This window comes from uncultured Clostridium sp., from assembly GCF_963527835.1.
GTDB lineage: Bacteria > Bacillota > Clostridia > Clostridiales > Clostridiaceae > Clostridium.
Window position 1 is genome coordinate 57672 of record NZ_CAURTC010000006.1, and the last position, 57671, is coordinate 115342.

Consider the following 57671-nt stretch of genomic DNA (forward strand, 5'->3'; position numbering starts at 1 on the left):
TTTGGGAGATTGTAATAAAATATCTAATACTGAGAAGACAGGGGTAATATTTAAGTTTATTTATATGGGTAAGGAACAAGATCCAACTGAATATTTAGATTTTTCTAATTTGAAAAATGTATAATGCAATATCAATGACATAGGAGTTGAACATGAAAAAATGGTATAGTATTTTTATTATAGAAATTTTAATAATATTTGCTATCTTAGATTTTAAGAGTACACTATTTATAAGTTTTTTTTGGATTATAGCACATGAATGTATTCATATATTTGTTGCTAAAAAGTTTGGGTGTAAGTTTTATAATATACAGCTTAATTTATCAGGAACACATGCGGAACTAGGTGATATTGATGAATTATCAGAAAAGAAAAAGCTTATTTTATATTTATCTGGTCCTGCATTTAATATTTTTATGGTTGTATTTTTATTTTTTATTCAGGAATATGTAGATTCTAATTTTATAAAAAGCAGTATAGATATTAACTTGAGTTTGGGAATATTTAATCTTTTACCAGCATATCCATTGGATGGTTCAAGAATATATGAAATATTGCTATCAAAAAAGTTTTTATATAAGGAATCTAAAAAAATAACAGAAATTTTTAGTTTTATTGTTTCTAGTATATTTTTTATATTATTTATTATAATGATATTTTTACATAAAATAAATATAAGTCTATTTTTAGCTTCTATACTGATGACATACGCCACAATTATAGAGAAAGAGAAGACAATGTATATAATCATGAGTGACATGATTAAAAAATCAAGAAAATTAGAAAAATATGATTATATAGAAAATAAAAGCATATCAGTATATTGTAAAAAGGGCTTAGTTAATGTACTAACATTAGTGGATAAAAATAAATTTAATACATTTTATGTTATTGATGATGATATGCAATTACTTAAAATAATCCATGAAGATGAATTGTTAAGAGCTTTAAAGGCGTATGGAAATATAACTTTAGAAGAGTATGTGAAAAAGAAAATCAAATAATTTCAAAGTATTAACTTACTATTAATAGAATAATATAAAAATAAAAAGCTACAAATATTTTCAATTTGTAGTTTTTTATTTTTAAGAGATCTTAATTAATATTAAGTAGTTTTATCTATTACATATATATAATAGGAAAAGTAATTATAACAACGAAAATTTTACATATTAGGTGAGAAATATTTACTTATATATAATATAAGTAAAAGTTTACACTATAATTTAATTATAAAAAACTCAAGGGGGAGTAATTAATGAATAAAAAGAAACTAATAGCATTTTCAATTGCTACATTAATGATTACAGGATTATTTACAGGATGTGGAAGCTCAAGCAATTCAGCTAAAGAACAAGAACAACTAACAATTTATTGTGGATTAATGGAAGATCACATGGTTAAAGTTGTAGAAGAGTTTAAAAATGAAACTGGAATTAATGCTGAAGCTGTCAGAATGTCTTCAGGTGAAATTCTTGGAAGAATAAGAGCAGAAAAAGATAATCCTAAAGCTTCGGTATGGTATGGTGGTCCAGCAGATGCATTTGTGCAAGCAAATGAAGATGGTTTATTAGAGAAGTATGTTTCAGAAAATTCAAAAGATATTTCAGAAAAATATAAAGATAAGAATGGAGCATGGACAGGAATTTATGTTGGATACTTAGGATTTGCTTCAAATAAAAAGTTATTAGATGAAAAAAGTATAGAAGCTCCAAAGAGCTGGGATGATTTATTAAAACCTGAATTTAAAGGACAAGTATCTATTTCTAATCCAGGGTCATCAGGAACAGCTTATACAGCACTTGCAACAATAATTCAACTTAAAGGAGAAGAAGAAGGTCTCAACTATATGAAAAAGCTTAATGATAATATTAAGTCTTACGAAAAATCAGGAACAGCTCCAGCAAGACTTGCAGGTCAAGGAGAGGTAATGGTTGGAGTTTCATTTTTACATGATGGAATTAAATATAGAGAAGAGGGAATGAAGGATATTGTTTTAACTTCACCAAGTGATGGTACAGGATATGAAATAGGAGCAACTGCAATACTTAAGGGTGGTCCAGACCAAGATTCTGCTAAAAAGTTTATTGATTTTGTATTAAGTAAAAAAGGACAAGAAATTGGTCAAACAGTTGGATCATATCAATTTTTAACTAATGAAACTGCTAATCAACCTGAAATTTCAAATGAAATTAAAGATACTAAACTAATAGATTATGATTTAGAATTGGCAGGAAAAATAAGAAGTTCACTTGTAGAAAAATGGAATAATGCAATTAAATAATAAATAATTAGGAATGCCTCAAAACTAAATTTTAGCAAGACATTTTATTTAGATTGTTAATATAAGATATATTGAAAATTTATTTTGGGGCATTTCCATGAATAATAATTAATACGAGGTGATACATAGTGAAAATTAGTAATTACAAAATGCATGCAAGACATAACTTAGATAGCATGAAAAAGATATGTAGGGATCCAATGCTATTAACAACTATAATATTTTTAATAATTACACTATCTATATTTATCCTTTATCCTTTATATTCTATATTAAAAGTTAGTTTTATTGAAAATGGAGGATTTTCACTCAGTGCTTATAAGCAAATATTAAGAGATGTAGATTTTAGACAAACCCTAGTAAATACATTAGTGTTAGGCATTACTGTAGGAATATTATCAACAGTAATAGGATTTATCTTTGCATATGCAGATGCGTATCTAAAATCCCATTTCAAAAAACTGTTCAAAGTGGTATCAATGTTACCAATAGTTTCTCCACCATTTGTTTTGGCATTATCAGCAATTATGTTGTTTGGTCAATTCGGAATTATAACAAGACAATTATTGGGAATTACAGATGCTAATATATATGGTTTTAAAGGGATTGTAATGGTTCAAACTATGACATTTTTTCCAGTGGCATATCTTTTATTGATAGGTTTATTAAAAAAGATAGATCCATCATTAGAAGAAGCAGCTAGAAGTATGGGTTCATCAAGGTGGCAAACTTTCATAAAGGTAACAGTGCCATTGATGTTACCAGGTCTTGCAAACGCTTTTTTACTTACATTTATTGAAGTTGTCGCAGATTTTTCAAATCCTATGGTTATAGGTGGAAATTTCTCTACTTTAGCTACTAAAATTTATATGCAAGCCATAGGAAATTACGATATGAGAGGTGGAGCTGCAATCGCAGTAGTATTATTAACATTATCAGTATTACTTTTTGTAGTGGAAAAATTCTGGATAGAAAAGAAGTCTTATGTAACAGTTACGGGTAAAGCTGCAAAGGAAAGAGAATTGATAACAGAAAATCGTATTGTTTGGCCAATTGATATAGTATGCTTATTAATTTCAGTTTTTGTAATTTCATTTTATCTATTGGTGCCATTGGGCGGAATATTTAAGGTAATGGGAATAGATTATACATTAACTTTAGATCATTTTAAATATGTATTTAATTTGGGCATGAAACCATTAAAAGATACTACATTATTATCAATTTATGCAACTCCAATAACAGGAGTATTAGGTATGATTATTGCATTCTTAATAGTAAGAAAGAAGTTTATAGGAAGAAGCTTTATAGAATTCACTTCACTTTTAGCAATGGCAGTACCAGGAACAGTATTAGGTTTAGGGTACATAAATGCATATAATACAAAACCATTAGTATTAACAGGAACAGCATTTATAATAGTTATAGCATTTATTGTTAGAAGTTTACCAGTTGGTGTTAGATCAGGGATTGCATCATTACAACAAATAGATCCAGCTATAGAAGAGGCAGCACAAGATTTAGGTGCCAGCTCAACAAAAATATTTACTTCAGTTACATTACCATTAATAAAATCAGCATTTTTTAGTGGATTAGTATATACATTTGTAAGAAGTATGACAGCAGTAAGTGCAGTGATTTTTTTAGTAACACCAAAATATCAATTACTTACAGCATCAATTTTATCCCAAGTAGACAATGGAAGATTTGGTGTTGCATCAGCATTTTCAACAGTGTTGATTATAATAGTATTAGTTGCCATTGGATTAATGTATTTTGCATTAAATAAATTTGGTGTAAGTAAAAGTGATGATAATTTATTATAATAGGAGTGGTAGATATGCAAAGAAGCAAAGGTGTAAATATAAAAAATTTGACAAGAACATATATAATTCATGGTGGAAATTCTGAATTTAAAGCAGTAGATAATATTTCAATTGATATAAAGCCAGGGGAGTTTGTAACATTGCTTGGACCATCAGGCTGTGGAAAAACAACTACTTTAAGAATGATAGCAGGATTTGAAATTCCTACAGAAGGTGATATTTTTTTAGGAGGAGATAAGATAAATAATTTAACTCCTGATAAGAGAGATACAGCTATGGTATTTCAAAGTTATGCATTATTTCCTCATTTAAATATTTATGACAACATAGCATATGGATTGAAAATTAAGAAGATGAATAAAGATGAAATAAATATAAAAGTTAAAAATATAATAGAATTAGTTGGATTGAATGGAATGGAAAAAAGATATCCTAATCAATTATCTGGCGGACAACAACAAAGAGTAGCACTTGCAAGAGCTTTAGTTATGGAGCCAGGAGTTCTATTATTTGATGAACCTCTATCTAATTTAGATGCTAAATTAAGAGTATATATGAGAACTGAAATAAGAAAAATTCAAAAGAAGATTGGTATTACAGCTGTTTATGTAACACATGACCAATCTGAGGCTATGAGTCTTTCAGATAGAATTATTATAATGAATAAAGGTATAGTTGAACAGGTTGGAACTCCTAAAGAAATTTATTATACACCAGCTACACAATTTGTTGCAGATTTTATTGGAACAGCAAACTTTATACCTGGAGAAATATTAGATGTAGAAGATGGAATGGCTACCATCAAATTTGAAGATACAAAGTTCCAATTACCATATAAAGGCGACAAGGTAAAAGGAGAAACATGTAAGCTAGTATTAAGACCAGAAGCTATTGAAGTATGTGATAAAGGATTATTTAAAGGGAAAATAATAAATTCTACATTTATGGGAGCATTTCAAGATTATACAATACAATTAGATAATACTGTTGTAAAATGTGAAGACTTTAATCCTCAAATTAAAAAAGTATATGAAGAAGGACAAGATATATTTATTAATTTTAATAAGAATAATGTTCATATTATATAATTAGGTAAAGGAAAAAATTATGTCTTTGCAAGAAATTGGATTAAGGTTAATACTATCAATTTTAATTAGTGGAGTTATAGGATATGAAAGAGAGTCAACAAATAGTCCAGCTGGTTTTAGAACCCACATTTTGGTTTCGCTAGGTGCTACTATAATTTCCTTAATACAAGTTGAAATGGTGAGTAAATCTATAATATTGATAGGTTCAGATGAAGTTTTAGCTAATTCCATAAAAATTGACATGGGGAGACTGGGTGCTCAAGTAATAAGTGGAATAGGTTTTTTAGGGGCAGGAACTATAATTCACACTAAAGGATCAATAAAAGGACTTACAACAGCTGCATCAGTATGGGTGGTAGGATGTATTGGCTTAGCTGTTGGTCTTGGATATTATTCTATAAGTATATTAGGTGGAATATCAATAGTTTTAGTATTGGTAAGTTTAAAAAGATTTGAAAAGAAATTTATAATCAATGCTGGTAATTACAAAATTTATATGAGTTATACTGATAAAGGGGAAGCTATGAAATATATTGAGGGATTTGTGGCAACAAAAGGTATAAAAATTATAAATATTGAGTTTTATTTAGATGAATATGAGGAAAACAAAAAAATAAAAAGTTGTTTGCTTTCAGTTAAAATACCTAAACATTTTACTTTAGATGAATTTTTATTGAAGTGTGGAGCAAATGAATATATAAATAAAGTTCATGAAGTAAAGGATTAAAATATCTAAAAAATAATAACTGAATATATTGATTACTTAATTTTCTTGAGAATTGATAAAATATAGCGATATAAGATTTCTTATATCACTATATTTTTTTTTAGGCAAATAGTTTATTATAAATAATATAAAAACAATTTTTTTAGGTATTATAAATAAGGTATTTGTAAAAATAATAATCCTAATGGGAGATTTTATTATGGTGAAAAACAATTTTAGTTTTAAAAGAAAGTTGCTTATTATATTTTTAGTTATGGGGATAATTCCTTTAATTTCACTGTGGATATATGATACAGTATTTATTATAAAATCAACTTATGAGAAAATAGGTTCTTTTACAAATAGTAATGTAAAAATAGCAGCAAAATTAATAGATAATAATGTTGATACATATGAGAAGATGGTTAATTATATTTCTGAGAACGAGGACGTACAAAGGATAATGAAAAAAGAAAATAACATAGAAGATAGATTTGATGATACACAGGAATTATATAAAATTTCAAGGGCTATATTAGCTACTCAAAATACAGAAATACCACTTCATATTATTAGTTTAGACAAAACTAGTAGGTTTTCAACTACAAATTATTATTATCCTATCTATAAAGATGTTAGAGGAGATTTTTATGAAGAATTGATTAAGAATGAAGATACAGTTGTAAATAAAATTCATAGAAGAGTAGAAGGAGAAAATTCTAAGGATACTGTTTTTTCTATCGGAAAATCAATAGTAGATAAAAATACAAAACAAATAATTGGATATGTTATAGCAGATGTTTACGATAGTTATTTTGATGATATTTTTGAATCTATATCATTTGTAAAAAATTCAAATGTTATGATACTTGATAATAATGGATATATTATTACTGATAAAAAGTATAAAAATGCTACTGGATTAAAATTAGATTCTAAATATTTACTTAAGATGAAGGATGATTCTGGAATTATAGAAATATCTGTAAATGGAAAGGATTATTTAGGATATTATACTAGTGCTAATAAAACAAAAATAAAGGTTATGGAATTAATACCCAAAGAGTACTTCTTAGAGGAGGTATTAAGTAATATAAAATTAATAATTATATTAACACTTTTTGTGGTAATTATAGCAATTTTCTTTGCTCTCATTATGTCTAAAAAAATCTCTAAACCAATTGTAGAAATTATAACGTTAATGAAAGAAGTTGAAAAAGGAAACTTAAAAGTATCAACAATAAATTGTGCTAATGATGAAATTGGAGAATTATCAAGAGGATTTAATGATATGATAAAGGAATTGGATAGACTTATTTTAGAAGATTACAAAAAGGAACTTTTAGTTCAACAAGCTGAATTTAAATCATTAAAGTCTCAAGTAAATCCACATTTTCTTTATAATTCATTAGGGGTTATAAGTTGGATGGCAAGACTTGGAGAAAGTGATTCTATAATTGAAGCTACAGATTCATTAGCTAAGTTTTTTAGATATAATGTTAATAATAATGAGGATACTGTAATCGTTAAAAAAGAATATCAACAAATAAATAATTATTTGATTATACAAAATTATAGATATAAAGATAAATTTAAAATTAATATCGATATACAAGAAGATATTTTAGAATGTAGAATTTTAAAATTAATGCTACAACCATTGGTTGAAAATGCTTTTGTACACGGATTAGAAGAAAAAGTAGGAAATGGAACTTTAATTATTAAGGGATTCAAAGATGGTGACAACTTATGTTTTCAAATTAAGGATGATGGAGTTGGGGTTGAAAATAGCAAAATAAAAGGTGAAGGAATTGGTCTTAAGAATCTTAATAAGAGAATAAAATTATTTTATGGAGAAGGTTATGGAGTATTTTATACTAAAGAAGAAGAACTTACTGTATTTTCTGTAATAGTACCTGAAAAGGGGGAGAAAATAAGTGATTAAAGTAATTATAGTTGATGATGAATACTATTCTAGGAAGGGCCTTAGGTGTATAATTCCATGGGAAAAAATGAAGTGTAATGTTTGTGCTGAAGCAACAAATGCTTATGAATGTATAGATATATGTAAAGAACTTAAGCCAGATATTATAGTTACAGACATAAATATGCCAGAAGTAGATGGAATAGAGATGGCTAAAAGTATTAAACAATTCTTACCTAATGTAAAATTTATAGTAATCACAGGACATGATGAATTTCAATATGCTAGAGGTGCAGTGAAAATAAATGCTTTAGATTTTATTTTAAAACCAATAGAAGTATCAGAATTTACAGAAGCAATCATGAATGCTGTAAATACTATTCAAAAAGAAAAAGAATATGCTAAATCAAAAGTGGAAAAACATTTATTAAGTATTATGAGGGGACAAAGTTCCATAGAAGAAGTAAATAATCACCTGGATAATTCAAAAAATGTAAAAGTAGTACTTATAAATAATGATAGTTATCAGCATTTTGTTGATAAAAACAAAGAATACTTAAATATACAAATTATATCTATAATAAGAAAGTGGGTTTTAGATAATATAGAGAAATGTTATGTATTTGTACCACATGCTAATAAAATAGGACTAGTACTATATGAAGATATGGATATAGAGTTTAAGGAACTAATAAAAAAAGTTAAAAAGAGTACGGAGGGAATAATTACAATATCAATAACTAAAGCAGAACCTGTAATAAAATTAAAAGAACTTTACAGAATAGCAAAGGGAATTTATGAAAGATGTTTCTATGAAGGATATGGAATCATTTTAGAGGAGGGAGAACAAATTAGTTTATATAGTGACTATGGAAAAATAAATAATATAATTGGTGAAATAATTGATGAAATATTAAATGCAAATACAAAGGGATTAAATAAAAGTAGTAATCAGTTATTTAAAATATTAAGTGATTATATGATAAAAAAAAGTGTGATAATTAAGATGGTATTTGAATTGATTTTAAAGATCAAGGAAAAACTTAAAGATTTAGGCGTTACTACTAATAATTTAGAAAACATAGAATTAGAAGATGAGTATAATAAAATGAGTGATTTAAAAAATGATTTAGAGAAATTTATGAATTTGGCTATTGAAAATGTAAGGGAATATAAGGGTGAATTGGAGGATAGTAGTATAAAAAGAGCTATTAAATTTATAAATGATAATTATAATAACAATATATCATTAACAATTGTTGCTAACAGCGTGTATTTAAACGAAAGCTATCTATCTAGAGAGTTAAAGCAAGTTTTAGGTATGGGATTTTTAGAATATATAAGAAAACTCAGAATGGAGAGAGCTATAGAACTGCTAAAAAGGGGATATCCACTATCAATAATAGCAAAGAATGTAGGTTATAGTGATTATAGAAAGTTTACTTATAATTTTAAAAAATATACTGGTGATATTCCTAGTAATTATAAAATAAAGTAGATAATTAATTAAAACTAAGAATATATAGTAATAAAATTGAGTTGAAAATATTTTTAATGTTAGTTGGGATTAGTTGTTATTTGGGAAAATAACGTTATTCAAAATGTGGTTTGATTGTGTTAGAATAGGTGTAGCAAATAGGAAGTAGATGATTTAGATACTTCTTTTATTTACTTTTATAGACTAAAATATTTTAAATAAAGCATATGAAAGAAAATAACAAGTAAAAGATGCCAGGTAGTATGATGCAAATAGACTATTATACTGATTTGTTATTTTTTTTGAATATGCATAAATTGAAATTTACTAGATTTTAGATAAAAGAGTTATATAAACATAAACATATTTTAAGGAGGAAATTTTTTAGAATGAACAAAATTTCAGATGATATTTTATTTAAGGTTGAAAAGCCGTGTAGATATACTGGGGGAGAATTAAACCAAGTTATTAAAGAACCCAAGGAAGTTGATATAAGATTTGCATTTTGTTTTCCAGATGTTTATGAGGTTGGAATGTCTCATTTAGGAAGTAGAATACTTTATCATACAATAAATAAAAGAAATGATACATATTGTGAAAGAACATTTGCACCATGGCCAGATATGGAAGAACAGTTAAGAAAAAATAATATTCCATTATTTACATTAGAAACTCAAGAATCATTAGGCGAATTTGATATATTAGGATTCACATTACAATATGAAATGAGTTATACAAATATATTAAATATGCTTGATATGTCAGGACTAACTATTAGAGCATCAGAAAGAGGCGAAGATGAGCCAATAGTTATGGCTGGTGGTCCTTGTGCATACAATCCAGAGCCTTTATATGACATAGTAGATTTCTTTGAAATTGGTGAAGGCGAAGAAATGATGGATGATGTTTTAGAAGTATATAAAAAATATAAAGGTAAAGGCAAAAAGAAAGAATTCTTAAGAGAAATATCAAAAATTCAAGGTGTTTATGTACCTTCATTATATGATGTTACTTATAAGGAAGATGGAACAATAAAAGAATTTAAACCTAAATATGAGGATGTTCCAAAAGTTGTTACAAAGAGAATTATAAACAATTATACAGAGGTTGATTTTCCAGAGAACATCATAGTTCCTTATACAGAAGTAGTTCATGATAGAGTGGTATTAGAAACGTTTAGAGGATGTACTAATGGATGTAGATTTTGCCAAGCTGGAATGATCTATAGACCAGTTAGAGAAAAGAAAAGAGAAGATTTAGTAAAACAAGCTAGAACACTAGTTAAAAATACGGGATATCAAGAAATTTCATTATCATCATTAAGTACGTGTGATTATTCTGAAATAGAAAAATTAATAAAAGATTTAATGGAAGAACATGAACCGAATAAAGTTGCAATAGCGTTACCTTCAATAAGAGTTGATGCTTTTTCAGTTGATTTAATAAAAGAAATTCAAAAAGTTAGAAAAACAGGTTTAACCTTTGCTCCAGAAGCAGGATCTCAAAGAATGAGAGATATAATAAATAAAGGGTTAACTGAAGAAAGAATATTAGAAGCAGCAAAAAGTGCATTTGAATCAGGTTGGAGTAAATTAAAGCTTTACTTTATGATTGGATTACCATACGAAAATATAGAAGATTGTGCTGCAATTGGAGAATTAGCTGAAAAAATAGTTGCAAAATATTATGAAATTCCTAAGGGTGTTAGAAATAAGGGGCTTAGAGTTACAGTGAGTACTTCAATACTAGTACCAAAGCCATTTACACCATTCCAATGGAGTGCTATGGAAAAAATGGAAAATGTAAAAGAAAAAATACAAGCAGTAAAAGGTTCAATCAAAACTAGAGCAATAAATTATAATTATCATGAGCAAAAAACATCATTTATGGAATCATTATTTGCTAGAGGCGACAGAAGATTATGCGATGTTTTAATAAAAGCTTTTGAAAAAGGTGCTAAATTTGATGGATGGTCAGAATACTTTAAATACGATGCTTGGATGGAATCATTAGAAGAATGTAATGTAGATGGAGAATTCTATGTATATAGAGAAAGAGAATATTCAGAAATATTACCTTGGGACTTTATTAATATTGGAGTAAATAGAAAATATCTAGAAATAGAAAATGAAAAAGCTAAAAGAGCAGAATTAACTCAAAACTGTAGAAAAGGATGTACAGGTTGCGGTGTTAATGTGAACTTTAAGGAAGGGGAATGTTTCGAAAGTGCGATACTTAATTAAATATACTAAAGAAGCAAATGTAAAGTTTATTTCTCATTTAGATTTAATGAGAACCATACAAAAAAATATTAGAAGAGCTGATCTTCCTATGGAGTATTCAAAAGGATTTAATCCACATATGACTATGTCTATAGCTCAACCACTAGCTGTTGGTGTGTATTCTGATGGAGAATACATGGATCTAGTATTTGCAGATGAAATGAATGAAAAAGAAATTATAAATAGATTAAACTCAGTATCTTCAAGTGGAATAAAATTTAAAGAAGCCACTAGAATTCCATATGTAGAAGGTGAAAAGAAAGTTCCTCAAGGTATGGCATTAATTGATGCTGCTAGATATACAGCAAAAGTTCCTTATGAAAATACAGAAAATCTTGAAAATGAAGTTAATGAACTTTTAAGCAAGAGTGATTGGCAGACAATAAAGAAGAGCAAAAAAGGCGAAAAAGAAGTAGATATAAAACCAATGATTAGAGAATTTAAATTTTGGATAAAAGATGATTATCTAGTTATAAATATGGTTATTAATTCAGGTAGTAGAGAACATTTGGCACCAGAATTAGTAGTTAAATATATTCAAGAAAGAACTTCTAATGCTAAAACAGAATCTTTTGTAGATATAAAAAGAGAAGAGATGTATTTTTTAAAGGGTGAAAGATTATTACCACTATATAAAGCATTAGAATTTAATAAATAGTAATTATAAAATACGTCTATGTTTAAAAATAGTGTTGATATTTAATAATAAAAGCTAATTCATTTAGGATGTGAGTGTATTGAAAGAGATTTTTATTGAAAGAAAAGAATCTTTATTAAGAATTGGTATAAGAGAAAATGAAAAATTAGTAGAGAGTATAGTAGAAGAAAATAAGAATGAACCAATAATAGGTGAAATATATAAGGCAAGAGTAAAAAAGATACTTCCTGCCATTAATTCAATCTTTGTAGACTTGGGATTAAACAAAGAAGGATACTTATATTATAGCGAAGAGTTAAAGAATACTGGCATAAAAAAAGGTGAAGATATACTTGTGGAAGTTGTAAAAGAGCCAATAAATGATAAGGGGGCTAAGCTTACTACTAAAGTTAGTATCCCTGGTAAATATGCAGTATTAAATTGTTATGATAAAGGAATCAACTTTTCTAAGAGAATAGTTGATGAAGAAAAGAAAAAAGAGATTTTAGAAAATTTACAAGAGTTAAATAATGTAGGAATAACAATTAGAACAGAAGCAATAAATGTTCATATTGAAACTTTAAGAAATGAAGTTGATAGACTGTATAATGAATTTCTTAATATTAATCAAAGTTTAAAGTATTCTACTGAAGTAAAAAAAATTTATGGTGAAGATTTGAGTTTATTTAGACTTTTAAGAAATACAATTGGACAGAATACTGTAAAAATATATGTAGATAATAAAGAAGATTTTGAAAAGATTAAAGATTTTAGTAAAGATGAAAATAATGTAGTATTAGAATTATATTCTGGGATGAGAAATATATTTGATTTTTATGGACTTGAAAAGGAGCTTTTAAAGTTAAGGCATAATAAAGTTAATCTTCCATGTGGTGGTTATATAGTTATAGACAAAACAGAAGCAATGTATGTTATTGATGTTAATAGTGGAAAAAACATAAAAGGAAGAAGTTTTGATAAAACCATTTTAGAAACTAATTTAGAAGCAGCAAAAGAAATTGGAAATCAAGTAAAAGTTAGAAATTTAAGCGGTATAATTGTCATAGATTTTATAGATATGAGAGATAAATCTCAGAAGAACATAGTTATGAGAGAATTAGAAGAAAGTTTTTCATCAGATAAGGGTAATACTAAGATATTTAAATTTACAGAATTAGATTTGGTTCAAATATCAAGAAGAAGGCAAGGAAAAAGCATTTATGAGTATATGGAAGAAGGATGCATGACTTGTAATGGGCATGGAATGATTTTAAAATTATCATATATTCAAGATCTTATAAGAAATGAAATTTTAAGAATAAAGGAAGAGAATACAATAAATTCTTTTTATATTGAAATTGATAATGTTTATAAAGAAAGAATACAAGGTGATTTGTTTAATTTTCTGAAAGAAATAGATGGTCTTAATAAAGAAATATATTTAAATTATATTGAAAATATGGAAGGATTTAAGATAGAACCTTTAATTTTTCAAAGTCAAAAAGTTAATTTAGAAAAATATAAAATAACAGAATTTGACACTATTTAATACCAGAAATAGACTATAATAAGTAAAAAACAAGAAATATAATAGATTTACAATATAAAATAGTAAATTTTAATTTACAAAAAAATAATAATGTGATAAAATGGCTTTTGTAGACCGCACACGTAAGGTTTTAATGAACAAAGTTTAATCTTTGTACCAAAAGTGGCGAGACCGTTAAATGAGGAGGTGTTTTAATGTACGCAGTATTAGCAACAGGAGGAAAACAATACAGAGTTCAAGAAGGAGACGTTATATACGTTGAAAAGCTTGACGCTGAAGTGGATTCAACAGTTGAATTAACAGAAGTTTTAGCAGTAGCTAACGGAGAAGGTATCAAAGTTGGTGCGCCAGTAGTTGAAGGTGCTAAAGTTACAGCTAAGGTTTTAGCTCAAGGAAAGCAAAAGAAGGTTATAGTTTTCAAATATAAGGCTAAAAAAGACTATAGAAGAAAAAATGGTCATAGACAACCTTATACTAAGTTAGTAATCGAAAAGATAGAAGCTTAATATCATGATTAAAGTAGGAATTAATTATAAAGACAGTAGTATTATTGGATTTGTAATAAACAATCATGCCTTATGTGGAGATAGAGACTTTAGAAATGATGTTTCTTTAGTTGGCGAGACATTTGATATGATATGTAATTCTGTTTCAGTTTTGTCACAAAGCGTTATTATAGGTTTGGATGAAGTTTTAAAACTTAATTCTACTTATGAAATAAGTGATGGATATTTAAAGTTAGATCTTAATGATTTTAACGAAGAAGAGATAGAACAAGCACAGGTTTTACTACAAACTTTTGAAAAAAGCTTAGAAAGTGTAATTTTAAGTTTAGATGAAATGTTTGGAAGTAAGAAACGTAAAGAATATATAACTTTATTGAAAGAGGAGGTGTAGCCTTATGTTAATTATGAACCTTCAATTATTCGCTCATAAAAAAGGAGTGGGTAGTTCTAAGAATGGTAGAGACTCTGAATCTAAGAGATTAGGAGTTAAATCTACAGACGGAGAATTTGTTCTTGCTGGAAACATCATAGTAAGACAAAGAGGAACTAAGATTCACCCAGGAAACAACGTTGGAAGAGGTAAAGATGATACTTTATTCGCAAAAATCGACGGAGTTGTTAAATTCGAAAGAGTGGGTAAAGATAAGAAAAAAGCTAGTGTTTACCCAGTAGACGTTGAAGCAATAGCTGAATAATTATTTTTTGAAATAAAGCACCCAACAGGGTGCTTTTTAAGTTATATTGAATTATTAATATAATAATACATATATATAGTTTTTAACCTCAAATGTTTTTATAATATTTAAAGATTGAAAATAAATTTATTCATAAGGATTTATTCGTTATCTAACTTATAATATTGTATGATTACGGATTATAATTTATAAAAAAGGTTATGCTTTAAGTAATTGTTTATAATATAATGTGACATTACTTTGAAAAAATAACATTAAAATAAATTAATAGTTTTATTGAGTTGAAAAAATTAATAGAACTTTGGTAATTAAACATCATTTTAGATTATTTATGATTAAATTATTATATAATTAGTTAAATTAATTATAAGAGATTTTTAATGTGTTATAATAAAGTGTGATTTTTGAAGACATAATAATTAGTAAAATAATAGTTTAATCATAATTGAGTTTAAAAATATTCTATTTAGGAAAAGAATTTAATTAAGAAGGGTGATAGCATGTTTATAGATAAAGCCAAAGTATTCATAAAATCAGGAAAAGGCGGAGATGGAGCCATTTCATTTAGAAGAGAAAAGTATGTACCACTTGGAGGTCCAAATGGTGGAGATGGTGGAGATGGTGGAGACATAATACTTAAAGTTGACACTGGAATAACTACACTGTTAGACTTTAAATACAAAAAGAAATTCATTGCAGAAGATGGTGAAAATGGTGGAGCGTCTAAATGCTATGGTAGAGCTGGTCAAGATCTTATTATAAGAGTTCCAATGGGAACGATAATAAGAGAAGAAGAAAGTAATAAAGTAATAGTAGACTTATCTCATAAAGATGAAGAGTTTGTACTAGTAAGAGGCGGAAAAGGCGGTAAGGGTAATGCTAAATTTGCTACCCCAACAAGGCAAGCACCTCACTATGCTGAACCAGGAATGCCAGGTGACGAATTATCAATAGTTTTAGAGTTAAAATTATTAGCTGATGTTGGATTATTAGGATTCCCTAATGTAGGTAAATCAACTTTATTATCAATGACAACTAAAGCTACTCCAAAGATAGCCAATTATCATTTTACTACTTTAAAGCCTAATTTAGGTGTTGTAGCAGTAGATGGTATAGAACCATTTGTTATGGCAGATATCCCAGGTATAATAGAAGGTGCTGCAGAAGGTGTAGGATTAGGAATACAATTCTTAAAGCACATAGAAAGAACAAGATTATTAGTTCATATAGTTGATATTTCTGGATTAGAAGGAAGAGAACCTTTTGAAGATTTCGTTAAGATCAATGAAGAATTAAAAAAATATTCAGTTAAACTATGGGATAGACCACAAATAGTAGTAGCTAATAAATCAGATTTACTTTATGATGATGAAGTTTTTGAAGAGTTTGAAAGAAAAGTTAAAGAACTTGGATTTGCTAAAGTTTATAAGATGTCAGCAGCTACAAGAGATGGTGTTGATGAAGTAATAAAAGAAGCAGCAAGAATGCTTAAAGAAATTCCTGTTAAGGAATTAGAAATATCAGAAGATGAAATGTATGTACCAGAAGAAAAGAGATTTACATATTATATAGATATTGAGAAAGATGAAGAATACAATACTTATGTTGTTTCAGGAACTTTCGTAGATAGATTATTAAGTGCAGTAAATATACATGATGCAGATTCATTAAGATATTTCCATAAAGTATTAAGAAATAAAGGCATTATGAATGAATTAAGAGAAATGGGTATAGAAGACGGAGATGTTGTTAGATTAAATGATTTCGAATTTGAATACTTATTATAATAAAATTTTGGAGGAAAATGAATGTTAACTGGAAAACAAAGAGCTTACTTAAGAGGATTAGGTAGTAATATAGCTCCAATATTTCAAGTAGGTAAAAATGGGATAGAAGAAAACTTTTTAACTCAAGTTGCTCAAGCTTTAGAAAAAAGAGAACTTATTAAAATAAAAGTTTTAGAAAATAGTGGTTTAGACACTAGAGAAACTTCAGATTTAATATGCAAATCTTTAAGATGTGAAGGCGTTCAAGCAATAGGAAATAAGATGGTACTATATAAGAAATCTAAAAATAAACCTAAAATAGAAATACCAACTAAATAATTAGATAAGAAATAAAACCCTTTATTATAAGGGTTTTATTTTTTTATATAAAAATCTAATAATATTTAAGAGTAGAGAACTTTTTTAGTTTAGGTTTCTTGTGAATTTATAATATAGATTATGTTCATGATATAATAATATAGAAGAATTTACAAAATCAATTAATTTATTATATTATGAGTGTAATATATTTTTCTAATTGAAAAATAATAAAGCATAGAGCTTGATGTATTGTAAATAAATTCTGGGAGGAAATATTTAATGAAACGATATGGTATAATAGGAGGGACATTTGATCCTATTCATTATGGACATTTATATATAGCTTATGAAGCTAAAAAACAATTAAACTTAGACAATATGATTTTTATGCCAGCAGGTAGTCCGCCTCATAAAGAAGGTAAAAAAGTAACATCTGCGATGCTAAGATATGAAATGGTAAAGAAAGCAATAGAAGATTTTTCTGGTTTTTCTATTTCTAATTATGAGATAGAGAAAAAAGGATTCAGCTATACATATGAAACGTTAGAGCATTTTAAGGACAATGATGTAGAATTATTTTTTATCACTGGAGCAGATTGCTTAATGGATATAGAAAAATGGGAAAGTGCTGATAAAATATTATCTTTAAGTAATCTAGTGGTGTTTTCTAGAGGTGGATTTAGTAATAAGGAATTAATTAAACAAAAAGAATATATAGAAAAAAAATATGGTGTAAGTATAATTGTATTAACACTAAAAAGATTAGAAATATCTTCAACAGATATAAGAGAGAGAATTAAAAATAAAGAAAGAGTAGATTTCTTTATTCCTAAATCTATCATAAAATTAATAGAAGAAAACAGTTTATACAAGGAGGAATAATATTTTGTTAAGTATAGAAGAAATGAAATTATATCTTAAAGAAAATTTAAAGATTAATAGATATAATCACACATTAGGAGTTGTTGAAACTGCAAAAAAATTAGCTGAAGTTAATAAAGTTTCAATAGAAAAAGCTGAGATAGCAGCGCTTGCTCATGATGTGGCTAAAAATTTATCTTTAGAAAAGATGCAATCAATAATAGATGAAAATAATATTGAATTAACAAATACAGAAAAGGAAAATTCTAATTTATGGCATAGCATAATTGCACCAATGGAAGCTAGAAGCAAATTAAAAATTGATAATGAAGATATATTAGATGCAGTAAGGTGGCATACTACGGGAAAAGAAAATATGTCTATTTTAACTAAGATAATATATATAGCTGACATGATAGAACCAGGTAGAGATTTCCCTGGAGTAGAAAAAATAAGACAAACTACTTTTGAGAATTTAGATAGTGGGGTTTTATTAGGTTTAACTGAAAGCATGAAAGATTTATTAAATAGAAATTTAATTATTGATTTAAATACTATAAAAGCAAGGAATTATTTTTTATTAAAAGATACTATGTATTAAAAGAATGTTTATATATGCATAAATAAAGTAGACTAGGTAATTTATTTATGCATATATAAACACATGTTATAAAACATAGCAGGATAAAAATATTAGTAATTTAAGAACTTGTTGTTAGGGGTGAGAGGCAAGATATGGGAAAAAGAAGGGCTAAAAGATCTAATAAATCCAAGAAACCAAAGAAAAGTGTTAAAACGCAAAATTTATTAGAAGAAGGAATTTTGTTGATATTAGCTTTGGTAATAACATTTACCATAGTAGTTATAGGATCAGGATTTTTATTTTTAGGAAAAATAAATAAAAATGATATGATAGGGCCAACTAAGGTTTCAATGAATAAACCAGTTAATATTTTGTTATTAGGAACTGATATTGGAGACCCTAATCAGCCAAATAATAATGCAATAAAGCGAACAGATACAATTATGGTTTTGAATTATAATCCTGATAATAAAAAATTACAAGTTGTTTCAATTCCAAGAGATACATTGATAGATGTTAATGGTAAAAATTTAAAAATAAATTCAGCTTATGCAATAGGTGGAGAAAAAAGAGTAAAATCAGAAGTAGAAAAATTACTTAATATAAGTGTAAACTATATTGCTAAAATTGATTATAATGCATTTAGAGAATTTATTGATGCTATCGGAGGCATCAAAATGCAGATAGAAAGAAATATGATATATGATGATGAGGGACAAAATCTTCATATTAATTTTAAAAAAGGTGAAGTAGCTAAATTAGATGGTAAAAAAGCAGAAGAATTTTTTAGATGGAGAAAAAATAATGATGGTTCAGGATTTGCAAATGGGGATTTAGACAGAATAGAAAATCAACAAAAATTTATATCAAAGGTTGTAGATAAATGTACAAGCCCTATGATTATTTTTAAAATTCCAAGCATAATAAAAGCTTTAGGAGATAATATAGATACTAATATGCCACCATTTAAAGTTATATCATATGGTTTAAAGTTTGTTAGAATTAATTCAGAAAAAATTGATATGAAAATAGCTCAGGGTATACCGAAAGATATAAATGGAGAATCTTTTCTTGTATTTGATAAAAATTTAAATAAAGATATAATTACATCTTTATCATCAACAGGAAAAGGAACAGAAGATATTTCTAAGTCTGATATTACAATAAAAATATTCAATGGAACTAAAATTACTGGGTTAGCAGCAACATTGAGGGATGAGTTAACAAAGCTTGGATATACAAGGGTTGACGTAGGAAATATTCAAGAGAGAAATGATAGTTCAATTTTAACCAATAATGATAACATTGCAAGCAAAGTTGAATCTAGTATTGGAATAAGTAAAATTGAAAAAAAACCAGATAAACCAGAATACAAAGATTATGATGTAGTTATAATATTAGGTAAAGATTTTAAAAAATTTGAATAAAAACCAAAGGGAGACTTTTAATATATGAGCATTTTACAAGATAAAGTTAGTAATGTTGATGGTAAGATAAAAATAAGAGAGTATCTAAAGGAAAAGTTAGATTTATCAACTAGATTGATAAGAAGTGCATCAAAAGATCAAAGGATATATGTTAATAATTCTGCAGTTAGAATGAATTATATGATTAAAAATGGTGATGTTATAAAGATTGATTTAAATAGAAATGAAAGTCAAAATATAAATCCAGAAAAAATAGATTTAGACATAGTATATGAAGATGAAGATGTTTTAGTTATTAACAAACAACCATTTATCATAGTTCATCCAACTAAAAATTTTCAAAGTGGCACATTAGCAAACGGAATATTATACTATTTTCAAGAAACAAATCAAAACTGTATAGTAAGATTAGTTTCTAGATTAGATATGAATACATCAGGACTTATTATAATTGCTAAAAATCAATTTTCTCATAGTAGATTATCAAAAGATATGAAAGAAAAATTACAAAAAAGATATTTAGCAATTGTTCATGGTAATTTAGAAGAAAAAGAAGGAACAATAGACTTGCCTATTTATAAACCAGAAGGTATAGAGTATGGGAGTATGAGAGTTGTTGATGAGAGAGGACAAAGAAGTATAACTCATTATAAAGTAATAGAAAGCTTTGAAGGTGGAGATTTAGTTGAATGTCTTCTAGAAACAGGTAGAACCCATCAAATAAGAGTTCATTTAAGTCATTTAGGTCATCCTATATATGGGGATGAACTATATGGAGTTGGAGCGGAAGAAAACTTAATAAAGCGCCAAGCACTACATGCTTATGGATTGAATTTTGAGTCACCAAGATCTTTAAAAGAACTTTCATTAAGAGCCGAGTTGCCAGATGATATGAAAGAATTATTAGAAAAAATAAAATAGAAGAAGATAGGGTTTAATCCCGTCTTCTTCTTCTTTTCTTCAATTGATCATCTTGAATTTTGGGTATAGAAGTTGTAATTTCCAATAGTCTCTTTTTTCGATTCTTTTTCTTTTTATATTCTATTACTAATGTTAATATAATAAGCAATGCAACTCCAGAAACACTAGCTCCTATAATTAAATTCTTTTGATTTTTCTCTACAAAAGAATCAATCTCTTCTTTTATAGAATAATTTCTAGAAATACCGGCATATAAATCTAATTTACATAGCTCTTCATCATTTAAATATACAGTACCTTTTAATATAACATCGCCTTCATTAAAAGATAATCTATTTAGATTTTTATCTTCGAATTTAATATAAGTATTAAGTTTGTCTTTATCTTCATTTGGAATAACGCAATTTACATCTTTTGAAGCAATAAGAGGAACTGCTAGGCCATTACGTAGCTTAATAGAATCTATTTCTTGTCCTTTTTTATAGATATTAGAAAAACAAAAATTATTAAATCCATAATTAAATACAGTTTTCATATCTTCAAAGTTTTTATTTTTATCTAGAGCATTAAGATACGATGCTACTAAAATATGTCCATTATTTTCAGCGGCTATTGCATATGTATGGTTTGATTTAGTTGTATAACCGTTTTTACCTGCAAGGGTATATTGATAATAATACATTGAATTCTTATTTATCATATGATTTTTATTATTAATCCATATTGTTCTAGATGAATCATTTTTTATTGGTATTTCATATGTCATAACTTTAGATAGTTCTAAGAATTTATCATTTTTAATAGCTTCATTCATAATTAGAGCTAAATCATGAGCAGTAGTTAAATGTTCTGGATCAGGTAATCCACTTGGATTTTTAAAATGGGTATTAACGGCTCCAATTTCAGTAGCTTTTTTATTCATAAGCACTGCAAATTTATCAATAGAAGAAGAAACATGGCAAGCTAAAGCGTTAGCTGCATCATTCCCAGATTCTAATAAAAGCCCAAGTAATAAATCTTTTACAGTAACAATATCACCTTTTAAAAGGCCTATAGTTGTACCATCAACATTTGTAAAATCTTCAGTAACTACAACTTCTTCATTTAAATCACAATTTTCTAAAGTTAATATAGCAGTCATTACCTTAGTCGTTGAGGCCGGCTCCAAAACTTTATCGGGATTTTTACTAAATAATATTTCTCCAGTTGATGCATCCATCAAAACAGAACCTTCTGAATTTATTTCAGGAGGGGCTGACACTGCCGTTACATTAACGGATGAAATAAGAAATATAAATAGGAAAAAAATAAGTGTTTTAAAATGTGATTTCATAACATTCTCCATAATATTAAAATTTTTTATTACAACAGTTTTATTTTACCAAAGAAAAATATATTATGCTATAAAAATATGAATTTTGATAATAAAATTGCATTATTATGTATATAATTTAAATAAATGGATGGAATACTGTTGATAAATTTAATAATAAACTTATTATTATACTAAAATGTAAATATTAGTTTAAGAAATATTAAAAACTAAAGGAGGTTTTCAATGTGATTAATAAAGCTAATAAAAAAATTGGAATAATAGCAATTTTAATTATAATGCTGATAGCATGTTTATTTACATATATGAAAAGTGGAAAAGACAAATTAGTAAAGAACGATAATACTTCAATTTTTGTTGAAGAAGAGAGTCAAGATAGTGATGAAGATGCAAAAATAGAAAAATTAAAAGATAAAAATATAGTAGTTGAAATAAAGGGAGAAGTAAAAAGCCCTGATGTATATGAATTAAATGATGAGAGTATAGTTAAAGATGTTATTGAAATAGCTGGTGGATTAACAGAAGAGGCAGATATATCAAATATAAATAGAGCTCAAAAGCTTAAAAATCATGAATTAATATATATAAATAATAAAAATGAAGTTAAAGATAATGTGAGTTATTCACAAAATACTGTTACTACATCTAATAATATTGGAAAAATAAATATAAATTGTGCACAACTTGAAGAATTAAAAAATATTAATGGAATAGGCGAAGCAAAAGCCAAAAGAATAATAGAATATAGAGAAAACATAGGCGCATTTAATTCAGTAGAAGATATTAAAAATATTGATGGAATTGGTGAAAAAAGTTTTGAAAAGCTAAAAGACCAGATAGATGTTTAGAATATAAATGCATTATATATTTAAAAATAGTTGTTATATTTTTGCGATTGACACATATTTGAAATATAATAATGATACAATAATTTATTGTATTGTGGTATTCTAATAAGTAGTATTAATTCAAAAATATAATATAAATTTATATAAATATAATCAAAAATAAAAACTAGGGGGATTTTTAATGTCCAAAAAAATTTGCACTATAATAATGACTTCGATGATTACAATATCATTAATTGGATGCATTAGTATAGATAGTAATAAAGCAAAAGACAAGAATAATGCTAGTACTGCAACTGAAGTAAAGAATTCAGACGAAAATTTACAAGGATCGTGGGCAGAAGATTATAGTTTAGAAAAAACAAAAGGATATTTTAAAGACTATTTATCTAAAATGGAAAAAGTAACAGAAGAACTTGGAATGAAGTATTCTAAGGAAGATGTAGTAAAAGAAAATGATGGAAGCACGATAAGTGTTAATTCAATATACTTTGATAATGAAAAACCAGATCCAAACAAAATAGAAAGTATGTATTTTGGAATGAAAGTATTTGGAGAAGATTTATCATCAGGAGAAATCGAATTAAAGTTAAGTTTAAATTTTGATAGTGCAGAAGTAATAAAATCAGGAAATTTTGATTTAGGAAATACATCTTTTAGTAAATACATAGCTGCATTTACAGGACAAAGTAGCAGAGATTATTCAGAAATAAATAAACAAATAATAGATGGATTAAAAAGTGAAAAAGCTGAAGGCGTTATAGAGAATTCAATAGATGGATTAAAGGAAGAAATAAGATTTAATAAAAATTATATAGTATATAAATTAAGCACTAAAATGTATGATTTTAAAAATCCAAATCCAACTTTAGAAAATAATAATTAATATAATTAATAAGGGGGAAAATACCTTGAGTAAAGAAGAAAATAATATTAATGAAAAAGAAGAGACTATATTGAATGACACAAAAGCGAAAGAAGAAACTAACAATGAAACAAAAGAATTGTTAATGGGAGAGACAAATGAAAATAATAGTAATGAAGAAGAAGAAAACCCATCATTGCTAAAAAAAATATTTGCGAGTGTTATAGATCAGTTGGTTACAATTTCTATTTCAGGAATAGCATTAATTATATTTGATTTTATTATAGGATTTATGGGATATAAGGTATCTATGCCAATAGGAATTTTAATTATATTCTATTTTATAGTAAATGCATTATATATGCCATTAATGGATAAAACTAAATTAAGTAAAAGCATAGGAAAAAGAATTATTAATATAAAGTAATTATAGGAGAACATATATGAAAAGAGGAAGCGAAGTAAAGGTTAAAATCGAAAAAACACAATTTCCATCGACAGGGATAGGATATTTAGAAGATAAGCCAGTATATGTGAAAAACACATATCCAGGTCAGGTAGTAACTGGTAGAGTTAAAAAGAATAGAAAAGAATACGCTGAATTAAAATTAACAGGTGTAGAGGAAAGAGCAGATTATGAAATAGATGCGATATGTCCTCATTTTGGATTTTGTGGAGGATGTTCATCTCAAACATTATCTTATGAAAAGCAGTTACAAGTTTTAGAAGATGAAATAAAAGATTTATTCAAAGAAGCTGATGTAACTACTGGCGAGTTTTTAGGGGTACTTGGAAGCTCAGAACAATGGGAATATAGAAATAAGATGGAATTCACATTTGGTGATGAAGAAAAAGGTGGAGATCTTTCAATTGGAATGCATATGAGAGGTAAATCTTTTGGAATAATGACAGTTGATCATTGTAAAATAGTTGATGAAGACTATAGAAGAATAATAAGATTAACTGCAGATTATTTTGGAAAGCAAGACTTACCATATTATAGAGTTATGAAAAGAGAAGGATATTTAAGACATCTTGTAATAAGAAAAGCTCAAAATACAGGTGAAGTATTAGTGAATCTTGTTACAACTACTCAAATAGATTTTGATTTAAGTGACTATGTTGAATTACTAAAATCTCAAGACTATAAGGGTACATTGGTATCAGTGCTTCACACTGAAAATAATTCATTCTCAGATGCAGTAATACCAGAAAAGGTAAATGTATTATATGGAAGAGATTATATACAAGAAAAATTATTAGGACTTAATTTCAAAATTTCACCATTCTCATTCTTCCAAACTAACACAAAGGGTGCAGAAAGCCTTTATTCATTAGTTAGAGATTTTATGGGAAGTTCAGAAAATAAAGTTGTATTTGATCTTTACTGTGGAACAGGAACAATAGGTCAAATAGTTGCTCCTAATGCTAAAAAAGTTGTAGGTATAGAACTTATAGAGGAAGCAGTTGAAGCAGCAAAAGAAAATGCTAAATTAAATGGATTAAATAACTGCGAATTCTTGGCAGGAGATGTAGCGGAAATAATAAAAACGGTAAAAGATAAACCAGATATAATAATATTAGATCCGCCAAGAAGTGGGGTCCATCCTAAAGCTTTAGATTACGTAATAAAATTTAATGCACCAGAAATAATATATGTTTCATGTAATCCAAAGACTTTAGTAACAGACCTTAAAGTATTAATTGAAAGAGGTTATAAAATAATTCAAACACAAGTGAAAGACATGTTCCCGAACACACCTCACGCTGAAACTATAGTTAAGCTAATCAAGTAATAGGCATTGAATACTTAATGAAATCAAGCGTAGCAAAGATTGAATTTAGTATGAAAGCCCGCATTACGTAGTTAACGGAGTAATGTGTTCATTTATAAAAAGAATAAATACTATTTAAATAGGCTATTTGCCAACATTTTGCCGACATCAATTAAGATGTTGGCATTTTTGATATTATTTCCAGAATATTTGAAGTATTCATATTTAGAAGGAATGTTATTAGTATAGTATCAGTTGCTTAAAATGATTGAATAGAGCTTAAACATATGAGAGAATGTTTAAGCTTTTTTATTTTCTAATTTATATCTTTATTATATAATATTATTAATTTGCTATATATTGTTATCAAAATTTTATTTATATAGAAGTTTTAAAATGAAATATATTAAAGGAGGAGTAGTTTTTATTGGAGAATAAAATAAAGAAACTATTTATTTTTTCATTAATAGGTATAGGTATTTTAGTAGTAGCAGCATTTATATTTGCATCTATGAAAGCAAATAGTATAAATGTAAAACAAAGTGAAAACTTAGTACAGGAATATTTTCAATTATTAAATGAGAAAAAGTATGATTTAATGTATGATAAGTTATCTGATGAAAGTAAAAATGAAATATCTAAAGAGGACTTCATAGAAAGAAATAAAAATATTTATGAAGGAATAGGGGCTAAAAATATCACGATAGATAGTATAAAAGTGAAAGTAGATGGTAGTGATATCTTAACAACATTTCAATGTAATATGAACACTATTGCAGGAAATCTAAATTTTAATAATACAATGGATATAAACAGAATTCGTGATGAGATTAAAGTAAATTGGTCTTCAAATTTAATTTTTCCTGAACTTAATAATGACTACAAAGTTAAAGTTCAAATAACAGATTCCAGACGAGGTGATATTCTAGATAGAAATAATATTAAACTTGCGACTGATGATGATGTAGCTGAAATAGGAATTGTTATTGAAGAGTTTGGAGAAAATCAAAAAGAATCAATAAATGAGATATCAAAGGAATTAGAAATATCTAGTGAGTACATAGAGAAACAATTAAGTCAGTCATATGTTAAACCATACATGTTTGTACCAATTAAAGTGATTCCTTATAGTAGTGATATAGTTAATAAAGTATCGAAGCTTCCAGGAATAGCTATAAAAGACAAGCCGTCAAGAGTTTATCCTTTAGCAGAAAAGGCAGCACATTTAATTGGATATATTCAAAATGTTACAGCAGAAGATTTAGAAAAAAATAGTGATAAAAATTATTCTGCTTCATCAGTAATAGGTAAGTCTGGACTAGAAGCAATATATGAGGATAGATTAAGAGGTATTGATGGAATTAAAATAAATGTAGTTGATAAAAATTCAAATGAGATTAAAGTGATTTATAATAGGGAAGTTAAAAATGGAGAGGATATAAAATTAACCATAGACAGTAATATTCAACAAACTGCATATGATGCTTTAGAAGATAATAAGGGTGCAACTGTAAGTATAAATCCTTATACTGGAGAAGTTTTAACACTTGTAAGTACACCATCATATAATCCAAATGATTTCGTTATTGGAATGTCTACTGATAAATGGAATGATTTAAATACAAATGAAAACAAGCCATTATATAATAGATTTCAGAGTAATATAACTCCTGGATCGGCATTTAAACCTATTACAGCAGCTATTGGCATAGAGTCAAATGTACTTGATCCTAATTATGATAAGGGAATAGTGGGACTAAAATGGCAAAAGGACGATTCATGGGGAGGATATAAGGTGACAAGGGTACATGATTATGGATTACCTTCTAATTTAGAAAATGCTTTAATATTTTCTGATAACATATATTTTGCTAGAGTTGCATTAGATATAGGGTCAGAGAATTTTGGAAAAAAACTTAAAGAATTTGGTATTGGTGAAAAAATACCATTTGAATATGGGGTTTCTGTATCTCAATCTTCATCAAAAGGTATGATTGATAATGAGATATTACTTGCTGATAGTGGATATGGACAAGGTGATATTTTAATGAATCCATTACAACTTTCTATGATGTATACAATGTTCACTAATGATGGAAATATTTTAAAGCCGTATTTAGAATACAAAGAAAACTCTGAAAAAGGTGTTTGGAAGAATAATGTTATATCAAGGCAAACTGCAGAAATTATATTAAATGATTTACATAGTGTTGTAAGTAAACCAAATGGAACTGCACATGCACTGTTCGAGCAAGAAATTAATATTGCAGCTAAAACAGGTACTGCTGAGATAAAGTTAGCTCAAGATGATGAAAGTGGGACTGAAATAGGATGGGTAGTAGCAACCACAACAAACAAAGATAATAATATCTTAGTAACTACATTTGTAGAAGATGTAAAAGGAAAGGGTGGAAGTGGTTATGTACTTCCAATAGTAAAAAAAGTAATACAAGAAATGAAATAAATAGGAAAATTTTTGTTGTGAAATAGATAGCTGGTGTCATTACTTTTCAATTTAAAGAAAGAGTTATGTTTAAGTGGTATATATTCCCAAATGAATAGTAACAATTCATAAATAGTTTTAACTAAGTATCGATTATATAAAAGTAAATAAGTTATAATTGAATCAATGACAATGACCACCTTTCGTAGTTATTTTGCTTGTTTAGAGATTCAATTTTAGCACGAAATTAAGGGGGACATTGTTTTTTATACAAAAAACGGCCGAATCCTTCATATATAAAGAAAAAATTGGACCATTAAACAAAAGTATATTTAAAGTTAGAGTTGCTGTACAAAAATTCATTGAAACAATAAATAAAGTTCTACACAAATAATAGATAGGCTATGCATTAAAATGTAGAAGCTTTATTAGAACATATATATAGAAAGTTAATAAATAATAAGAAGATATAAGTATAAAAATATCTCTAAATAATTTTAAATGTTATTTAGAGATATTTTTTACTTTTTTATTTAATTTATCAAAACAAGAAAATAATATATTAATACTGTATAAATAGTTTCATATATAAACAAAAAAATAGTATTTATCACTAATAATTAATAAAATAATAATTTAAAATGGTAATATTATATAATTTTTATAAAAATACAATATACTATTTTGCTTAAAATGTAATTTGTTTTGAAAAAATACATATGTATAGTGATAGGTGTAAATAAAAATAAGATAGGGGGAATCAAAAAATGAAAGTTATGAGATTAAAGAAACTTTTAGCTGGATTAGTTGTAACTACAATGTCATTATCCTTTTTAGGAATACCAACACATGCAAAAACAATCACAAATAAAGATCAAAAAAAAGTAGTAAGGCAAAGCAGTAAGAAAGATTTGAAGAGGAAAATAATAGGATATTTTCCAGAGTGGGCTTATAAAAGTGAAGTTCAGGGATATTTTAATGTAACTGATTTACAATGGGATTCATTAACCCATATTCAATACTCATTTGGATTAGTAGATCCATCTACAAATAAAATAAAATTAGGTGATAAATATGCAGCATTAGAAGAAGACTTTGCTAATTATGATTTATCTTATAAAGGGAAAAAAATAGACCTTGATCCTACGCTACCATATAAAGGTCACTTTAATGTATTACAAACTATGAAAAAAAATTATCCTAATGTTAAATTGTTAATGTCTGTAGGAGGATGGGCAGGATCACGTGGCTTTTATACAATGCTAGATACAGATGAAGGAATAAATACTTTTGCAGATTCATGTGTTGATTTTATAAGAAAATATAATTTTGATGGGATAGATATTGACTTTGAATATCCATCATCTACAAGTCAATCAGGAAATCCAGCAGATTTTGATTTATCAGAACCTAGAAGATCGAACTTAAATGAAAGATATAATATATTAATGAAAACATTAAGAGAAAAGATAGATGAAGCATCTGAAAAATATAATAAAGATTATATTTTATCAGCAGCTGTTACTGCATCTCCTTGGGTTCTTGGAGGAGTTAATGATAACACATATGCTAAATATTTAGATTTTCTAAGTGTAATGTCTTATGATTATCATGGTGGATGGAATGAATATGTTGAAAATTTAGCCGGTATTTATCCAGATCAAGCAGATAGAGAGACAGCATCACAAATAATGCCTACACTTTGCATGGATTGGGCATACAGATTCTATAGAGGTGTGTTACCATCAGAAAAAATAATCATGGGTATTCCATATTATACAAGAGGATGGGAAAACGTTCAAGGTGGACAAAATGGACTTCATGGTTCAAGTAGGACACCAGCATCAGGAAAATATAATATTTGGGGTGATGATTTAGACAATGATGGAGAATTAGAACCAGCAGGTGCTAATCCATTATGGCATGTATTAAATCTTATGGAACAAGATCCTAATTTAAAATTATATTGGGATGATGTTGAAAAGGTACCACATGTTTGGCAAAGTGAAGAAAGCGTTTTTTTATCTTTTGAAAACGAAAAATCTATTGATGAAAGAGTTAAGTATATAAAAAATAAAAATCTTGGTGGAGCCTTAATTTGGGTAATGAATGGTGATTATGGATTAAATCCTAATTACGTAGAAGGATCTAATAAAATAAATGAAGGTAAATATACATTCGGAGATACATTAACTAAACTGTTAAGCAATGGGTTAAAAAATATTGGGAATTGTAAAGAGACATATGATGATAGCACTAGTTCATTAGAACCAGTAAATGTTGAGGTAAGTTTAAGTGGAAAATATGATCATCCTAATTATACTTATGATATAAAAATAAAAAATTGTACTGATAAAAAAATAGATGGTGGATGGAATGTATCATTTGATTTACCTAAATCAGCATTATATAAATCTTCATGGGGAGGAACATATTCTTTAAAGGATAATGGAGATTTTAAAACAGTTACAATAAAATCAGGTGATTGGCAAAGCATTGAACCAGGAGCAACTGTTGCAATTCAAGGAATGATTGGATTATGCTTCTCAGGAGTTAGAAATATAACATTTAATGGTATGAATCCAATAGGACCGAGCATGGATAAAGCTAAAGAAATAGAAATCGATGAATTGAGAGATGGAATTGAAGAAGTGCCAAAAGAAACAATAGAAGAAGTAACAAAAGAAATGACCGAAGAATTACCAAAAGAAATAACATCAGATGAATCAACAATAAAAGAAGAATTAAAAGAAATGGAAGAAGATAAGTTAAAAGAAAAAATAATAGATAGTACAGAAGAATTGCAAAAAGAGACAACAATGGATGAAGAAGTAATAGAAGATAATTTAAAAGATGAACTTATAGATAATTCCGAAAAGGAAATAAAGAATAATTCAAAAGAAACAATAGAAAATAATTAAGTTTAAAATTATGATTTTGCCAACATTTTGCTGATAATAGCTCAAAATGAAAAAAGTGTTACTGAATAACAGAATATAAATAATAAATATAGCAAGAAATAGCTAGTGGATTTAAGAAATTATATTTCAAATCCATTAGCTATTTTTATTGTATATAAAATTATAATTAACAAAGTAAGACCGAGGCTTTTCTTATATTAATATAGTATAAACAATTAATACTATATTAAGGATAAAAAACAGATTGATATGCTTAGAGTTATCATGGTGCTATATGGTATAATAGTAAAGTATTTAAAATTAAAAACGATAAGAAAAACAACAAATTAAAAACAAATTTATAATATAATAGGTGGGTTATAAGATGAAAATAAATTTAGTTGATATAAAAGAAATAATAAATAAATATTCGGTATTATTATCAAATTTGTTAACAATTGATGTAGAAATAGTTGATGATAAATTAGTAAGAGTTGCTGCAACAGGAATATACGAAAAAAGAATTGGAGAAAACATAAGAGATCAAGGGTATGTATATAAGAAAGCTTTAGATACAGGAAAAACATTAGTTATAGAAAATCCAGGAAAAGATACACTATGTGATGAATGTAAAAAAAGAGGAAACTGCAATGAATTTATGGAAATATGTGTACCTATTAAATATGAAGAAACTACATTTGGAGTAATAGGTTTAGTATGTTCTAATGAAGATCAAAAGGAAAAATTAAAAAATAATCTACCTATTATGATTACGTTTTTAGAGCAAATAGCTGAATTTATTTCAATTAAAGTAATAGAACAAAATCAAATATTTGAAAATGAGAACAGTATTAATTTTTTTAAAGAAATAGTAAATTCCATAGATGATGGTATTATAACTGTAGATATAAAAGATGAGATTATAACAGCAAATAATAATTCATTAAAGCTATTGAAAGTTAAGCCTAGTATTGTAGGTAAGAGAATTACTATAGAAGAAACAGATGAATATACTCCTAAAGGAGGTATTTATAATTTCAATATTGAAAATGAAAAATTTAAAATTATAGGAAAAGTAGTGAAAAACTGTATTAATAATAAAGATTGTAACAAAATAATTATTTTTAAAGAATTAATTACTATTGAAGAAGAGTTGAAAAATAATAGTATTAACTGTGATTCAATAATTGGCCAAGCAGATAATATAGTAGAACTTAAAAAGAAAATAAAAAAGGTCTCGTACACTGACGCTACAATCTTAATTACAGGAGAAAGTGGCACCGGGAAAGAGCTGGTAGCCAGGTCAGTACATTCTGAAGGTAATAGAAAAAACATGCCATTTATAGCTATAAACTGTGGAGCTATTCCAGAAAATTTATTAGAAAGTGAACTTTTTGGATATGTTAAAGGTGCATTTTCAGGAGCAAGTTCTGGTGGAAGAATAGGAAAGTTTGAACTTGCTAATAATGGAGTGATTTTTTTAGATGAAATAGGTGATATGCCATTATATCTTCAAGTAAAAATTCTAAGAGTGTTACAAGAAAAAACAATTGTGAAAATAGGTTCTAATAAGTTAATAAATTTAAATATAAGAGTAATAGCAGCTACAAATAAAAACTTAAAAAAATTAGTTGATGAAGGTAAATTTAGAGCGGATTTATATTATAGATTAAATATAATTCCTATCGAAGTACCAAGTTTAAAAGACAGGGGAGAGGATGTTGTATTAATAACTAAAATGTTAATAGAAAAATACAATATAAGATGCAATAAATATATACATACTATAGATAGAGAATTAATTAAAATATTTAAGGATTATAGTTGGCCAGGAAATATAAGGGAATTAGAAAATATAGTAGAATTTATGGTGAGTTTATCAGGGGAAAATGGATTACTTGAAAAATCTATGTTACCAATATCATTTGTACAAAGTTATAATGAGGAACTTAAAAATAGAAATGATGAAATATGTATGGATGATGACATAATGACATTAAAGGAAATTGAAAAGATATATATTAAAAAAGCTTTGGGAAAGTATGGAAACTCAACTAAAAGTAAAATGAAAGTGGCAAAAAAATTAGGCATAGGAATAGCCACTCTTTATAGAAAGTTAGAAGAATAAAATATAATTTATCATAATGATAAATTATATTTTATTATGTCAACTTAAGTTAGGTAAAATAAGCTCAAAACTAGGTATGTTACAGAATTTAACAGATACACTATATAAGTATATTGGTCTGTTATTTTTTTATCTTTCTTATTATTTTGATAAAAATAATTATCAAAATGATAATTATATAATTTAGAAATAAAATAAGTGCTTAAAGCAATGCTGTTAGGCAAGGTGGAGGTAGGATTTTTCATAAAAAATCAAAGAAATGCTTTTCAGTTTTGGCAAGGTAATTGCTAAAGTAATAGTTAGTGATGAAATGTAAATAAAATCATCATAAAACCAATGATATAAAATAATATTTTCATAAAAAGGCGGGGGAATAACTATGGATTTTGAAAACATTAAGGTAAGAGCAAAGGCTTATGAAGCAGATATGACAAAATTTTTAAGGGATTTAATTGCTATCCCAGGAGAAAGTGCTAATGAGGAGTTAGTGATAAAAAGAATATCACAAGAAATGAAAAAACTAGGATTTGACAAAGTTGAAATCGATAATATGGGAAATGTTTTAGGATATATGGGAACCGGTGAAACTTTAATTGCCTATGATGCTCATATAGATACTGTTGGAATAGGTGAAATAAGTAACTGGACATTTGATCCTTATAAGGGATATGAAACTGAAGAAGAAATAGGTGGTCGTGGAGCATCAGATCAATTAGGTGGAATAGTATCTGCTACTTATGGAGCAAAAATAATGAAGGATTTAAATCTTTTATCTGATAAGTATACAGTTTTAGTGACTGGTACAGTACAAGAAGAAGATTGTGATGGATTATGTTGGCAATATATTCATAATGAAGATAAGGTAAAACCAGAATTCGTTGTAATAACTGAACCAACTAATGGAAATATCTATAGGGGCCAACGTGGTCGTATGGAAATAAGAGTTGAGGTTAAGGGTGTATCTTGCCATGGTTCTGCTCCGGAACGTGGAGATAATGCAATTTATAAAATGGCAGACATATTACAAGAAGTTAGAGTATTAAATGATAATTTACACTATGATGAATTTTTAGGTAAAGGAACTGTAACCGTTTCAGAAGTATTCTATAATTCACCATCTCGTTGTGCAGTAGCAGATATGTGTGCAATTTCTTTAGATCGTAGATTAACTGATGGTGAAACTTTTGAATCAGCATTAGAAGAGGTAAGAAATCTTCCATTTGCTAAAAAATATAATGCAAAAGTAACTATGTATAAATATGAAAGACCGAGTTGGACAAACCTTGTATATCCGACAGACTGTTATTTTCCAACTTGGGTAATACCAGAAGATGCACCAGCAACTAAATCAATGGTTGAAGCTTATGAAGGAATGTATGGAAAACCACTAGTAGATAAATGGACATTCTCAACTAATGGAGTATCAATAATGGGTAGATATGGAATCCCATGTATAGGATTTGGACCAGGAAAAGAAGAAGAAGCACATGCTCCAAATGAAAAGACTTGGAAGGCTGATTTAGTAAAATGCGCTGCTGTATATGTTGCAGTACCAACAATTTATTGCAGAAATAAATAAAGATAAGAAGATAGATAGATAAAGAAATAGAGAAAAAGAAATATTGGAGGATTTACAATGAGTATAATGGATAAATATATTGATAAATTAAATACATTAAATTTTGAGAACATGCATGAAAATGATTTTATGCTAACTTGGGATAAAAGTAATGATGAGCTTGAGGCTGTTTTTACAATAGCAGAAGCTTTAAGAAATTTAAGAGAAAATAACATATCTCCAAAGATATTTGATAGTGGACTTGGAATTTCATTATTTAGAGATAATTCAACAAGAACAAGATTTAGTTTTGCATCTGCATGTAATCTTTTAGGTCTTGAGGTACAAGATTTAGATGAAGGTAAATCACAAGTAGCTCATGGAGAAACAGTAAAAGAAACTGCTAATATGATTTCATTTATGGCTGATGTTATTGGTATTCGTGATGATATGTTTATAGGAAAAGGACATACCTACATGAAAAATGTTTCAGAGTATGTTCAAGAAGGAAATGAAAATGGAACATTAGAACAAAGACCAACTCTTGTTAACTTACAATGTGATATAGACCATCCAACACAAGCAATGGCAGATACACTTCATTTAATAAATGAACTTGGTGGTGTTGAAAACTTAAAAGGTAAAAAAGTTGCTATGACTTGGGCTTATTCACCATCATATGGTAAGCCACTTTCAGTTCCACAAGGTATTATTGGATTATTAACTAGATTTGGAATGGATGTAGTATTAGCTCACCCAGAAGGTTATGAAGTTATGAGTGAAGTTGAAGAAGTTGCAAAGAAAAATGCAAAAGAATCAGGTGGATCATTTACAAAGACAAATTCTATGGAAGAAGCATTTAAAGATGCTGATATAGTATATCCAAAGAGTTGGGCTCCTTATGTTGCAATGGAAAAAAGAACAGATTTATATGCAAAAGGAGATCAAGTTGGTATTGATGAACTAGAAAAAGAATTACTAAAACAAAATGCAGAACATGTTGATTGGCAATGTACTGAGGAATTAATGAAGCTTACTAAAGATGGTAAGGCTATATACATGCATTGTTTACCAGCAGATATCACAGGGGTAAGCTGTGAAGTTGGTGAAGTTGATGCTAGTGTATTTGATAGATATAGAAAATCACTATATAAAGAAGCAAGCTTTAAGCCATATATTATAGCTGCTATGATTTTCTTAAGTAAAGTTAAAAATCCACAAGAGACTTTAACAAAATTAGTGGAAAAAAATAAATCACGTCACGTTGAATAGGTTTAAGCAAATATTAGTTGAGAATTGAAAGTTGAGAATTGAGAGTGAAGGAAAAAATTCTAATATGGAATTTTAAAATACATTATTTTAGAAAGTCAATAAGACTTTTGACCAAAACTCTCAACTCTCATCTATCCACTTTTAACTAACAAAGCGTGGAGTTAGCCACGTTGTTCTAAAACATAGATATTGAGGTGAGAAATATGAAAAAGAAAATTGTAATCGCATTAGGTGGAAATGCGTTAGGAAATACATTAAAAGAACAGATGAATGCTGTAAATACTACTGCTAAAGCAATAGCAGATTTAATTGAAGATGGAAATGAAGTTGTTATTTCTCATGGAAATGGTCCTCAAGTTGGAATGATAAATGTAGCCATGAGTGAACTTCATAAATTAGATCCAAAGTACTCTATTTGTCCTATGTCAGTTTGTGTAGCTATGAGTCAAGGATATATAGGATATGATTTACAGAATCAAATTAAGGAAGAGCTGTTAAATAGAAATATAAATAAAAATGTAGCAACTATTATTACACAAGTTGAAGTAGATTCAAAAGACGAGGCTTTTAAAAATCCAACTAAACCAATAGGAAGCTTTATGACAAAAGAAGAAGCAGAACTAGCTATTAAGAATGGAGAAAATATAATTGAAGATTCTGGTAGGGGTTACAGGAGAGTAGTTGCTTCACCAAAACCTATTGGTATCGTTGAAATCGGAACTATAAAGAATTTAATAAAAGATGGACAAGTTGTAATTGCTTGCGGTGGAGGGGGAATTCCTGTTGTAAAAGAAGGAAATCACTTAAATGGCATAGGAGCTGTAATTGATAAAGATTTTGCAAGTTGTACACTTGCTAAGGAACTTGATGCAGATTGCTTAATTATTTTAACTGCTGTTGAAAAAGTTGCTATAAATTTTGGTAAAGAAAATGAACAATGGTTAGATGACGTTAGTGTAAATGATATGAAAAAGTATTTGGAAGAAGGTCATTTTGCACCAGGTTCAATGAAACCAAAGGTAGAAGCTGGAATAGAGTTTGCTTCATCAAAAGAAGATAGATATTCATTGATTACTCTTCTTGAAAAAGCAAAGGATGGTATAACTGGAAAGACTGGTACTAGAATAAAGTATTAGCAAGATCTAAATATAAATAACTCAGTAGTTTTATCAGATGTAAATGGAATTCTATGTTTTAGGAGAGTGTTTATATATGTATAAGCGAGCTGGATCGGGTAATCTGACCTAGTACACATATGAACACATATTTAAAACATAGTTAAATGGAGGGGAAATAATGGAAAATATAATGTGGAAAAAAAATGAACTACCTAAAACTAATAATGAAAATTTACTAGATTTCTTAAATAAAGAGGAAATAACTAAAGCTAGGGAATTTCATAAAAGTTTTCCTCAATATAAGGAAACACCATTAGTTAATTTAGAAAATTTAAGCAAGGATATAGGATTAGGTGGTATTTATATAAAAGATGAATCGTATAGATTTGGATTAAATGCTTTTAAAGTGCTAGGTGGTTCTTTGGCTATGGCAAAATACATGGCACAAAAATTAAATAAAGATATATCTGAATTACCATATGAAAAGTTAATTTCACCAGAGTTAAGAGAAGAACTTGGAGAAATTACATTTGTAACAGCTACAGATGGAAATCATGGAAGAGGAGTTGCTTGGACTGCAAATAAACTAAAACAAAAATCAGTAGTTTATATGCCAAAAGGATCATCAAAAACAAGATTAGAAAATATAAGAAAAGAAGGAGCAGAGGCCTCTATAACTGACATGAATTATGATGATGCAGTAAGACTTGCAGCAAAATATGCAAGTGAAAATAATGGTATAGTTATACAAGATACTGCATGGGAAGGATACGAAGAAATTCCAGCTTGGATAATGCAAGGCTATGGAACTATGGGACTTGAAGCATTAAATCAATTAGCTGAGTATGGAGTTGAAAGACCAACTCATATATTTATACAAGCTGGTGTAGGTTCTTTAGCAGGTGCAATTCAAGGTTTTTTTGCTTCTGTATTTAAGGAAAATTGTCCAAAAACAGTAATAGTAGAATCAAATTTGGCAGATTGTTTATATAAATCAGCAAAAGCTAATGATGGAAATTTAATAGCTGTAGGCGGAGATATGCAAACAATAATGGCTGGATTAGCTTGTGGAGAAGCAAATACAATTGGTTGGAAAGTTTTAAAAGAGTACTCTGATACATTTGTTTCATCTCCAGATTATGTTGCAGCAAATGGTATGAGAATACTTGGAAATCCATTAAGAGGAGATAAGAAGGTTATTTCTGGGGAGTCAGGTGCTGTTACGTCAGGATTACTTTATGAAATAATGAAAAACGATAAACATAAGGACTTAAAAGAATCATTAGAATTAGATGAAAATTCAAAAGTATTACTATTTAGTACAGAAGGAGATACAGATCCAGAGAAGTATAAAGAAATAGTTTGGAGAGGCCAATATAACAAATAAAAAAATTATAGTTAAAGAGGGTGGCACAATGCTATTAATTGGAAATGGAAGGGTAATAACTCAAGATATTAAAAATCCCTATATAGAAGATGGTTGTATTGCAGTAAAAAACAATATTATACTAGAAGTTGGTAATACAAATGAGCTAAAAACAAAATATAAAGATTATGAGTTTATAGATGCAGAAGAAAAAGTTATAATGCCTGGATTAATAAATACTCATCATCATATATATAGCGCATTTGCAAGGGGACTAACATTAAATAATCCTCCAGCAAAAAGTCTTGTTGATATTCTTGAAAATGTTTGGTGGAAAATAGATAAGAAATTAAATTTAGAAGATGTTAAATATAGTGCTTATACAACTTTAATTGAATGTGTTAAAAATGGAGTTACAACTGTATTTGATCATCATGCTAGTCCTATGTCAGCAAGTAGAAGTTTGTTTACCATAGCAGATGCAGCTACTCATTTAGGTGTAAGAGGAGTTTATGCTTATGAAGTTTCCGATAGAGATGGAGAGAAAATCCTAAATGAAGGCATAGAAGAAAACGTTAACTTTATTAAGGCATCAAATGAAAGAGAAGACGATATGGTAAGGGGCATGTTTGGAATGCATGCATCATTTACTCTTAGTGATGATAGCTTAAAAAAATGCGTGGATAGTATGAAGGGTCTTGATGCAGGATATCATATTCATGCAGCAGAAGGAATTGATGATTTGAATCATTGCTTAAAAAACAACAGCAAGAGAGTAATAGAAAGATTAAATGACTTTGGGATATTAGGAGAAAAAACAATATGCGCTCATTGTATTCATATAAATAATAGGGAAATTAATATTTTAAAGGAAACTAATACTAATGTAGTTAATAATCCCGAATCTAATATGGGAAATGCTGTTGGTTGTGCACCAGTAATAGAAATGATGAAAAATAAAGTAGTAGTAGGTCTTGGCACTGATGGTTATACATCAGATATGTTTGAATCAATGAAAGTTGAAAATATAATTCATAAGCATAATTTATGTGATTCTAATGTAGGATTCGTAGAAACTAATAAAATGCTATTTGAAAATAATAGATGTATAGCAGCTAAGTATTTTAAAAAACCACTTGGAATATTAAAAGAAGGAGCATATGCTGATTTAATAATTGTTGATTATAATCCATTAACACCTATGAATGAAAATAATTTAAATGGTCATATAATGTTTGGCATGAGTGGAAGAGGTGTAGATACAACAATAATTAATGGGAAAATTATAATGAAAAATAGAAAAATTATGACAGTAAATGAGGACAATATATTTAAAAAATCAAGAAAAATTTCTGAAGAGTTTTGGAGCAATTTTAATTAAAAGGAGATTTTAATGAAAGAAAAACTTGGATTGAAACAATGGTTTGTAAAAGTCCCATTAGATATATTAGGATTATTTTTGTGTGCATTAGGGATTGTATTAGCTATACAAAGTAATTTAGGACCAAGTCCGTGGGATGTTTTACAAGTAGGATTGTCAATTCAGCTACCGATTTCAATAGGCCAAGCGTCTCAATTTGTTTCAATGGTAATATTAGCTTTTACATGGTATAAAGGTATAATACCAGGAGTTGGAACTTTGGCAGAAGCCTTTTTTATTGGATTTTTCATTGACCTAATTTATAAATACATTCCAGTTTATACTCCAGATGGAATTATGTTTAGAATACTAATGTTAGCAGTTGGTGTAGCAATGCTTGCTTTTGGAATAGTTACAGCTTTAAAAGCTGGATTAGGAGTAGGCTCAAGAGATCAACTCATGGAATACTTAATAGGAACAACTGGGAAATCAGTTGAAAAAATAAGACCTGTTATGGAGATAATAGCTTTAATAATAGGAACAATCTTAAAAGGACCTATTGGAATTGGATCTATTTTTGTAGCAATGTTTATTGGATATTTAATACGTTTTTCAGCAAAAATATTAAATTATAATTTTGATGCATATAGTCACTATACTTTATTAGATATGTGGAATAATAGTAGTTTTAGTAAAAATAAAAGTATTGCAAATAAGAATATATAGATATGAAATACTTAAACTTGCAACTATAGGAAGTGCAAATGTACTTGGAAGAAATGATATTGGAGAATTAAGTGTAGGTAAAGGATAAAAATTATTAAGGAATTAGTTAATAGGGGGAGCAGTGTTATGGCAAATTTAAAAGTTAATATACTCGGAATGGAGTTTAATAACCCAGTATTTACAGCAGCGGGACCCGGTGCAAAAGATGGAGAATTATGTGTTTTAGCAGTAAAGGGAGGTGCTGGTGGATTAGTTACAAAAACAATATCTGAAAAACCAGCAGATGTTCCAAGACCTTGTATGGCAAAAATCAACGCAGGTTTTTTAAATACAGAACTTTGGTCAGAGCTTCCAAAAGAGCAATGGGTAGAAAAAGAATATAAAAGAGCAAAAGAAGCTGGAGTACCAATGATCATTAGTATGGGATATACTGCAGATCAAATAAGTAAAGTTGCACCATTAGTAAGACCATATGCAGATGCTGTTGAGCTATCGACTCATTATGTTGGAACTGATATTGCTCCAATCGTTGAATCAATGAAGGCAGCTAAAGCAGCACTTGACTGTCCTGTATTTATGAAAATGAGTCCTCATACAGATATTCAAAAAATAGCTAAAGCATTAGAAGATGCAGGTGCAGATGGACTTGTAATGATAAATTCAGTAGGTCCATGTATGGCAATTGATGTAGAAACAGGATATCCAATTATGGGAAGTCAAACAGGATATGGATGGTTATCAGGATCGCCTGTAAAACCAGTAGCTATTAGAAATATTTATGATGCTTCTAAAGTCATAAAGATACCAATAATAGGTGTTGGTGGAATTACGTCTGGAAAAGATGCAGCAGAAATGCTAATGGCAGGAGCGCAATCTGTACAAGTATGCACAGAAGCTATTTTAAAAGGACCAACTGTTTATGGAAAAATTGCAAAAGAATTAAATGACTTTTTAGATAGTCATGGATATAAAGATGTAAATGAAATAATAGGACTTGCTCATAAAAAATGTGGGGAAAGAAACTTTAGAACAGAGTCAATAGCACCTACAGTAAAACAAGAAGCTTGTATAAAATGTGGAGTCTGTAAAACAAGTTGTGTATATGATGCAATAGAAGTTTCAAATGAGCTAATCATTGATAGTAAGAAATGTTTTGGATGTGGATTATGTGTAACTAGATGTCCAAAGAATGCATTATCAATGCAATATAAGTAAATTAAGAATTAGTAGTAAAAGCTAATATATTTAAATATTATTATGGAAAGTAAAAAAATAAATAACGCAAAAAAAGGAGAATTTACTATGAAGAAAATAATTAATACACAAAATGCACCAGAAGCAATTGGACCATATTCACAAGGAGTAATTATAGATAAGTTAGTATATACATCTGGTCAATTACCTATAAATCCAAAGACAAAGGTATTAGAAACAGAAATAAAGCAAGCAACTAAGCAAAGTATAGAAAACTGTAAAGGCATTTTAGAAGAAGCAGGAACAAATCTTGAGAATGTAATTAAAACTACAGTTTTTGTAAAAAATCTAAATGATTTTTCAGCTGTAAATGAAGTATACGCAAAATATTTCACACAAAATTTTCCCGCAAGAAGTTGTGTGCAAGTAGCTAAATTGCCAATGGACGCTCCAGTAGAAATAGAGGTAATTGCTACATTATTATAATTAATATGATGAGGTAGGCTATCTACCTCATCATATTAATTATAAAAGGAAATTTAGTTATGTATAAGAATATATTAATTACAGGTAGAATACAATGCGGAAAAAGTACATTAATTAATAAAATACTTAATGAATTGACAATTGCTTATTCAGGATATAGAACATTACCTTATTATAAAAACAAAGAAAAAGATGGTTATTATATAGAAGGGGTGAATTTAAAAAGCAAATTAAAAGATAAAATTTCAGTAAATGCATCATCACAAAAATGTATTGCTCTTGTTGATGGGTTTGACATTACCGGTGTGGAAATTTTAAAGATGAGTATTGAAGATGAAGTTTCTAAAATAATTTTATTAGATGAGATTGGAGTTTTAGAAAAATCCTCTTTAAAATTCATAGAAGAAATTCATAATTGTCTTGATAGTGATAAATTAGTAATTGGAGTTTTGAAAAAGAAGGATGATGAGTTTTTAAATAGAATAAGTGAACGAGAGGACACTTTCATTGTAGATATAGAAAATAGTACAGAGGAAGAACGAAGAATTATGAAAAAACAAATTATTGAATATATAGAAAGTGTATTTAAATGTAGTTATAACTAAATTTATTAATCTATAAAAGTAATTTTTCTAAAAACATTTTATAAAATGAGGTGATAAGAATGTCTTTATTAATAAAAAATGGAACTGTGATCACTGCTAGTGATATTTATAATGGAGATATTTATATTAAAGATGGCATTATAAGAGAAATTGGAACTAATCTTATAAAAGAAGTTGATGAAATAGTAGATGCTAAAGGAAAATATGTTATTCCTGGTGGAGTAGATGCTCATACTCATTTAAATTTAGATGTAGGGATATCTGTTGCAAATGATGATTTTTACACAGGAACAGTTGCAGCAGCTTGTGGTGGAACAACTACTGTTGTAGATCATATGGGATTTGGTCCTAAGGGATGCAATTTAAAGCATCAAGTAGATGTTTATCATGGATATGCTGATGATAAGGCAGTAATAGATTATAGTTTTCATGGTGTTGTTCAACATGTAAATGACAGCATAATTGATGAAATGAAAAAAATAGTTGATGAAGAGGGGATACCGAGTTTTAAAGTTTATTTAACATATGATTATATGATTGATGATAAAGGTGTACTTAAAATTTTAAATAGATTAAAAGAATTGCAGGGAATTATGACTGTTCATTGTGAAAATGATGGAAGTATAAAACTTTTAAAAGAAAATTATATAAGAAAAGGACTTACAAGTCCTTTATATCATTGTTTAAGCAGACCAGTTGAAACTGAAGCTGAAGCTGTGAATAGAATGATAAATATGGAATCAATAGTAAAGGATGCACCTCTTTATATAGTTCATTTATCATCAGAGTTAGGATTAGATTATGTAAAAATGGCAAGAGAAAGAGGTCAAAGGATATATAGTGAGACATGTCCACAATATTTAGTATTAGATGAAAGCAAATATAATCTTCCTAATAATGAATCATTGAAGTATGTAATTAGCCCTCCATTAAGATCAAAAAGGGATATAGAAAAATTGTGGAAAGGAATTAATGATGGATATATACAAACTATAGCATCAGATCATTGTCCATTCTCCTTTAAAGAAGACAAACAAAAGGGCAAAGATGACTTTACTAAGTGTCCAAATGGAGCACCTGGAATAGAAGAAAGAATTCCACTTATATTTTCTGAGGGGGTTATGAATGGAAGGATTAGTATAAATAAGTTTGTTGATCTATGCTGTACAAAACCGGCGAAAATATTTGGATTATATCCGAAGAAAGGAACAATACAAGTTGGTTCGGATGGGGATATAGTAATAATTGACCCACAAAAAGAAGTTACTATGTCAAATTCAAATTTACATTCTAATGTAGACTATTCTGCATATGAAGGAATAAAGGTAAAGGGTTATCCAATAATGACTATTTCACGTGGTGAAATAATAGTTAGAGATAATAAGTTTATAGGTAAAAAAGGATATGGAAAGTTTATTAAAAGATCAAAGGTGAATTTAAAGAGTATATAAGAGATTTAGATAGAATTACATTTAAAAATAATAAATATGAGATAAATTATTAGGCACATGAAAGATAATAGTAAGTTAAATATATTAAGGCTTATTATTATCATTTATGTGCCTTACTCGATAATATTTTTAAATTTAAAATATTTTTTATATTAATAATATATGAATCTAGTGTGTATGCTTTTAGGATTCTAGCATCTATATTAATATAATTAAATTTTTATTAATATAAACACGTCTTTATAAATCTATATGTGAACATTGTTTTAAAACTAAAAATAAGTATAAAATGTACATTTTATATTTTAAATAAATTATAAAAATATAATTATCAAAGTGATAAAGAATTATCTTTTTGATAATTTCAATGTATAAATTATGAATAAGAATATATAATTTAATAATTTTAAGTTACCAAAATGATAAAAAGCATAAGTAATTAAAAATTAAATTTGTAATAAAGGTGTAAACAATTACTGAAATTTATAAAAAAATTATTATTTAAGCATAAATACATTTAAATTGAGCAGGAAATAATAGAAAATTAGTACAAAAACACGAAAAAAACTAAAATCTAATTTTGGCATGAAAAATGCTACTTACTAGTAATAAAATGAATATCAAAAATAAGTAAAATTTAAGGTAGTTCTTATATTTATATTATAGTTAAAAATACAGATAGTAGTAAGGTGAAAATATAATAAGATGTAAAAACAGGTAATTAATTATAGTGAGAGATTTTAAAATTTTTTTATAATGGTGTAAATTTAGATGCTACATAAGACAACGTTATCATAGGCGGAAAAGTGGGTTATGAGATATTTATTAAATATAGAAAAATATAAAGATATTAACTTTAATAGAATTCATTGAAGGGATTTGAGAATTATGAGGGAAAAAGATGGGGATAATTTAATACCTGCAGTTGATGAAAAAATACCTTTTTCAAAAGCATGGATATTTTCACTTCAACATGTAATGTCAATGTGTGCAGGTGCAGTAGCTGTTCCACTTATGATTGGAGAAGCAGCAGGTTTAAATAATTTAGAGATAGTTTTTCTTATAAATGCAGGGTTATTTATGGCTGGAATAGGTACTTTGATCCAAGGTTATGGTCTTAAAAATGTTGCAGGAGCTAAAATACCAGTGATAGAAGGTACAAGCTTTGCAGCAGTATCGGGTATTCTTGCTATTATAGCGGGGGCTCATGGTGATAAATATTTGGCAATGACAACTGTTTTTGGATCAGTAATTATAGCAGGATTATTTTGTTTTATCATATCACCTGTATTTGGTAAATTAATAAAATTCTTTCCAAAGGTAGTTACAGGAACAGTTGTGTTAGTAATAGGTATTTCTATAATGCCAGTAGGTATAAAATGGATAACTGGAGGAACAGCTAAACCAGCAACTACGCAAGAGGTGGGATTAGCATTAGCAGTTTTGGTTATAACTCTATTGTTATTTAAATATATAAAAGGAATTTGGAATAGTGCAGCAATACTATTTTCTATAGTAATAGGAACTTTATTAGCTATGATTTTTGGAATAGCTGATTTTAGTAAAGTTAAAGATGCAGCTTGGTTTAGTTTAAATGTACCTTTAAAATTTGGAATGCCTACATTTAATATATCAGCAATAATTTCTATGATTCTAATAATGCTTGTTTTAATGACTGAATCAGTTGGAAACATGATAGCAATACATGAAATAACAGATAAGGAAGTAACTAAAGGAAATATAAGAAAAGGTTTAGCTGGAGATGGTATTTCAACATTTTTAGCGGGTATATTTAATACTTTTCCAATTACACCATTTGCTCAAAACACAGGTCTTGTTGGATTAACAAATATAAAATCTAGATTTATAAGCATTTATGCAGGAATAATTCTTTTAATATTAAGCTTTACACCAAAATTTGCTGCAACAATGGGTGCTATACCAAAACCAGTATTAGGTGGTGTGGGATTTGCAATGTTTGGAATGGTTCTAGTTGGAGGAATAAAAACACTATCAAAAGTGAATTTTGATGGAAATAAAAATTCAGTAATAGTTGCTGTTAGTATAGGACTTTCCATGATACCATTAGCTAATTTAACATTTTATGATAATTTTCCAACATGGGTGCAAACAATTTTTCATAGTGGAATAACTACAGGAAGTATATCTGCAATTTTATTAAATATATTTTTTAATGTAATAGGAAATGAGAATGAAGAAGAAACAGTAGTTAATAAAATTAAGGATATATATATAGGTAACGAATCAGTAGAAATACATCAGTAAAACTAAATATAAAAATAATAATTTAAAGTGTAGGTTAGTTGTAAATTATAAGATAAAAAATAAAATGGGTAATATTTAAAATTGGAATTATGAGGAGTGATAAGATTGTTTAAATTCATTCTTAATGGACAGGAAAAAAGTGTCGATGAAAATAAAAAGTTTTTAAAATATTTAAGAGATGATTGTAATATAACATCTGTAAAAAATGGATGCTCAGAAGGTGCATGTGGGACATGCATGATTATAGTTGATGGAAAGGCAGTTAAAGCTTGCATTCTTACTACTGAAAAGGTAAATGGTAAGAAAATAACAACAATAGAGGGTTTCACTGAGAGAGAAAGAGACATATTTTCCTATGCCTTTACTGAAGCAGGAGCAGTGCAATGTGGATTTTGTATACCAGGAATGGTTATTAGTGCAAAAGCTTTATTTAATAGAACTTTAGACCCAACAAGTGAAGAAGTTAAGAAAGCTTTAATCGGTAATATATGTAGATGTACAGGGTATGTAAAAATAGAAAAAGCTATCATGATGGCAGCAGAAATATTTAGAGAAAATAAAGAAGTGCCTAAAGTTTCTTGTAAAGGTTTAATAGGAGAGCCAATGGCAAGGGTTGATGCAAGAGATAAGACTTTAGGTTTAGGGGAATATACTGATGATATAAGAATTGATGGAATGGTTTATGGTGTAGCCTTAAGAAGTAAGTATCCTAGAGCTTTAGTAAAGAGCATGGATATAACGGAAGCAGAAAATTTGAAGGGTGTAATTAAGATTATAACAGCAGAAGATATTCCAGGACAAAGGTATTTAGGACATTTAAAGAAGGACACTCCAGCGTTAATAAAAGTAGGAGAAGAAACAAGGTATCTTGGAGATGCAGTAGCTTTAGTTGCAGCAGAAACAGAAGAGATAGCAAAAGAAGCACTAAAATATATAAAAGTGGATTTTGAGGAATTAAAACCATTATCATCTCCAATGGAAGCTTTAAAGGATGACGCTCCAAAGATACATGAAGGTGGAAATATTTTAGTACATGAACATTTAGTAAGAGGAAATGCTGATGAAGCTATAAAAAATTCTAAATATGTTGTTACAAATAAGTATAGTGTTCCATTTACCGAACATGCTTTTTTAGAACCAGAGGCAGCAGTTGCAGTTCCTGATGGAGAAGATGGATTAATAGTTTATACAGGAACTCAAAGTATATATGATGACTTGAGGGAGATAGGATCTTTATTAAATTTAGGTGAAGATAAGTTAAGAATTATTTCAGAATATGTAGGGGGAGGATTTGGTGGTAAGGAAGATATGAGCTGCCAACATCATACTGCATTGCTTGCATATCTTATTAAAAAGCCAGTAAAGATGTGTCTTACAAGACAAGAAAGTATCATGGTTGATACCAAAAGACATGCCATGGAAATGGAATTTACAACAGCTTGTGATGAAAATGGAAAATTAACTGCTATGAAAGCAGAAATAATAGCAGATACAGGTGCATATGCATCCCTTGGAGGACCTGTTCTTCAAAGAGCATGCACTCATGCAGCAGGTCCATATAACTATCAAAATATGGTTGTTGATGGAATCGCTGTTTATACAAATAATACTCCAGGCGGGGCATTTAGAGGATTTGGAGTAACTCAATCAGCATTTGCAACTGAATGTAATTTAAATCAGTTAGCTAAAATGGTTGGCATAGATCCTTTTGAAATAAGAATGTTAAATGCAATAAGACCAGGTGAAGTTCTTCCAAATGGTCAAATTGCTGATGAAGGAACTGCTTTAGTTGAAACTTTAGAAGCTGTTAAAGATGTTTATTATAGTAGTAAATATGCTGGAATAGCATGTACATTTAAAAATGCAGGTGTTGGTGTAGGAATACCTGATACAGGAAGGTGCAAGGTTAAAGTTATAGATGGAAAAGTTCATATAAGAACATCAGCAGCATGTATTGGACAAGGAGTAGGAACTATAGTTGTTCAAGTTGTTTGTGAAGTTTTAGGAATACCTGCTTCACAAATAGTTTATGAAATGCCAGATACAAAAATAACTCCAGACTCAGGAACAACAACAGCATCAAGACAAACTGTATTCACAGGGGAAGCTACGAGAATTGCATCACTAAAATTAAAAGAAGCATTGAAAGGCAAGTCATTGCAAGAGTTAGAGGGTATAGAATTTTTAGGAGAGTATATAGGAATTACAGATAAAATGGGTAGTCCTAAAGAAAACCCAATAAGTCATGTTGCTTATGGATTTGCAACTCAAGTTGTTGTTATTGATGAAAAAGGAAAACTTGAAAAAGTAGTTGCGGCTCATGATGTAGGAAAAGCAATAAATCCTAAGAATGTAGAAGGACAAATTGAAGGTGGCGTTGTCATGGGATTAGGTTATGGATTAACAGAGGATTATATAATAGAAAATTCAGTGCCTAAGGTTAAATTTGGAACATTAGGACTTTTAAGAGCAACTCAAGTGCCAGAAATTGTACCTATTATAATAGAAAAAAATACACAAGAATTATCCTTTGGAGCAAAGGGAGTTGGAGAAATAACATGTATACCAACAGCACCAGCAGTTCAAGGAGCTTATTATAAGTTGGATGGGATATTTAGAACAGAATTACCATTAAAGAATACATTTTATAAGAAAGCAAAAAAGTAATATAAAAATAAAACGAGAGGTTGTCTTAAAAATACATTTAAGGCAACCTCTTATTATATATATTTAATTAATTTATTTTAGGAGATATCAATAACTTGTTTTGTTTTGATTATTTGTCCACATTTCAAATGCAGTCATACAATTTGATTTATATATTTGTTCTAAATCTAAAACATTTTTATTAGTGCAGTCACCTTTTAAAAATTCTAAAATGTGCTCATCTCTAAATCCTATATCTGCTGCATCTTTAACAGTACAGCCATAATAAACTTTTGATATATTAGACCATATTATTGCTGACATACACATTGGACACGGCTCAGATGTTGTGTATAATTCACAACCAGATAGATCAAATGTAGATAGTTTATTGCAAGCTTGTCTTATTGCATTCATTTCACCATGAGCAGTAGGATCATTATCTTTAATTACTGTATTATTAGCAAGAGCTATAATTTCACCATCTTTTACTATAGCAGCTCCGAAAGGTCCACCTTCTAAATTTAACATACCTTCTTTACATTGTTTAACACATAAATCCATTATCTCTTTTTTTTGCATTTGAACATCCTCCATAATATGATTGAGTTTTCATGAAAACCCTTTAGATATAAACTAGAATTACTTAATATTAATAGCAATTATTATGCCATAAGTGTATAGATATTTTAGTGTTTTTAACTTAAATTTGATTTATGGTTTTGTTAATTAGAACTTATATATTTGTATTGTTTTAAAATTAAAAATAAATACAAGGTTTAGATTTATTAATTTAAATAAATTTATAAAATTATCAAAACGATAATGATGTTTCTCATTTTGATAATTTCAAAAACAGCTCATAGTCAATAATATGTAATTTAATAATTTAAAATTACCAAAATGATAAAAAAATTTATATCAAAAATTAAAATTTCCAAATAAATGTGTAAACAATTACTTAAGTTTCTAAAAAGTTTTTATTATATCAAAAGAAATACATTTAAATTAATCAATAAATAATAGAAAACTAGTATAAAAACATGAAAAAGCCTATAAATTTAATTTTGGCATGAAATATGCTATTTACTAGTATTAAAGGAATATTATAAAAAGATATTATGATATTGAAATATTTAATAAGTAAATACATTTTATTTGAATTTATGTTAAAATGTAGCAATGAAATATAATTCTATGCTATGTAAATTTTATGGAGGTGTAATATGACAAATAATATAGTAGGAAATAGCGTAATTAGATTTGATGCTGTGGCTAAAGTTACTGGTAAAGCAAAGTATATAGATGATTTTTTTGTAAGTGATATGCTTATAGGTAAGGTTTTAAGAAGTCCTTATGCACATGCTATAGTTAAAAATATAGATACTAGTAAGGCGAAAGCATTAGAAGGGGTAGAAGCAGTTATTACACATAAAGATTTACCTGAAATTAAATTTGCTACTGCTGGGCATCCATGGTCTTTAGATCCAAGCCATAGAGATATAGAGGATAGGTTAATTCTTACTAACAAAGCTAGATTTGTTGGAGATGCAATTGCAGCTGTTGTAGCAGTAGATGAAATAGTGGCAGTAAAAGCTTTAGAACTTATAGATGTTGAATATGAAGTTCTTGAACCAATAGTAAATAGTGAGGATGCTCTAAAAGAGAATGCTCCAATAATTCATGAAGAAAGACCTGATAATATTTTAAGCTCTTTTGGATCAGAAATTGGAGATGTAGAAGAAGATTTAAAAAATGCAGATAGAATATTTGAAGGAAATTTTGAAACAAGTATAGTTCAGCATTGTCATATGGAAAATCATAGCACTTATGCTTATGTAGATGGTGAAGATCGTATAGTAATAGTTTCTTCAACTCAAATTCCTCATATTGTAAGAAGAATCGTTGGACAAGCATTAGGAATTCAATGGGGTAAGATAAAAGTTATTAAACCTTATATTGGTGGAGGGTTTGGAAATAAGCAAGATGTAGTTATTGAACCATTAACAGCAGCTATGTCCCTTGCAGTAGATGGAAGACCAGTAAGATATACATTAGATAGAGAGGAATGTTTCATTGATACAAGGACAAGACATTCTATGAAAATTAAATTTAAAACAGCAGTATCAAAGGATGGAAAATTAATATCATTAGATATAAAAAATCTTGTAAACAATGGAGCTTATGCTTCACATGGTCATTCTGTTGCTTTGAGTGCTGGAGGAAAATTTAGAGGAGTATATGATTTTAAATCAATTAAATATAGTCCAACAACAGTGTATACAAATTTACCAGCAGCAGGTGCAATGAGGGGATATGGAGCACCTCAAATGTGTTATGCACTAGAAAGTCATATAGAAGATATTTGTAGAGCGCTTAATATGGATCCTATAGAATTTAGAACTAAGAATTTTATTACTGAAGGTTATGTTGAACCTCTTAGTAAAAATGTAGTTCGTGCATTTGCATTACCAGAATGTATTGAAAAGGGAAAAGAATTAATTAAATGGGATGAAAAAAAGAAAACGTATAAAGATAAGAGCGGAGATAAAAGAAGAGGAGTAGGAATGGCTTGCTTTAGTTATTTCACAGGAACTCATCCCGTGGCATTAGAACCTGCTGGAGCAAGAATAGTAATGAATCAAGATGGATCAGTTCAATTGCAAATAGGAGCAACTGAAATAGGACAAGGTAGTGATACGGTTTTTGGACAAATGGTAGCAGAAGTTCTTGGATTAAAAATAGATATGGTACATGTAATTTCAAATCAAGATACAGATATAACTCCTTTTGATACTGGTTCTTATGCATCTAGGCAAACATTTGTAAGTGGAGCTGCAGTTAAAAAATGTGCATTAGAAGTTAAAGACAAAGTACTAGCATTTGCAAGTAGCAAATGTGGTTTAGAAGCTAGTGAATTAGATATTGTAGATTGCCAAATTGTAGAAAAAAGATTAGGTAGAGTAATATGTCCACTTGAGGAAATTGCTATGGAATCATATTATGATAGGATTAAATGTTGTCCTATAACTAGTGATACATCAGTTAATGTTAGAGTTAATTCAATAGCCTATGGTGCTACATTTGCAGCAGTAGAAGTTGATATTAAAACAGGTAAAATAGAAGTTTCGGAAATATATAATATTCATGATTCTGGTATGATTATGAATCCTATGCTAGCTGAAGGACAAGTACACGGTGGAGTAAGTATGGGACTTGGATATGCCTTATCAGAACAAATGTTGTTTGATGAGAAAACTGGTAAGCCACTAAATAATAATCTTTTAGATTATAAGTTACAAACAATAATGGATACTCCGACTATTGGTTCAGCTTTTGTAGAAAAATATGAACCAGCAGGTGGGTTTGGACAAAAATCTATTGGTGAGAATACAACAGTTTCACCAGCACCAGCAATTCGTAATGCTGTTTTGGATGCGACAGGGGTGGCGTTTAATAAAATACCTATGAATCCACAATCAGTTTTTGAAAGATTTAAGGAAGTTGGATTAGTGTAATTTAAGGAGGACTTAAAATGTTTGATATTAATGAAATATTAGAACCAGAAACTTTGGAGGAAGCATTGGAATTATTAGATAAAAATAAGGAACTTAAGATAATAGCAGGTGGTACAGATGTTTTAATAAAATTGCACCACAATAAAATGAAAGATGCAGAATTATTAAGTCTTAGAAAAATAAAAGGACTTGATGAAATTAATATGTTAGATGATAAATCCATAGAAGTTGGTGCAATGGCATCATTCTCAAAGATATTTAGAGATGATATTGTACAAAAGAATATAAAAATATTAGCAGAAGGAGCGGTTTCTATGGGAGGGCCACAAGTTAGAAATATGGCTACCATAGGTGGAAACGTTTGTAATGGTGCTGTTTCAGCAGATAGTGCACCAGCTTTATTTTCTGTTAATGCTAAATTGAGGTTAAGAAGTAAAGATAACGAAAGGATCGTACCAATACAAGAATTTTATTTAGGTCCAGGAAAAGTAGATATAAAAAATAATGAAATCTTAACTCATTTAATAATAAAAAAAGAAGATTATGAAAATTTAACAGGACACTATATAAAGTTTAGTAATAGAAAAGCTATGGATATAGCTATGGTTAGTGTAGCTGTTGTATCTTCAATTGAAAGCGGTAGATTTAATGATTTAAGGATTGCATTAGGAGTATCAGCACCAACTCCAATAAGATGTAATGAAGCTGAAGATTATGCTAAAGGAATTGAGACAACAGAAGAGAATATTGAAAAAATTGCTGAGCTTGCAGTCAAATCATCAAAATCAAGAAATTCATGGCGTGCATCTAAGGATTTTAGAGAGCATCTAATTAAAGAATTAACTAAAAGAGGAATAAAAAAGACTATAGAAGTAGAAGGGGAATAAGAAAATGAATAATGTAAAAATGAAAAAAATATCAATGATAGTAAATGATAAATCTTATACATTAGAAGTTGATATAAGAGAATCTTTACTTGATGTTTTAAGAAATAAATTACATTGCACAGGAGTAAAGTGTGGGTGCCATGTTGGAGAGTGTGGAGCTTGTACTGTATTAATTGATGGAGTTCCTACTGATTCATGTATATATATGGCAGTTTGGGCAAATGGCAAGAGTATTGTAACTATTGAAGGTGTTAAGAAAGATGGCAATTTATCAAAAGTTCAACAAGCCTTTATTGATGAAGGAGCTGTCCAATGTGGTTTTTGTACACCGGGATTAGTATTAACATCTACAGCTCTTGTTAATAGTGGAAAGAAATATACTGATGCTGAAATAAAAAGAGAGATTTCAGGTCATTTATGCCGTTGTACAGGATATCAAAAAATATTTAATGCAACTAAAAAATCTCTACAAAAATGATGAATTTAAATAAAGTACTATTGCTGAAAATCACTAAGAATATATAACTATAAAGAAACTAATAAAAATTAAAAATTTACAGATAAAATTATGTTTTAAAGTTAAAAATTAAAGTTAAAAAAATATGAGTTATATAATTTGAAAATTAAATATGCAGGAGATAAAAATTGGTAAGTACAATAATAATGTTTTTTGGTGAAAGATGAATATGTTATTTTGAATATTGATACTAAGGAAGGGTACTACAAGTTACCTAGGTTATTTATAAATAATGAATAATGAGTGTATATTCTAGAAATGTATTAGTTAAATATATATAAATTTATAGGAGGTATCTTTTATGTCATCAGAAAATAACACCGAAACAGTTGATAAAGTAAATGAAATGTTACCTATTGGTCAATTGGCAACTTTTGGATTACAGCACGTTCTAGCTATGTATGCAGGAGCTGTTGCAGTTCCACTAATAATTGGAGCAGCTGTAGGTTTAAGTCCGGAACAATTATCTCTTTTAGTAGCCGCTGACCTTTTTACTTGTGGTATAGCAACCTTACTTCAAGCTTTAGGTATTAGTAATTTTGCAGGTATCAAGCTACCAGTAATACTAGGCTGTACATTTGCAGCTGTAGGTCCACTAATTATTATTGGTAAAAGTCTTGGTATGGATTATGCTTATGGATCAATAATAGTTGGAGCTATAATAGTAATACTTATAGCACCATTGTATGGAAAACTACTTAAATTTTTTCCTACTGTAGTAACTGGTTCTGTTGTAACAATTATTGGATTATCTTTAATTAATGTAGGGGTTACTAGTTGTGGAGGCGGTGCTGATGCAACTGATTTTGGTAGTATACGTAACATATTGCTTTCTATATTTGTAATGCTAGTTATTCTTATATCTAATAAATACTTAAAAGGTTTCTTTCAATCTATTGCTGTATTAAATGGTATTGTTCTTGGAACAATTGTAGGATCATTTATGGGAATGGTAGATTTTTCAATCGTTTCAGAAGCTAAATGGGTAAGTTTTGTTAAACCATTTACTTTTGGTATTCCTAAATTCGATACTGGTGCAATATTTATGATGACATTAGTTATGATAACTGTCATGGTTGAATCAACAGGTACTTTTTTAGGAGTCTCTAAACTTTGCGGTAAGACGTTGACTGAAAAGGATATTGTTAAAGGTTTAAGAGCAGAAGGTATTGCAACTATTTTAGGTGGCATATTTAATTCATTCCCTTATACAACATTTAATCAAAATCTTGGTTTACTTTCATTAAGTAAAGTATTTAGTAGATTTGTAGTTGTTGCTTCAGGAATCATACTTATTACTTTGGGACTTATACCTAAATTTGCTGCGTTAGCAACTATAATTCCTCAACCAGTAATTGGTGGGGCTACAACAATAATGTTTGGTACTGTTGCTGTTGCAGGAATTAAAATGTTACTTGATATAGATTTAGAAAAAACCTCTAATATATTGATAGTAGCTACTTCTTTAGCTGTTGGTCTAGGAATAACTGCTGTACCAACTTTATTATCTCAAACACCTCAATTTATACAATCAATCTTTGGAAGTGGAATAGTTTCAGGTTCAATAGTAGCAATAGTTTTAAATGCTTGGTTAAATCATGGTGAAACAGAAAATTTTTCTAATGACAGTTATAAAGGTAATAATGATGCAAATTTAATTAATAAAGAAATTGATTATATAAAATAATTTAATAATAAGAAATTTATATTTATATTGAAAAATTTATATAAAACTAATAAATATTAACTTATTAAAAGTAAAACTTTATATCAAACCTAGTATTTTATTTATACTAGGTTTGATTTTAACTAAAAATATGATTAAAAATAAATCATACTTTAAACATAAATGTAAGATATATACTGGGAATGTAAGGATACATATGCAATAATATAACTAAAATACATAATAAGGAAGGGGTACCATATGAGAAAAATAAAAAGAATTTCGTCAATCGTACTAGCAGTTATATTTATGACAACTTTTTTTATTGGATGTGGAAAAAGTAAAGAAGTAACAAGTAATGTGGATAAAGCCATTACTGTTGAAGATCAATTAGGAAGAAAAGTAGAAATCAAAGGTGAAGTAAATAAGATAGTTTCAAGCTATCCTATTTCAACCTCACTTTTAATAGCTTTAGGTATTAAAGATAAAGTCGCAGGTGTTGAAATGCAACCTAAAGATAGAGAACTTTATAAGAGAGTTGCAACAGAATTTTTTGAAATCCCACAAGTTGGTTCTGCTAAAAGCATAAATGTAGAAGAGTGTGCGAAAATAAATCCAGATTTAGTTATAATTCCAACTAGAATTAAAGATATTATTCCTAAATTTGAACAACTTAATATTCCAGTTATAGCTGTGGAACCAGAATCATTGGATTCATTTTTAGAATGTGTAAAACTTATAGGAAAGTCTACTAATACAGAAGAAAGAGCTAATGAAATAGTAAAATATTATGAAGATAATTTAGAAAAAGTAAAGAAAATAAATGAAGATAGTGCTAATAAACCTAATGTTTACTTAGCAGGAAGTGCAAATGTTTTAAGAACATGTACATCAAAAATGTATCAAGATTATATGATAAAAGCTTCTGGTGGAAATAATGTAACTTCATCTCTTGAAGATGGTTATTGGGTAGATATATCAGCTGAACAATTATTAGCTTATAATCCAGATATTATTTATATAGTTCAATATGCTAAGTATAGTGTAGAAGATGTGCTTAATGATGAAAGATTAAAAGATGTAAATGCAATAAAGAATAAGAAAGTTTTCTCAATACCATCAGTAATAGAACCTTGGGATTATCCAACTCCATCATCAATTCTAGGTATTCTTTGGATGACAAATAATATTAATCCAGATAAGTATTCGAAAGATGAATTTGAAAAGATGGCAAAAGATTTTTATAAGAAATTTTTTAACTTAGAAGTAGATAATAAGGATATTGGAATATGAAATTAAAATCTTCTAAAATTATAAGTAGCATTGTTTTATTGATATTAATAATTATGTCTCTATTAATAGGAAGATATAATATTAAACCAATAGATATAATAAGTACTATGTTTTGTGGACAATCTAATTCATTAGAATTTAACTTGATTTGGAATATAAGATTTTCAAGAGTGATATTAGTTTCAATAAGCGGAGCTGCATTATCACTATCAGGAATTGTTTTTCAAAGTATATTTCAAAATCCTATAGTATCTGCTGATGTACTTGGCGTAAGCTCAGGAGCTTCACTAGGTGCAGCAATTGCCATAGTGTTTTTGCCTTTCTCGCCAATAATAATTCAAATAATGGCATTTATTTTTGGAATAGGAGCAGTGATTTTTTCATTACTTTTATCTAGGCAAATGAGAAGTAATAGAATATTAGCTCTTATTATAGCAGGGATTGTAACTGGTGCAATATCATCATCATTTTTAATGATTATAAAGTACTTAGCAGACCCATATAAAGAATTACCATCAATAGATTTTTGGTTAATGGGCGGATTTTATAATAGTTCATGGAACAGTGTAGTTTATGT

General features: G+C 28.1%; 47 protein-coding genes (2 of these 47 cut by a window edge). 45 read left to right on the top strand and 2 right to left on the bottom strand.

Translation table 11 applies throughout. The annotated features are described in order from the left end of the window. From RYM86_RS05320 to RYM86_RS05415, 20 genes are all read left to right on the top strand, one after another. Positions 1-124, top strand: the end of a protein-coding gene (locus tag RYM86_RS05320; RefSeq protein WP_315078410.1) for a M23 family metallopeptidase. 674 nt of this gene lie to the left of the window's left edge; only the last 124 of its 798 coding nucleotides appear in the window; its start codon lies beyond the left edge, outside the window; the stop codon is at positions 122-124. Positions 125-152: 28 nt separating this feature from the next. Next, the gene (locus RYM86_RS05325) at positions 153-1004 is read left to right on the top strand and encodes a site-2 protease family protein (protein WP_315078411.1); all 852 of its coding nucleotides are present in this window, start codon (positions 153-155) and stop codon (positions 1002-1004) included. A 254-nt stretch (positions 1005-1258) separates the two neighbouring features. Beyond that, a complete protein-coding gene (locus tag RYM86_RS05330) occupies positions 1259-2284 on the top strand; it encodes an ABC transporter substrate-binding protein (RefSeq protein WP_315078412.1) in 1026 nt (341 codons plus the stop codon). A gap of 128 nt (positions 2285-2412) precedes the next feature. Then, a complete protein-coding gene (locus RYM86_RS05335) occupies positions 2413-4110 on the top strand; it encodes an ABC transporter permease (RefSeq protein ID WP_399547303.1) in 1698 nt (565 codons plus the stop codon). A gap of 14 nt (positions 4111-4124) precedes the next feature. After that, on the top strand, positions 4125-5198 hold the full coding sequence (locus tag RYM86_RS05340) for an ABC transporter ATP-binding protein (protein ID WP_315078413.1): 1074 nt from the start codon (positions 4125-4127) through the stop codon (positions 5196-5198). A gap of 19 nt (positions 5199-5217) precedes the next feature. Further along, positions 5218-5925, top strand: a complete 708-nt coding sequence (locus RYM86_RS05345) for an MgtC/SapB family protein (RefSeq protein WP_315078415.1) — start codon at positions 5218-5220, stop codon at positions 5923-5925. A gap of 199 nt (positions 5926-6124) precedes the next feature. Then, positions 6125-7849, top strand: coding sequence for a sensor histidine kinase (locus tag RYM86_RS05350; RefSeq protein WP_315078417.1), 1725 nt, complete (start codon positions 6125-6127; stop codon positions 7847-7849). Continuing rightward, positions 7842-9326 (top strand): response regulator, encoded by a 1485-nt coding sequence (locus RYM86_RS05355; RefSeq protein ID WP_315078419.1) that lies wholly within the window; start codon positions 7842-7844, stop codon positions 9324-9326. The genes RYM86_RS05350 and RYM86_RS05355 overlap by 8 nt, the downstream gene beginning before the upstream one ends. A gap of 368 nt (positions 9327-9694) precedes the next feature. Then, positions 9695-11548 (top strand): TIGR03960 family B12-binding radical SAM protein, encoded by a 1854-nt coding sequence (locus tag RYM86_RS05360; RefSeq protein ID WP_315078420.1) that lies wholly within the window; start codon positions 9695-9697, stop codon positions 11546-11548. After that, positions 11532-12245, top strand: a complete 714-nt coding sequence (locus RYM86_RS05365; RefSeq protein WP_315078422.1) for a TIGR03936 family radical SAM-associated protein — start codon at positions 11532-11534, stop codon at positions 12243-12245. Before RYM86_RS05360 ends, RYM86_RS05365 begins: the two co-directional genes overlap by 17 nt. A 79-nt stretch (positions 12246-12324) precedes the next feature. Continuing rightward, positions 12325-13773, top strand: coding sequence for an Rne/Rng family ribonuclease (locus tag RYM86_RS05370; protein ID WP_315078423.1), 1449 nt, complete (start codon positions 12325-12327; stop codon positions 13771-13773). 194 nt (positions 13774-13967) lie between these two features. Further along, entirely contained in the window at positions 13968-14279 is a 312-nt protein-coding gene (gene rplU / locus RYM86_RS05375; protein WP_003374169.1) for a 50S ribosomal protein L21, read from the top strand. A 4-nt stretch (positions 14280-14283) separates the two neighbouring features. Beyond that, a complete protein-coding gene (locus RYM86_RS05380; protein ID WP_315078426.1) occupies positions 14284-14670 on the top strand; it encodes a ribosomal-processing cysteine protease Prp in 387 nt (128 codons plus the stop codon). A gap of 4 nt (positions 14671-14674) precedes the next feature. Then, a complete protein-coding gene (gene rpmA / locus RYM86_RS05385) occupies positions 14675-14974 on the top strand; it encodes a 50S ribosomal protein L27 (RefSeq protein ID WP_003372402.1) in 300 nt (99 codons plus the stop codon). 500 nt (positions 14975-15474) lie between these two features. After that, entirely contained in the window at positions 15475-16761 is a 1287-nt protein-coding gene (obgE, locus tag RYM86_RS05390; protein WP_315078429.1) for a GTPase ObgE, read from the top strand. Positions 16762-16782: 21 nt separating this feature from the next. Then, positions 16783-17079 (top strand): ribosome assembly RNA-binding protein YhbY, encoded by a 297-nt coding sequence (yhbY, locus tag RYM86_RS05395; protein WP_315078431.1) that lies wholly within the window; start codon positions 16783-16785, stop codon positions 17077-17079. Between the two features lie 261 nt (positions 17080-17340). Further along, positions 17341-17943 carry a nicotinate-nucleotide adenylyltransferase gene (nadD, locus tag RYM86_RS05400; RefSeq protein WP_315078434.1) on the top strand — a complete coding sequence of 201 codons (603 nt, stop codon included), beginning with the start codon at positions 17341-17343 and terminating at the stop codon, positions 17941-17943. Between the two features lie 4 nt (positions 17944-17947). Further along, on the top strand, positions 17948-18523 hold the full coding sequence (gene yqeK / locus RYM86_RS05405) for a bis(5'-nucleosyl)-tetraphosphatase (symmetrical) YqeK (protein ID WP_315078436.1): 576 nt from the start codon (positions 17948-17950) through the stop codon (positions 18521-18523). 134 nt (positions 18524-18657) lie between these two features. Next, entirely contained in the window at positions 18658-19932 is a 1275-nt protein-coding gene (locus tag RYM86_RS05410; protein WP_315078438.1) for an LCP family protein, read from the top strand. A gap of 24 nt (positions 19933-19956) precedes the next feature. Further along, on the top strand, positions 19957-20853 hold the full coding sequence (locus RYM86_RS05415; RefSeq protein ID WP_315078441.1) for an RluA family pseudouridine synthase: 897 nt from the start codon (positions 19957-19959) through the stop codon (positions 20851-20853). Positions 20854-20866: 13 nt separating this feature from the next. On the opposite strand, the gene RYM86_RS05420 is transcribed toward RYM86_RS05415, so the two are convergent. Continuing rightward, the gene (locus RYM86_RS05420; RefSeq protein WP_315078443.1) at positions 20867-22186 is read right to left on the bottom strand and encodes a D-alanyl-D-alanine carboxypeptidase family protein; all 1320 of its coding nucleotides are present in this window, start codon (positions 22184-22186) and stop codon (positions 20867-20869) included. A gap of 227 nt (positions 22187-22413) precedes the next feature. Here RYM86_RS05420 and RYM86_RS05425 point away from each other — a divergent pair, with 227 nt between their 5' ends. The 19 genes from RYM86_RS05425 (at position 22414) to xdh (ending at position 49234) form a co-directional block, all read left to right on the top strand. Further along, on the top strand, positions 22414-23034 hold the full coding sequence (locus RYM86_RS05425; RefSeq protein ID WP_315078445.1) for a helix-hairpin-helix domain-containing protein: 621 nt from the start codon (positions 22414-22416) through the stop codon (positions 23032-23034). Positions 23035-23215: 181 nt separating this feature from the next. Beyond that, entirely contained in the window at positions 23216-23920 is a 705-nt protein-coding gene (locus RYM86_RS05430) for a hypothetical protein (RefSeq protein ID WP_315078446.1), read from the top strand. Between the two features lie 25 nt (positions 23921-23945). Further along, positions 23946-24326: an RDD family protein gene (locus RYM86_RS05435; RefSeq protein WP_315078447.1), complete on the top strand. Its 381-nt coding sequence runs from the start codon at positions 23946-23948 to the stop codon at positions 24324-24326. Between the two features lie 16 nt (positions 24327-24342). Continuing rightward, on the top strand, positions 24343-25695 hold the full coding sequence (gene rlmD / locus RYM86_RS05440) for a 23S rRNA (uracil(1939)-C(5))-methyltransferase RlmD (protein WP_315078449.1): 1353 nt from the start codon (positions 24343-24345) through the stop codon (positions 25693-25695). A gap of 406 nt (positions 25696-26101) precedes the next feature. Beyond that, positions 26102-28138 (top strand): penicillin-binding transpeptidase domain-containing protein, encoded by a 2037-nt coding sequence (locus tag RYM86_RS05445; RefSeq protein WP_315078451.1) that lies wholly within the window; start codon positions 26102-26104, stop codon positions 28136-28138. 746 nt (positions 28139-28884) lie between these two features. Then, complete coding sequence (locus RYM86_RS05450; protein WP_315078453.1) at positions 28885-31038, top strand: glycosyl hydrolase family 18 protein; 2154 nt, start codon at positions 28885-28887, stop codon at positions 31036-31038. 364 nt (positions 31039-31402) lie between these two features. Further along, on the top strand, positions 31403-33145 hold the full coding sequence (locus RYM86_RS05455) for a sigma 54-interacting transcriptional regulator (RefSeq protein ID WP_315078454.1): 1743 nt from the start codon (positions 31403-31405) through the stop codon (positions 33143-33145). A 379-nt stretch (positions 33146-33524) separates the two neighbouring features. Beyond that, positions 33525-34724, top strand: a complete 1200-nt coding sequence (locus RYM86_RS05460) for a YgeY family selenium metabolism-linked hydrolase (RefSeq protein ID WP_315078456.1) — start codon at positions 33525-33527, stop codon at positions 34722-34724. A gap of 57 nt (positions 34725-34781) precedes the next feature. Then, positions 34782-35975 carry a knotted carbamoyltransferase YgeW gene (gene ygeW, locus RYM86_RS05465; protein ID WP_315078458.1) on the top strand — a complete coding sequence of 398 codons (1194 nt, stop codon included), beginning with the start codon at positions 34782-34784 and terminating at the stop codon, positions 35973-35975. Positions 35976-36178: 203 nt separating this feature from the next. Next, entirely contained in the window at positions 36179-37111 is a 933-nt protein-coding gene (gene arcC / locus RYM86_RS05470) for a carbamate kinase (protein WP_315078461.1), read from the top strand. 160 nt (positions 37112-37271) lie between these two features. Next, complete coding sequence (gene dpaL / locus RYM86_RS05475) at positions 37272-38480, top strand: diaminopropionate ammonia-lyase (protein WP_315078463.1); 1209 nt, start codon at positions 37272-37274, stop codon at positions 38478-38480. A 28-nt stretch (positions 38481-38508) separates the two neighbouring features. Next, entirely contained in the window at positions 38509-39840 is a 1332-nt protein-coding gene (ssnA, locus tag RYM86_RS05480; protein WP_315078465.1) for a putative aminohydrolase SsnA, read from the top strand. Between the two features lie 12 nt (positions 39841-39852). After that, complete coding sequence (locus tag RYM86_RS05485) at positions 39853-40545, top strand: membrane protein (protein ID WP_315078467.1); 693 nt, start codon at positions 39853-39855, stop codon at positions 40543-40545. Between the two features lie 126 nt (positions 40546-40671). Next, entirely contained in the window at positions 40672-41760 is a 1089-nt protein-coding gene (locus RYM86_RS05490; protein ID WP_315078469.1) for a 4Fe-4S binding protein, read from the top strand. 87 nt (positions 41761-41847) lie between these two features. After that, positions 41848-42225 carry a RidA family protein gene (locus tag RYM86_RS05495; RefSeq protein WP_315078471.1) on the top strand — a complete coding sequence of 126 codons (378 nt, stop codon included), beginning with the start codon at positions 41848-41850 and terminating at the stop codon, positions 42223-42225. 59 nt (positions 42226-42284) lie between these two features. Next, positions 42285-42830, top strand: a complete 546-nt coding sequence (locus tag RYM86_RS05500; RefSeq protein WP_315078473.1) for a nucleoside-triphosphatase — start codon at positions 42285-42287, stop codon at positions 42828-42830. A 59-nt stretch (positions 42831-42889) separates the two neighbouring features. Continuing rightward, positions 42890-44281 (top strand): dihydropyrimidinase, encoded by a 1392-nt coding sequence (gene hydA / locus RYM86_RS05505; RefSeq protein ID WP_315078475.1) that lies wholly within the window; start codon positions 42890-42892, stop codon positions 44279-44281. A gap of 888 nt (positions 44282-45169) precedes the next feature. Further along, positions 45170-46567 carry a nucleobase:cation symporter-2 family protein gene (locus RYM86_RS05510; protein ID WP_315078477.1) on the top strand — a complete coding sequence of 466 codons (1398 nt, stop codon included), beginning with the start codon at positions 45170-45172 and terminating at the stop codon, positions 46565-46567. A gap of 105 nt (positions 46568-46672) precedes the next feature. After that, positions 46673-49234, top strand: a complete 2562-nt coding sequence (gene xdh, locus RYM86_RS05515) for a selenium-dependent xanthine dehydrogenase (RefSeq protein ID WP_315078480.1) — start codon at positions 46673-46675, stop codon at positions 49232-49234. 87 nt (positions 49235-49321) lie between these two features. Here xdh and RYM86_RS05520 read toward each other — a convergent pair whose 3' ends face one another. Continuing rightward, complete coding sequence (locus tag RYM86_RS05520) at positions 49322-49795, bottom strand: nucleoside deaminase (protein ID WP_315078481.1); 474 nt, start codon at positions 49793-49795, stop codon at positions 49322-49324. Positions 49796-50439: 644 nt separating this feature from the next. Between RYM86_RS05520 and xdhA the strand changes: the two genes are divergently transcribed. From xdhA to RYM86_RS05550, 6 genes are all read left to right on the top strand, one after another. Continuing rightward, positions 50440-52731, top strand: a complete 2292-nt coding sequence (gene xdhA / locus RYM86_RS05525; protein ID WP_315078483.1) for a xanthine dehydrogenase molybdenum-binding subunit XdhA — start codon at positions 50440-50442, stop codon at positions 52729-52731. Between the two features lie 17 nt (positions 52732-52748). Next, complete coding sequence (xdhB, locus tag RYM86_RS05530) at positions 52749-53618, top strand: xanthine dehydrogenase FAD-binding subunit XdhB (RefSeq protein WP_315078485.1); 870 nt, start codon at positions 52749-52751, stop codon at positions 53616-53618. Positions 53619-53622: 4 nt separating this feature from the next. After that, complete coding sequence (xdhC, locus tag RYM86_RS05535; RefSeq protein ID WP_315078486.1) at positions 53623-54096, top strand: xanthine dehydrogenase subunit XdhC; 474 nt, start codon at positions 53623-53625, stop codon at positions 54094-54096. A gap of 340 nt (positions 54097-54436) precedes the next feature. Further along, positions 54437-55822: a nucleobase:cation symporter-2 family protein gene (locus RYM86_RS05540; protein ID WP_315078488.1), complete on the top strand. Its 1386-nt coding sequence runs from the start codon at positions 54437-54439 to the stop codon at positions 55820-55822. A gap of 240 nt (positions 55823-56062) precedes the next feature. Next, positions 56063-57094, top strand: a complete 1032-nt coding sequence (locus RYM86_RS05545; RefSeq protein WP_315078490.1) for an ABC transporter substrate-binding protein — start codon at positions 56063-56065, stop codon at positions 57092-57094. Beyond that, on the top strand, positions 57091-57671 hold the 5' portion of the coding sequence (locus tag RYM86_RS05550) for an iron ABC transporter permease (RefSeq protein WP_315078493.1). The gene runs 409 nt beyond the window's last position; the window shows 581 of its 990 coding nt (coding positions 1-581); it begins with the start codon at positions 57091-57093; the stop codon falls past the right edge of the window. The genes RYM86_RS05545 and RYM86_RS05550 overlap by 4 nt, the downstream gene beginning before the upstream one ends.

What these genes read in the sequence shown, in the direction of transcription:
- RYM86_RS05325 (WP_315078411.1), top strand. Translation starts at nt 153, where the DNA reads ATGAAAAAATGGTATAGTATTTTTATTATAGAAATTTTAATAATATTT.
- RYM86_RS05330 (WP_315078412.1), top strand. Translation starts at nt 1,259, where the DNA reads ATGAATAAAAAGAAACTAATAGCATTTTCAATTGCTACATTAATGATT.
- RYM86_RS05340 (WP_315078413.1), top strand. Translation starts at nt 4,125, where the DNA reads ATGCAAAGAAGCAAAGGTGTAAATATAAAAAATTTGACAAGAACATAT.
- RYM86_RS05345 (WP_315078415.1), top strand. Translation starts at nt 5,218, where the DNA reads ATGTCTTTGCAAGAAATTGGATTAAGGTTAATACTATCAATTTTAATT.
- RYM86_RS05350 (WP_315078417.1), top strand. Translation starts at nt 6,125, where the DNA reads ATGGTGAAAAACAATTTTAGTTTTAAAAGAAAGTTGCTTATTATATTT.
- RYM86_RS05360 (WP_315078420.1), top strand. Translation starts at nt 9,695, where the DNA reads ATGAACAAAATTTCAGATGATATTTTATTTAAGGTTGAAAAGCCGTGT.
- rplU (WP_003374169.1), top strand. Translation starts at nt 13,968, where the DNA reads ATGTACGCAGTATTAGCAACAGGAGGAAAACAATACAGAGTTCAAGAA.
- RYM86_RS05380 (WP_315078426.1), top strand. Translation starts at nt 14,284, where the DNA reads ATGATTAAAGTAGGAATTAATTATAAAGACAGTAGTATTATTGGATTT.
- rpmA (WP_003372402.1), top strand. Translation starts at nt 14,675, where the DNA reads ATGTTAATTATGAACCTTCAATTATTCGCTCATAAAAAAGGAGTGGGT.
- obgE (WP_315078429.1), top strand. Translation starts at nt 15,475, where the DNA reads ATGTTTATAGATAAAGCCAAAGTATTCATAAAATCAGGAAAAGGCGGA.
- yhbY (WP_315078431.1), top strand. Translation starts at nt 16,783, where the DNA reads ATGTTAACTGGAAAACAAAGAGCTTACTTAAGAGGATTAGGTAGTAAT.
- nadD (WP_315078434.1), top strand. Translation starts at nt 17,341, where the DNA reads ATGAAACGATATGGTATAATAGGAGGGACATTTGATCCTATTCATTAT.
- RYM86_RS05410 (WP_315078438.1), top strand. Translation starts at nt 18,658, where the DNA reads ATGGGAAAAAGAAGGGCTAAAAGATCTAATAAATCCAAGAAACCAAAG.
- RYM86_RS05415 (WP_315078441.1), top strand. Translation starts at nt 19,957, where the DNA reads ATGAGCATTTTACAAGATAAAGTTAGTAATGTTGATGGTAAGATAAAA.
- RYM86_RS05420 (WP_315078443.1), bottom strand. Translation starts at nt 22,186, where the DNA reads ATGAAATCACATTTTAAAACACTTATTTTTTTCCTATTTATATTTCTT.
- RYM86_RS05430 (WP_315078446.1), top strand. Translation starts at nt 23,216, where the DNA reads ATGTCCAAAAAAATTTGCACTATAATAATGACTTCGATGATTACAATA.
- rlmD (WP_315078449.1), top strand. Translation starts at nt 24,343, where the DNA reads ATGAAAAGAGGAAGCGAAGTAAAGGTTAAAATCGAAAAAACACAATTT.
- RYM86_RS05450 (WP_315078453.1), top strand. Translation starts at nt 28,885, where the DNA reads ATGAAAGTTATGAGATTAAAGAAACTTTTAGCTGGATTAGTTGTAACT.
- RYM86_RS05455 (WP_315078454.1), top strand. Translation starts at nt 31,403, where the DNA reads ATGAAAATAAATTTAGTTGATATAAAAGAAATAATAAATAAATATTCG.
- RYM86_RS05460 (WP_315078456.1), top strand. Translation starts at nt 33,525, where the DNA reads ATGGATTTTGAAAACATTAAGGTAAGAGCAAAGGCTTATGAAGCAGAT.
- ygeW (WP_315078458.1), top strand. Translation starts at nt 34,782, where the DNA reads ATGAGTATAATGGATAAATATATTGATAAATTAAATACATTAAATTTT.
- arcC (WP_315078461.1), top strand. Translation starts at nt 36,179, where the DNA reads ATGAAAAAGAAAATTGTAATCGCATTAGGTGGAAATGCGTTAGGAAAT.
- dpaL (WP_315078463.1), top strand. Translation starts at nt 37,272, where the DNA reads ATGGAAAATATAATGTGGAAAAAAAATGAACTACCTAAAACTAATAAT.
- ssnA (WP_315078465.1), top strand. Translation starts at nt 38,509, where the DNA reads ATGCTATTAATTGGAAATGGAAGGGTAATAACTCAAGATATTAAAAAT.
- RYM86_RS05485 (WP_315078467.1), top strand. Translation starts at nt 39,853, where the DNA reads ATGAAAGAAAAACTTGGATTGAAACAATGGTTTGTAAAAGTCCCATTA.
- RYM86_RS05490 (WP_315078469.1), top strand. Translation starts at nt 40,672, where the DNA reads ATGGCAAATTTAAAAGTTAATATACTCGGAATGGAGTTTAATAACCCA.
- RYM86_RS05495 (WP_315078471.1), top strand. Translation starts at nt 41,848, where the DNA reads ATGAAGAAAATAATTAATACACAAAATGCACCAGAAGCAATTGGACCA.
- RYM86_RS05500 (WP_315078473.1), top strand. Translation starts at nt 42,285, where the DNA reads ATGTATAAGAATATATTAATTACAGGTAGAATACAATGCGGAAAAAGT.
- hydA (WP_315078475.1), top strand. Translation starts at nt 42,890, where the DNA reads ATGTCTTTATTAATAAAAAATGGAACTGTGATCACTGCTAGTGATATT.
- RYM86_RS05510 (WP_315078477.1), top strand. Translation starts at nt 45,170, where the DNA reads ATGAGGGAAAAAGATGGGGATAATTTAATACCTGCAGTTGATGAAAAA.
- RYM86_RS05520 (WP_315078481.1), bottom strand. Translation starts at nt 49,795, where the DNA reads ATGCAAAAAAAAGAGATAATGGATTTATGTGTTAAACAATGTAAAGAA.
- xdhA (WP_315078483.1), top strand. Translation starts at nt 50,440, where the DNA reads ATGACAAATAATATAGTAGGAAATAGCGTAATTAGATTTGATGCTGTG.
- xdhB (WP_315078485.1), top strand. Translation starts at nt 52,749, where the DNA reads ATGTTTGATATTAATGAAATATTAGAACCAGAAACTTTGGAGGAAGCA.
- xdhC (WP_315078486.1), top strand. Translation starts at nt 53,623, where the DNA reads ATGAATAATGTAAAAATGAAAAAAATATCAATGATAGTAAATGATAAA.
- RYM86_RS05540 (WP_315078488.1), top strand. Translation starts at nt 54,437, where the DNA reads ATGTCATCAGAAAATAACACCGAAACAGTTGATAAAGTAAATGAAATG.
- RYM86_RS05545 (WP_315078490.1), top strand. Translation starts at nt 56,063, where the DNA reads ATGAGAAAAATAAAAAGAATTTCGTCAATCGTACTAGCAGTTATATTT.